Here is a 53,027-nt window from a genome sequence, read left to right as displayed (position 1 = left end):
CCACCGCCTCCAACTTCAGCCTGCATACTCTGACGTGCTTACAGCAGCGCCGAGAGCCCAACCCCCAGGGTCAAGGCGACGTAGCTCAGAACCGCGACACCGCGCCGCTGCTGCCAGAACGTCAGGGTCTGCAGGCTGAAGGTGGAGACGGTGGTATACCCCCCCAGCAGTCCGATGGCTAACAGCGACCAGGCGGGATCTGCCTCGTTATCAGGCAGACCCAGCCCTCCGGCCACCAGGCCCATCAGCAGCGCACCGCTCAGATTGACCGACAGGGTTCCCCAAGGAAAGCTAGCTCCCAGGTAACGGGCTACGAGGTTGCCCACTGCCAGACGCGCCATGCCGCCAAGCCCCCCACCACCGGCCACGGCCAGCAGCATCAGCGGGTCGATGTTCATCCACTCTCCAGGCGTCACAAGAAAGCTCCCGGGAGGGTGGCGACAAGCGCCAAAAAAAGCCACCCGGTTAGAGTGGCCAAGAGTATCGCATGCTTGCCTTGCAGGGGCAGTGACCCTGGGGTCGCTGCCAAAGAGTATCCTGGGACAGGATCGGTATAATGTACAATTACTGTACATTAAATCCGCTCATGATCGGCGGGTCGTGGCCGCGGCACAATATCCGTATCATGCTGATAAACGATTGCAACCCTGTCACCACACATCGCCAACACACCTACAGACGGAGGTCACAGCGTGAACCCAATGCGAGCCCTTCCTGCCATCCTCGGCTGGCTGCTGATCGCCTTGGCGGCATTTGCCGCCCCGGTACAGGCCCAGCAAGCCGACACCGGCCGCCAACCGCCGGCCTATGACACCCTGGCCGACCTGCTCGAGAACGAACAGACACGCCAGCAGCTGATCGACCAGCTGCGCGGCCTGGCGGGAGATGTCGCCGCCTCGCCAGCGGCGACAGCCGAGACCGGCGTCGCCACCGAGCCTTCGCTGCCTCGCCAGTTGGCAGAGCTCACCAGCCGCATCGTCGGTGATGTCGGCAGCCAGCTGACCCGTGTGGCAGAAGCCATCCGAGGGCTATTCACCGGCAGTGCCGAGGCGACCAGCCGTTTCGACATGGCCGCCTTCACCAGTGCCGCCATCAATCTCGGGCTGGTGATACTGGCGACCTTCGTGCTGTTCGTGGCCATCCGCCGTCTGGCCCGGCCGCTGTTCACGCGCATCAGCCAGTGGTCACTCAATGGCCAGGGGCTGACCCCGGTGCTGAGGCTGGTACTCTGCGTCGCCCTGGCAGCGGTGATCGATGTGGCGGTGGTAGCGCTAGCCTACGTGGGGGGCAACCTCGTCGCCACCTTCGCCGTCGGCGAAACCGGTGAGTTATCGACCCGCGCCTCGCTGTTCCTCAACGCCTTCCTGGTGATCGAGCTGCTCAAGGCGGCCGTGCGCATGCTCTTCTCGTCGCGCTACGAGGGACTGCGCCTGCTGCCGGTGAATGCTGCGGATGCCGGCTACTGGAACCGCTGGATCGCCCGCCTGATCGGGCTGGTGGGCTATGGCCTGATGGTGGTAGTGCCGCTGGTCAACGTCTACCTGTCGCCGACCCTGGGCCAGAGCATCGGCACCCTGATCATGGTCGGCGCCTTTATCTACGCGGTCGTCGTGGTGCTACGCAACCGGGTTCGCCTGCGCGATGCCCTCAACCGCAAGGCGAATAACGCTACCATGGCGGCCAGTCGGGTCTCGCTGCAGCTGTTCGCCCGTACCTGGCATCTGTTCGCCCTGGCCTACTTCTTGATGGTGCTGGTGCTGGTGCTGACCCGCCCGGCGGATGCCCTGCCCTTCGTGCTCTTCGCCACCATCAAGACCATCGCCACGGTAGTCGTAGGCCTGCTGGTCTCGAGTCTGCTGACCCAGACCATCGGCCGACGCATCCGCCTCTCGGACGATCTGCGCCGCAAGCTGCCGCTGCTTGAGCCACGCCTCAACAGCTACGTGCCCAATGCCCTGCGGGTCATCCGTACCCTGATCCTGATTGCGGTACTGCTGATGGTGCTGAATGTCTGGGGCGCCTTCGACCTGGCAGCCTGGTACGCCTCCGAGGCGGGTCGCGGTCTGATCGGCAAGGTAATCAGCGTGTCGCTGATCCTGGTGGTCGCCGTGAGCGTCTGGCTGGGACTGGCCAGCCTGATCGAGCACAAGCTCAACCCCGAAACCGGTAGAGGCGTGCCCTCAGCCCGGGCCCAGACCCTGCTGGCACTGTTCCGCAACGCCCTGGCCATCGCCCTGATCACCCTGACCGCAATGATCGTGCTCGCCGAGATCGGCATCAACATCGGCCCGCTGATCGCCGGTGCCGGCGTGCTGGGCCTGGCTATCGGCTTCGGCGCCCAGAAGTTGGTGCAGGACATCATCACCGGCATCTTCATCCAGGTGGAAAATGCCATGAACACCGGCGATGTCGTCACGGTCGGCGGCATCACCGGCACCGCCGAGAAGCTCAGCATCCGCTCGGTGGGCATCCGCGACCTCTCCGGCACCTACCACATCGTGCCCTTCTCAAGCGTCGACACCGTCTCCAACTACATGCGCGAGTTCGGCAATCATGTCGGCGAATACGGTATCGCCTATCGCGAGAGCATCGACGAGGCCATCGAGCAGCTCAAGCTGGCCTTCGAGGATCTCAAGGCCAGCGAGGAGCATGGCCACAAGCTGCTGGAGCCGCTCACCGTGGCCGGTGTCGTGGCCTTGGCCGATAGCTCGGTGAACATCCGCGTGGTCATCAAGACCACGCCTGGCGACCAATGGGCCGTGGGCCGTGCCTATAACCGCCTGGTCAAGCTACGCTTCGACGAGGCCGGCATCGAGATTCCCTTCCCGCACACCACGCTCTACTTCGGCGAGGACAAGCAGGGCCGCTCACCGGCCGCTAATGTGCGGGTGCTCGAGCTTGAGTCCGGCGGCCGGCAACGCCAGGAAGTCTCGCCCCACCCGGATGATCCCGAGCGGAGTGTTCAAGAGATCGCCGACCCCAACCATCGCAACCCCGACGCCGACGACGTCGAGGAATCCTGACAGCTGGGCCAGGCGGCCAGGCAGCACAAGGGGCGCCTTAAGGCGCCCCTTGGCGAGTAAGTCACTGACTGGCCCCGCGGCCGAGCGTTTAGGCCGTCTTGCTCTTCTCCTCCTCGTGCGACTCCTTGCTCGGCTGAGGCAGGGAGGGCAGCGACTTATCGAGCAGTTCGACGCTCTGCCGGTAGAAGAGCTGGCTCTTCTGGTGCTCGCCCAGGTTGGCATAGAGCCGCGCCAGCTCAGCACAGGCCACACCGCTGGGCCGCTGGCGCTGACTCGCCTCGAAGTACTCCTGGGCCTTGCCCCAGTAGGCGTTACGCAGCGACAGTCTGCCCAGGGTCAATAATAGGTCCGGGTCGTTGGGCCGCTCCTGCAGCCATTTCTCGGCCACTACCAGCTGTCGCGGAGCATCCACGTCGAGCAGCCCATAGCGCAGCACTAAGCGGCTGTCCCAGTGCTCCTTGAGCGAGTGGCGCAGCAGCCGCTCGGCGATAGCCTCCTCGTGGCCTCGCACCAGCGCCTCGGCATAGAGCACGATCAGATCGGTGTTGGTGCGCAGATGGTCGGGCATGTCGGCCCAGAGGTTGCGGACCCGCTCGATATCGCCGGGATGGCGCGCCTCCTGGCCGATCAGTTCGCGGTAGGCACGCAGCTCGAGCTGCTCACGCTCCTCGGGGGAAATCAGTTGCTGTGCCCCGAGCCGGGGCATCAGGCGGCGCAAGCCATCCCAGTCGCTGACGCTGAGGTAGGCCTGTTTGAGCTGCTTGAGTACCTGGGGATGATTCGGCAAGTGGCGGTCCAGGCGCGTGAGAATCGCCAGCGCCTCCTCATATTGCTGGCGATCAAGCATCAGCTGGGCCTGCACCATGCCCACCGCGGTATCGGCACCCTCGGTACTCAGGTGGGCCCGCTTGAGCAGGGTGTCGGCCTGCTCGTAGCGCCCTTGGTAGTGGGCCGCCAGGGCCGCCGAGAGATAGTTGACCAGCGGCGTGCTGGAATCGTCGGCGGCCTTGACCAGCGACTTCTCGGCCTTCTTCCAGCGGCCCTCGGCCAGCGCCACCAGGCCGCGCACGGTACGCTTCATGGCGTTGCGGTTGCGGGCACGGCTGTTCCACACTTTGAAGCGACTCACCGGATGTGTGAGTCGCAGCAGCAGCTGCAGGCCGAAGTGCAGCACGATGAAAGCGCCCAGCAACAGCACCAGGCCGAACCAGAAGGAAGTCTGGACGGAGGTATCGCCTACCCTCACCAACCAGTAGCCCGGCACCGACATCATCAGCTGGCCGAACAGCGCCCCGAGCGCCAGGCCCAGGACCACGATCAGGATCAGCTTTCTCATGCGTCATCTCCCTGGCCAGCATTGCCTTGGCCGTCACCCTGGCGCTCGAAGCGCCGCTCGATGAAGTTCGCAAGCGCCTGCTGGGAACCGCTGATATCTGGCAGCTCGGGACGGATGCGGCGCTGCTTGAGCTCCTCGAGACGCGAGATTACCGACTGGACACCCTCGGCGTCGGTATCGTAGTAGCCGCGAATCAGCCTCAGGGCCTTATCGATGCTGGCTTCATAGAGTTCCTGCTCCTCCTTGAGCAGTGCCAGTTGGGTCTGCTCGAGCACCAGCCGCACACTCTGGCGCAGGTAGGACTCCTGCTCCGGGGTGATCAGCGCCTCGAGGGCCTGATCGTGCTGACGGATGGTGACCAGCTCCTTGAGTTCGCCGCCGAAGCGGGCCAGCTGTTCTCGCCAGCCGCCCGACGGGGTCTCCTCGAGGGAGGTATCGGCCATCATCTGCTTGACCTCCTGGTCAAGCGGCTGGCGGGCGAGCTGTTCCTGCAGGGCGTTGAGCGACAGATAGAGGCCGGTGCGGTCGACCTGCGGCACCGATTCCAGCGCGGCCAGCTCGGAGGCGATTTCGCGGCGCACCGGCATCAGCGCCGGATTGTCGGCCTCGCGCAACCGCGCATCGGCGCTGCGCAACAGGGCCGCAGCACCGTCGACATCGTGCTCCAGCTGCAAGCGCTGGTTGGCCAGGCGCAGCAGATAGGCGGCCTCGGCATGCAACCAGTCGCGCTCGTCGGTGCTCTGTTCACGGGAGAGCTCGTCGAGCACCTTGTCCAGGGTCTGGTCGATGCTGCTGCGATAGTCGGTGAACTCGCTACGCAGATTGGCGAGGGCCGAGTTCAGCGAGTCCAGCGCCGCCTGACGCTCGCTCTTCACGCTCTTCAGCTGCCCCTGCAGGTTGCCGAGCTGCGACTGGCTGGCCACGTCGCCGGGCAGTGAAGACAGCCGCTGCTGCTGGGCATCGAGCTTCTGCCAGGCCTGCCAGCCGAACAGCACTACGCCGACAGCCAGCAGAATCACCAGCAAGAGAGCCAGGATGCCTGTCTTGCCGCCGCCCTTGCCACCATCGCCCGCAGAGTGTCTGGGCGCGCCGGCGCCACCGCTACCGGCGGTCTTGCCGGTACTACTGTTGTCAGTCTTGTCGGTACTGGCGGGCTTGTCGGTGCCACTCTTCGGGGACGTTGGGGACGCCGGCTTGGCGCTGGAGGCCTGGCTCTCGCCAGGCCTTTCCGCGTCCGGCTTCTTCGTGCTGGGCTGTTCGGTGTCGGGCTTTTGCGCCGCGCTCTTGTCGTCCTTTGCCGGGCTGGCGGGCGGCTCGGCCGCGGTGGAAGGCGCCTTCCCGGTGCCGGACTCACCGGCTGCCTGAGGCGCCTGGGTGGCCGCCTTGCCAGCGGCCTTGTCATGGCGACGCGAGCGGCGCCTGCCGGATGCAGCGGGCCTGCCGGCCTGAGCCCCTGAGCTCGCCGCGTCCGCGCTGGAGGGCGCTTGCTGTTCGTCCTGATCGTGTGGTTGCTTGCTCATCTGTCGCTAGCCCTTTTCGAGATCATCATGATCGACATCGGCCTCCTCCGGGGCGCTGCTCCTGGCGACAGCGACCGCCAAGGCGGCAGGCGTGGCACCCGACGCCACGACGGGGAAACGAAACCCCAGCCTGCCGGCCAGTGTAGCCAAACGGTTACTGGAAACGATTAGCGGTTGGTTCAAGGCGGCGTCTGTACACCATCTTGCCAGATGTTCGAGGATTTCTCCGCTGCTGACCACCAGTGCCCGATAATCCCCCGCGGCGAGCCGTACCTGCATGGCGGGAGGGGGGGGGAGGAGGCAGCGGCGATAGACCGCCAATCGCGTCACCCGGGCGCCGCGTGCCGCCAGGGTCTCGGCGATCAGTGCCCGCCCCCCCTCACCGGCCACCAGCAGCACGCGCCGCTCCGCAAGAGCCTGCAGCGAGGCGAGGCGCAGCAGCGCCTCACTGGTGTCCTCGCCGCCCGATGGCGAAGGCACATGGACGCGAACTCCCAGGCGCCGGTGCAGCAGAGCGGCGGTGGAAGCCCCCACGGCGTAGAAGCCGATACCCACCGGCAACTGCGGCCAGTAGCGATCCAGCGCCTCGATCAGGCATTCGGCGGCGAAGGGGCTCACCACCACCACCTTGTGGAAGTGGTCGATGTCCAGCCAGGCGCTGCGCGTCGCCGGCTCCTCCGGCAACGCCTCGAGGTGCATGACGTCCAAGCGCATGACACTCAGGCCGCGCGCCTCGATGGCTGCGGCCAGCGGGCCGGCCCGCTCGCCCGGTCGGGAAATCAGTACCGGACAGTCCGCCATCAGCCGGCGCCATAGACCTCGGCGAGGATATCGCCGGCTCCCTGATCGAGCAGCTCCTCGGCGACACGAATCCCCAGGGCCTCCGGCTCATGCATGGAGCCACGCCCTTCGGCACGCAGCACCCGCGTGCCGTCCGGGTTGCCCACCAGGGCACGCAACCACAGTGTCTGGCCGTCATCCTCGAACACCGCATGACCGCCGATGGGTACCTGGCAGCCTCCCTCCAGCCGGGTGTTCATGGCCCGCTCGGCGCGTACCCGGGTGGCAGTGGACGCATCGTCCAGCGGGGTCAACAGCGAGATCAACTCCGGGTCGTGCAGGCGACATTCGATGCCCAGCGCGCCCTGGCCACAGGCCGGCAGGCAGACCTCGGGCGGCAGTTCCATGGTGATACGGTCATCCAGGCCCAGGCGCCGCAGGCCGGAGGTAGCCAGCAGGATGGCATCGAACTCGCCGTCGTCGAGCTTGCCCAGGCGGGTCTGGACGTTGCCACGCAGGCTCAGCACCTCGAGGTCGGGGCGTGCCTCGCGCATCTGCAGGCCACGACGCAGGCTCGAGGTGCCGATGCGCGCACCCTCGGGCAGCTCGTCCAGCGAGGCGTAATGATTGGAGATGAAGGCGTCGGTAGACTCAGCCCCCTCAAGGATCACCGACAGCCCCAGGCTCTCTGGAAAGTGCATGGGCACGTCCTTCATAGAGTGCACGGCGATATCGGCGCGACCATCGAGCATTGCCTCCTCCAGCTCCTTGACGAAGAGTCCTTTGCCGCCGACCTTGGCCAGCGGCGTGTCGAGGATCTTGTCGCCGCGGGTGGCCATAGCCACCAGCTCCACCTTCAGGCCGGGATGGGCGGCCATGAGTCGGTCACGAACGTGCTCGGCCTGCCACATGGCCAGTTGACTCTTGCGGGTGGCGATACGCAGGGTATTGATGGCTTGCACGTGGTTCTCCCGTACCGGGTGGCCAGGCGTTGGCACGCTTCATGGCGGTGTCCGGTGATGGTATGGATGAACGACATCATAAAGCACCTCGCCAAGCAGGAAAAATCACATCTTCCCACGTCGACTCGACACGGCCACTCCTCGCCAGCCGCACGGACTCTGGTACACTCCCGCCATGTGACGACAGTATCGACACGGCAGCGCTGCGCCCGTCCCCGTCACCCACCGCAACCCTGTAGCAGGATGTCTAGCCTGATGAGCCCTTCCAATCCCGGCACCAACTCGTCCTGGGGCGGTCGCTTCAGCGAGCCCACCGATGCCTTTGTCGAACGCTTCACTGCCTCGGTCGACTTTGACCAGCGCCTCGCGCTGCATGACATTCAGGGCTCTATCGCCCATGCCACCATGCTGGCCCGGGTCGACGTACTCAGTGACGTAGAGCGCGACGCCATCATCGAGGGCCTGGGCGAGATCCGCGGCGAGATCGAGCGTGGCGAGTTCGCCTGGTCGATCGCCCTGGAAGACGTACACATGAACATCGAGGCGCGACTTACCGACAAGATCGGCACTACCGGCAAGAAGCTGCATACCGGCCGCTCGCGCAACGACCAGGTAGCCACCGACATCCGCCTCTTCCTGCGCGACGAGATCGATGACATCGCCATCGAGCTGGTACGCCTTCGCGAGGGGCTGATCACCCTGGCCGAGCGCGAGGCCGACACCATCATGCCCGGCTTCACTCACCTGCAGACCGCCCAGCCGGTGACCTTCGGCCACCACCTGCTGGCCTGGCAGGAGATGCTCGCCCGCGACCACGAGCGCCTTTTCGACTGTCGCAAGCGGGTCAACGTGCTGCCGCTCGGCGCCGCCGCACTGGCCGGCACCACCTATCCCATCGACCGTCACGTCACCGCCGAGCTGCTGGGCTTCGAGCGGCCCGCCGAGAACAGCCTCGATGCGGTCAGCGACCGCGACTTCGCCATTGAGTTTACGGCCTTCGCCAGTATCCTGCTGATGCACCTGTCGCGGATGAGCGAGGAGCTGGTGCTGTGGACCAGCGCCCAGTTCGACTTCATCGACCTCCCCGACCGCTTCTGCACCGGCTCCTCGATCATGCCGCAGAAGAAGAACCCCGACGTGCCGGAGCTGGTGCGCGGCAAGACCGGCCGCGTCTATGGTCATCTGATGAGCCTGCTGACCCTGATGAAGTCCCAGCCGCTGGCCTACAACAAGGACAACCAGGAGGACAAGGAGCCGCTGTTCGATACCCTGGAGACCGTCAAGGGCTGCCTGCGCGCCTTCGCCGACATGGCGCCGGCCATCGAATCCAAGAAGGCCCGCATGGCCGAGGCTGCCCGCCGCGGGTTTTCCACCGCCACCGATCTCGCCGACTATCTGGTGCGCCGCGGCGTGGCCTTCCGTGATGCCCACGAGATCGTCGGCCAGTCCGTGGCCTTCGGCCTCAGGGAGAACAAGGACCTCTCGGAGATGCGCCTGGAGGAGCTCCAGCAGTTCTCCGAAACCATCGGGGCGGACGTCTTCGAAGTGTTGACGCTGGAAGGTTCGGTGGCCGCACGCAACCATATTGGCGGCACCGCCCCGGACCAAGTGCGGGCCGCAGCCCAGCGCGCCCGCGACGCCCTGGCAAGCCTGGCGGGTCAGGCCTGATGCGACGCCTCGCTCCCCTGACCCTGGCGGCAGCCCTGACCCTGGCCGGCTGCGGCCAGAAGGGGCCGCTCTACCTGCCCGGCGACGAGGCGGCCACCGAACCTTCCAGTGAGCAGCCGCAGGCGCCGGGCGAGGAGGCACCCCGGCAGGACGCTGACACTGCCCGCGACGACGAGAGCTAGCATGGACCATTTCGAATACCGCGACGGCGTGCTCTACGGCGAGGAGGTGCCGCTGACCCGCATCGCCGACGAGTTCGGCACGCCCTGCTACGTCTATTCCCGGGCGACGCTGGCACGCCATTTCCGTGCCTACAGCGAGGCGCTGGGCAGCCACCCGCACCTGATCTGCTATGCGGTTAAGGCCAATTCCAACCTGGCGGTGCTGGGCCTGCTGGCGCGGATGGGCGCCGGCTTCGATATCGTGTCGATGGGTGAGCTGGAGCGGGTCTTGGCCGCTGGCGGTGACCCGGCCAGGGTGGTCTTCTCCGGCGTGGCCAAGCAGGAAGCCGAGATGGCCCGCGCGCTGGAGGTAGGCATCAAGTGTTTCAATGTTGAATCGCGCCCCGAACTCGAGCGCCTCGACGCCGTGGCCGGCCGGCTCGGCAAGATCGCCCCGGTGTCGCTGCGGGTCAACCCGGACGTGAACGCCGGCACCCACCCCTATATCTCCACCGGACTCAAGGACAACAAGTTCGGCATCCCGGTAGATGAGGCGCTGGCCGTCTACCAGTTCGCCGCCACGCTGCCCAACGTGCGCATCACCGGACTGGACTGCCATATCGGCTCCCAGCTCACCGAGCTCTCGCCCTTCCTCGATGCCCTGGAGCGTCTGCTGGCGCTGCTCGAGCGCCTGCGCGAGCGCGGCATTGAGGTGCAACACCTGGACCTGGGCGGCGGTCTCGGCGTGCCCTACCGGGACGAACGACCGCCGGCGCCCTTCGACTACGCCACCGCCCTGCTCGAGCGACTCGCGCGCTGGCCAGGCAGCGAACACCTGACCCTGCTCTTCGAGCCGGGCCGCTCCATCGCCGCCAATGCCGGCATACTGCTGACCCGCGTCGAGTACCTCAAGCCCGGCGAGACCAAGAACTTCGCCATCGTCGATGCCGGCATGAACGACCTGATTCGCCCCGCCCTCTACCAAGCGTGGCAGGCGATCCTGGCGGTCGACACCCGCCAGCCACGCGACACCGCGACCTATGACGTAGTCGGCCCGGTCTGCGAGACCGGCGACTTCCTGGGCAAGGAGCGCATGCTCGCCATCGCCGCCGGCGACCTGCTGGCGGTGCGCTCCGCTGGGGCCTACGGGTTCGTGATGGCCTCCAACTACAACAGCCGCCCGCGCCCCGCCGAGGTGATGGTCGCCGGCGACACCGCTCACCTGGTGCGCCGCCGCGAGCGGCTGGAAGCGCTCTGGGCCGGCGAGGCCCTGCTGCCCGACGACGAGGAGGCGCACTGATGCTGCTGCACTTCACCAAGATGCAGGGACTGGGCAACGACTTCATGGTGGTCGACCTGATCACCCAGCGGGCGCGCCTTGACGAGCGCGAGATCCGCCGGCTGGCCGACCGCCGCTTCGGCATCGGCTTCGATCAGCTGCTGGTCGTGGAGCCGCCGCAGAACCCGGAGATGGACTTCCGCTACCGCATCTACAACGCCGACGGCAGCGAGGTGGAGAACTGCGGCAACGGCGCCCGCTGCTTCGCCCGCTTCGTGCGCGACCAGCGCCTGACCCACAAGCGCGAGATCCATGTCGAGACCGCCGGCGGGCCACTAACTCTACTGGTCGAGGACGATGGCCGGGTCTGCGTCGACATGGGCGCGCCGCGCTTCGCCCCCGAAGCGCTGCCCTTCGACGCCGCCGAGGACCGCCTGCGCCACCCGCTGGAAGTCAACGGCGAGCGCCTCGAGGTGGCCGTGGTGTCGATGGGCAACCCCCATGCGGTGCTGGTGGTCGAGGACGTCGATACGGCCCCCGTCGAGCGCCTGGGGCCGGCACTGGAGGCCCATCCGCGCTTCCCGCGGCGGGTCAACGTGGGCTTCATGCAGGTCATCTGCGCCCATGAGATACGCTTGAGGGTATACGAACGCGGCAGCGGCGAGACCCTGGCCTGTGGCACCGGCGCCTGCGCCGCGGTGGCCAGCGGTATCCGCCAGGGGCTGCTGGAAAGCCCGGTCAGCGTACACTTGCGCGGCGGCGACCTTGACATCGAGTGGGCCGGCTGCGAGAGCCGTCTGTTCATGACCGGTCCCGCTGAGCGCGTCTTCGACGGCCGCATCGTCCTGAACTGAGCCGCCCCGCCACCAGAGGAGAAGTTGCATGACCCGAGCCGTCCCCGACCCGCGCCAGACCCTCGACCCCGACCGGGTGGCCCAGTGGCTGGCCTGCCATCCAGACTTCTTCGTCGGTCGCGAGGGGCTGCTGCAGCAGCTCAAGGTTCCCCACCCCGAGGCTCGCGGCGCCACCTCGCTGCTCGAGCGGTTGGTACACGACCTGCGCGCCCGCGCCGAGCAGGCCGAATGGCGCCTGGAGCAGCTGCTGGAGTCGGCCCGCCACAACGAGGGCCAGTATCGCCGCACCCGCGAGCTAGTGCTGGCGCTGCTCGAGGCTGAGGACAACGACGCCCTGGGCCAGGCGCTGGCCACCCAGCTCGCCGAGCGCTTCGAAACCCCGGCGGTGGCACTGTGGTGCCCGGCCAGCCTCACCGATGCCGAGCCGCGGCCACCCCAGGCCCCGCGTCAGGTGCTCGATGAGCATGCCGGCCAGCGCCTGGCCGCCCTGCTCGATGGCCGCACCAGCCGCTGCACGCGACTGACGCCCACCGACTGGAAGCGCCTGCTGCCCCATGTGCCGGCATCCGACAAGACCGGCTCCTGCGCGCTGTCGCGGCTGACCCTGGGCGAGCCGCTGGGCTACCTGGTGCTGGCGAGTCCCGACCCGGAGCACTTCCGCGCCAGCATGGACACCCTGTTTACCGAGTACGTGGGCGAGGTGGTGGCACGACTGCTGGTGCGCCTGGCTCCGGCCTCATCGTGACCGCCCGCACGCTGGACGCCGAGGTCGAGGCCTTCCTGACCGGGCTGGCGCGCACTGCCAGTCCGGCCACGGTGAGCGCCTACCGGCGTGACCTGGCGGCCCTGGTAGCCTTCCTCGAGGCCGAGACCATCGACGACTGGTCGCGGCTAGATGCCGCCTTGCTGCGCCGCTTCCTGGGCAGCGAACGCATGCGGGGGCAGGCCCCGCGCAGCCTAGCCCGACGACGCGCAGCCATCTCGTGCCTCGCCCGACACCTGGTGGAGAGCGGCAAGCTTCGCCACAACCCCGTGCCGCTGGTACGGGCCCCGCGTCAGCCCCACCACCTGCCGCATCCCCTGGACGTCGACCAGCTGGCGCATTTCCTTGACACGCCCCACGACGACTCGCCCCTGGCCCGACGCGACCAGGCGATGCTGGAGCTCTTCTACTCGAGCGGCCTGCGCCTGGCCGAGCTGGCGGCACTGGACCTCGGCGACCTGCAGCCGCAGCGGGTGCAGGTAGTGGGCAAGGGCGGCAAGCCCCGCCAGGTGCCGGTGGGGCGCCGGGCGCGCCAGGCCCTGGATGCCTGGCGGGCAGTGCGCGGCCAGCTGGCCGAGCGCGACACGCCGGCGCTGTTCGTCGGCGTGCGCGGCGCCCGGCTGGGCCATCGCGCCATCCAGAAGCGGCTGGCCGAACTGGCCAGGACGCGGGGGCTGGCCGAGCACCTCCATCCGCACCGGCTGCGTCACTCCTTCGCCAGCCACCTGCTGGAGTCGAGCCAGGACCTGCGGGCCGTGCAGGAGCTGCTGGGCCATGCTGACCTCGCCACCACCCAGGTCTACACCCGGCTCGACTGGCAGCACCTGGCGGCGAGCTACGATGCGGCCCACCCCCGGGCACGCCGCTGCTCCGACGATGGCGGAGAGCCGTCATGACCCTGAAGGCGATCACCTTTGACCTCGACGACACCCTGTGGGACAACCGTGGCGTAATGGCGCGCGCCGAAACCGGCCACTACGCCTGGCTCGACGAGGCCCTGAGCGACTGGCTGGCCCACCGCGGCGAGACGCATTTCGGCCGCTTCGCCGAGCGCTTCCCCCTGGCGGCCTACCAGGCCAGTCGCCGCGAGCTCGCCGAGCGGTACCCGCTGCGTCGCGGCGACTTCAGCTGGCTGCGTGAACGCGCCCTGATTGCGCTGCTGGAGGCGTTCGGGCTGCCACGCAGCGCCGCCTGGCTGTGGGCCGCCGCGACCCTGGCGCGCTTCCTTGAGCTACGCCTCGCGGTCTCGCCCCATCCCGAGGTGGAGCCGCTGCTCGAGGGGCTCAGCGGCCGCTACCAGCTGGGGGCCATCACCAACGGCAACCTGGCGCTGCACCGCCTGGCGCTGCACCGCCACTTCCGGGTGGCCATCGCCGCCGGCGAGATCCAGGCGCCCAAGCCGGACGCCCGCCCCTTCCTCGCCGCCCTGGCGCGGCTCGCCACGCAGCCCTCTCGGGCACTGCATGTGGGGGATTCCTGGCAAGAGGACGTGCTTCCGGCCCTGCACCTGGGGATGCGCGCGGTGTGGATCGCCCCCGACACACCCCATGCCGGCGAGCTCCCCGCGGGGGTCTACCGCCTGAGGCACGTGCGAGAGCTACCGGCGTTGATCGACCGCCTGGAGCGCAAGGGCTAGAGCGCTCCGGGGTCAGCCCTGCTCGGGCTCGAGTAGCCACTGGTCGAGGCGCTCATGCACCTCCTCGATGCCCTGCTTCTTGAGGGCGGAGAAGAGCTGGATGCTCACCAGATCCTCCCACTCGCGCAGTTGCGAGCGCACTTGCTGCAGAGTGTTCTTGGCCGCACCACTCTTGAGCTTGTCGGCCTTGGTCAGCAGGATATGCACCGGCATGTTCGCCTCGTCGGCCCAGCCGAGCAGGGTCTGGTCGAACTCCGTCAGCGGGTGGCGCACGTCCATCACCAGCACCAGCCCGCGCAAGGAGCCGCGGTGGCGCAGGTAGTCGGCAAGATGGCGCTGCCACTCGAGCTTGACCTGCTCGGGCACCTTGGCGTAGCCGTAGCCGGGCAGGTCGACCAGCCGGTGGCCGTTGTCCTCGCCCAGCGTGAAGAAGTTAATCAGCTGGGTGCGCCCCGGGGTCTTGGAGGTGCGGGCCAGCGCCTTCTGCCGCGTCAGGGCATTGATGGCACTCGACTTGCCGGCGTTGGAGCGGCCGGCAAACGCTGCTTCAGCTCCGAAATCCGGCGGACACTTAGCCAGTGTCGGGGCACTGGTAAGGAAGCCGGCAGCGGGGTAGTTTAGGCGCGACATGACGAAGAGTCCTGACGTTGAACAAGGGCACCCCCAGCTTGCATTCCCGCAGCTCGGGTGTTCGGTTATAATGCAGAGACCTTGTCTGCGACCCGGGGCGCGCCAGTATAGCATCGTGCTCCGACGCTCAGCGACTAATCACCGAGCGTCGGCGATGACCGGCCACAGGGCATCCGGCCTGCAGGTCGGGCGACATCCGGGGTACGTGCCGGCCAACAATGTAACGAGATAGTGGAACAGCGATGAGAAAGCTACTGGCAAGCCTGGCAATCACCGTGGGCGCCATCGGCGTAGCCCATGCAGACCTTCAAGCGGATGCCGATGCGGCGGCGGGCAAGAACAAGGCGCAGGCCTGCGCCGCCTGCCACGGACAGCAGGGCATCAGCCCCTCCGGTATCTTCCCCAACCTGGCCGGTCAGCAGGCCTCCTACCTGGCCAAGCAGATCATGGACATCCGTGACGGCAACCGCATGGTGCCCCAGATGGCCGGCCAGGTGAACAACTTCTCCGACCAGGATGCCTGGGACGTGGCGGTATACTTCGCCGGCATGGAGCCTGCCCTGGGACAGGCCAATCCTGACAAGGCACTGATCGAGCGTGGTCGTGAACTCTACCGCGCCGGTGACATGGCCAAGGGCATCCCTGCCTGTTCTGCCTGCCACACGCCCACCGGCCAAGGCATCGGCACTGCGGTATACCCGGCGCTCTCCGGCCAGAAGCACGATTATGTGGTAGCCAATCTGCAGGCCTTCGCCGCCGGCAAGCGGGCCAACGATCCGGCCGCCATCATGCGCAACATCGCCAGCAAGATGAGCGACAGCGACATGCAGGCCGTGGCCAACTATGTGCTCGGCCTGCACTGAAGCCGAGGCGGCGCTGTCACTGCGAGGGCGGCCGGAGGTCGCTCTCGGGGTTTGTACGCCGTCCCGCCCTGGCGCAAGACGCAACGCTTGCGCTGTGCTGGCTCACGTCGTTCCCTGGATCATGCCCCTTGTAAGGAGAACCCCATCATGTTGAAGACTCTGATGGCTGCTCTGGCCGGCCTCGGCCTGTCATCCCTGGTATGGGCCGCCCCGCTGGTCGAGGGCGAACACTACGAGGTGCTCGACAATCCGCTTGAGACCCAGGTCGAGGATGGGCGCATCGAGGTGACCGAGGTCTTCTGGTACGGCTGTCCCCACTGCTACAACCTGGAAGAGCCGCTCAACGCCTGGGTCGCCGAGCAACCCCAGGACGTTGCCTTCCAGCGCATGCCAGCCACCATGGGCGGCGCCTGGAACACCCATGCCTTCGCCTTCTATGCAGCTCAGGAACTGGGCATCCTTGATGCATTGCATGACGACTTCTTCCACGCGATCCATGAGCAGGGTCGCAGGCTGACCGAGGTCGACGATATCGCCGCGTTCTTCAGCGACTATGGGGTCAGCGAGGAGCAGGCCCGTGAGGCGCTGAGCTCCTTCGCGGTCAAGGCCAAGGTAAACCAAGCCCATGCCCGCATGCGCCAGATGCAGCTGATGGGCGTGCCGGCGCTGGTCGTCGACGGCCGCTATCTGATCACGCCGAGCTCTGCCGGTAGCCTCGATAACATGCCGCAGGTGGCTGGCGCGCTGGTCGAGAAAGTCCGCGAGGAGCAGACAGACTGAGATGTCAGCGTTGGCCGAGGCAAGGACGCCGCTCCTCGAAGGCGGCCATCTGAAGCTGCTCACCTTCAACCTGCAGGTAGGTATCCAGACCTCGGCCTACCACCACTACCTGACGCGCAGCTGGCAGCACGTCCTGCCGCACCCCCGCCGGCTGCGGCGTCTGGACATGATCGCCGAGGTGCTCGAGCGCTTCGATATCGTTGGCCTTCAGGAGGCCGACGGAGGGAGCTTCCGCTCGAGCCAGGTCAACCAGGTGGAGTACCTGGCCAGGCACGCCGGCTTTCCTCACCACTTCCAGCAGCTCAACCGCAACCTGGGCCGCATCGCCCAGCACAGCAACGGGCTGCTGTCGCGCGTGCCGCCGACCTGTATCGAGGAATACCGCCTGCCCGGCACCCTGCCCGGCCGCGGGGCCATCCACGCCCGCTATGGCGAGGGGCCCGACGCCCTGCACCTGTTCGTCGCCCATCTGGCACTGAGCCATCGCGGCCGGGTGCGCCAGCTCAACTATCTCAGCGAGATCATCCAGCCGCTGCGCCATGTGGTGGTGATGGGCGATCTCAACTGCACCCCCGAACAGCTCCACGGCCACCGGCGCTTCAGCGCCTCGCTGCCACTGCATCCGGCACGCCCGCCGCTCAGCTACCCGTCCTGGCAGCCCCGCCGGGCCCTGGACCACATCCTGCTGTCGGAGTCCCTGCACGCCGACGAGGTACGGGTCCTCGACCACCTCTTCTCGGATCACTTGCCCATCGCCGTGGATGTGCGCCTGCCTGAGGCCTGCTTGGAAGCTTGCCTGGCCGTGACCTAAGAGGATGCCCAGGCGATAACACTGACTGACAGCGCCTAGCGTCAAGTCAGCGTTGGCCAAGCTCGCTGCTACCGGATGCATGGTATGCCATCATGCCACAGACAAACGCAACGACCGGACAGCGAGAACTCGACCCATGGCCCAATCCCGCGAGCTACCAGGTTTCATCGCCTGCCTCGACCGTGCCTCGGAGTGGCTGGGCAGAAGCCTCTCCTGGCTCGTGCTGGTGATGATGCTCATCCAGTTCCTGATCGTGGTACTGCGCTACGCCTTCAATTTCAACAGCATCGCCATGCAGGAATCGGTGATGTACATGCATGCCGTGGTGTTCATGCTGGCCGCCGCCTGGACCCTCAAGCATGATGGCCATGTGCGCGTGGACATCTTCTATCGAGCCATGACACCCAAGCACAAGGCGCTGGTCGACCTCTGCGGGACCCTTTTCCTGCTGTTGCCGGTCATGGTCTTCGTGATTCTCTCGAGCACGGGCTACGTGAGCAAGTCGTGGCGTATCTTCGAGGGCTCCCCCGACGCCGGTGGCATCCATGGTGTGTTTCTGCTCAAGACGTTAATTCCGCTCTTCGCCGTGCTGATGATCCTCCAGGCCCTGGTCGAGGCGAGCCGTCACTTCCTGATCCTTACCGGGCGCATGCCGCCTCCCGCCCATCAACACGACCATACCGAGGAGCGGCTGTGATGCTGGAATTCATGCCCCTGGTGCTGTTCCTGGTCATCTGCCTGGTGTTGATGGCGGGTTATCCCGTTGCCCTCTCCCTGGCCGGCACGGCGCTGGCCTTTGCCGGCCTGGGGCTAGGGCTCCAGGCCCTGGGTATCGATGCCAATTTCGACAGCGGCTACCTGGGCGCCTTCCCCAACCGCCTCTACGGCATCATGACCAACCAGACCCTGCTCGCGGTACCGCTGTTCGTGCTGATGGGGGTACTGCTGGAGAAGTCCAAGGTCGCCGAGACCCTGCTCGACGCCATGGCCTTGCTGTTCGGCTCACTGCGCGGCGGGCTGGGTATCTCGGTGACCCTGGTGGGGATGCTGCTGGCGGCCTCCACCGGTATCGTCGGCGCCACCGTGGTGACCATGGGGCTGATGTCGTTGCCGACCATGCTCAAGCGCGGTTACAGCATGCCGCTGGCTACCGGCACCATCTGCGCCACCGGCACCCTGGGCCAGATCATTCCACCCTCCATTGCGCTGGTGCTGCTCGGCGACGTGCTCTCCTCGGCCTACCAGCAGGCCCAGCTCTCGATGGGCATCTTCAGCCCCAAGACGGTCTCGGTGGGCGATCTGTTCATGGGCGCCCTGGTCCCGGGGCTGGCACTGGTGGTGCTCTACATCGCCTATGTGTCCCTGGTCGCCTGGCTCAGGCCAGCTTCCGCCCCGCCTGCCGACCGCCGGGAACTGATGGCCGAGCTCGGCCACGAGGGCGGGCTGGGCTTGTTGCTGCTCAAGGGGCTGGTGCCGCCCATGGTGCTGATCGTTGCCGTGCTGGGCTCGATCCTCGGCGGCTTCGCCACGCCCACCGAAGCCTCGGCGGTGGGGGCCTTCGGCGCCCTTATCCTGTCGCTGGCCTATCGCCGCCTGAACCTCGCCACCCTCAGGGAGGTGCTGCGCTCGACGACCCACGTCACCACCATGGTGTTCATGATCCTGATCGGCGCCGCGCTCTTCTCGCTGGTGTTCCGCGCCTATGGTGGCGAGGAACTGATCCACGAGATCTTCAACAACATGCCCGGTGGCGTGGTAGGTGCCACTCTCGTGGTGATGCTGGTGATCTTCCTGCTCGGCTTTATCCTTGACTTCATCGAGATCACCTTCGTGGTGGTGCCCATCGTGGGACCGATCCTGCTGGCCATGGGCCTCGATCCCATCTGGCTGGGCATCATGATCGCCATCAACCTGCAGACCTCCTTCCTGACGCCGCCCTTCGGTTTCGCGCTCTTCTACCTGCGCGGCGTGGCGCCGGAGTCGGTGCCCACCTCGGCGATCTACAAGGGTGTGATGCCGTTTATCGTGTTGCAACTTGGCATGCTGTTGGCCCTGGCCTTCTTCCCGGGACTTGCCACTTGGCTACCGGACCAATTCTAAGCGATGGCATGAGGCCCGGACTGCCGGTCTAGGTGGGCCCGCTGATGCCAGGGAAGACTCTATCCGGCACCGTCCGCGGTGCCCTCCGGCCAGCCTGCTAGCTGCCGGACCCACGCAGCCCTCGCGAGGGCTTTCCACGACAACCTGCATCACACGCATAACCCACAACTACAGAGGGAAAGCAGATGAAACTCAGATCACTCGCCATCGCCGTAGCCATGAGCGGTGCCGTCTCGGGCCTGATGCTAGTCACCAGCGCCGGTAACACGGCACAGGCCCAGGAAACCTTCGAGTGGAAGATGGTCACCTCCTGGCCGAAGAACTTCCCCGGTGTCGGTCAGGGGCCGGAGCGGCTCGCCAAGCTGGTCGATGAGATGTCCGGGGGCCGCCTGACCATCGAGGTCTTCGGGGCCGGCCAGCTGGTGCCGGGCTTCGAGGTCTTCGATGCCGTTGCCGAGGGTACCGCAGAGATGGGCCATTCCGCCTCCTACTACTGGAAAGGCAAGGCGCCGGCCGCCCAGTTCTTCGCCGCCGTTCCCTTCGGCATGAATGCCCAGGAGATGAACGCCTGGCTGCACTACGGGGGTGGCCTGGAACTGTGGAATGAGCTCTATGATCCCTTCGGCGTCGACGTGCTGGTTGCCGGCGCCTCGGGGGTGCAGATGGCCGGCTGGTTCAACAAGGAGATCAACTCCGTCGACGACCTCAACGGCTTGAAGATGCGCATGCCGGGCCTCGGTGGCGAGGTGATGAGCCGCATGGGGGTGGCCATCGTCAATATGCCGGGTGGCGAGATCTTCACCTCGCTGCAGTCCGGCGCCATCGATGCCACCGAGTGGATCGGCCCTTACAACGACCTGGCCTTCGGCTTGCACCAGGCCGCCGAGTACTACTACTATCCGGGTTGGCACGAGCCGACCGTGATGTTCGAGGCGCTCATCAACGAAGAGGCCTGGGCCTCGCTACCCGCCGACCTTCAAGCGATCCTGCGCACCGCCGCGCGTGACGTGAACCAGAACGTGCTCGATGAGTACACAGCCCGCAACAACGATGCCCTGGAGACCCTGGTCAACGAGCATGACGTGGAACTGCGCCGCCTGCCGGACGACGTCCTGGCCCAGGCCAAGAAGCACTCCGCCGACGTGGTTGCCGAGCTTGCCGAGTCAAGCGACATGGCCAAGAAGATCTACGACTCCTACCAGGCCTTCCAGAACAAGGTGGTGGACTATCACGCCATCTCCGAGCAGGCCTACTACAACGCCCGCAACCCGGAAGGCGATACCACCAGCGAGTGATCGTCTGAGCGCTACCGGGCCAGGGCCCGGTAGCGCATCCTCTGCCAGCATCCCCTGCAGGCCCCGGCGGTTTCCTCAACCACCGACCAACACCTCGATGTGGTGCATCCAGTCGATCATCGGGGCCGGATAAATACCCAGCACCACCACCAGTACAGCTGCCCCCAGCACTACCACACCACCGGCCTGGATCGCCCAGTTCTCGGGGGCATCACGCCGCTGCATGCCCGCCTCGGCAAGGAACAGCGTGACCATCACCCGCAGGTAATAGAAAAGCCCGATGGCGCTGCCCACGATCACGGCGCCAACCAGCCCCCAACGCTGGGACTCGACACCCAGGGCGATGATGTAGAACTTGCCGATGAAGCCGGCGGTGAAGGGAATCCCCGCCAGTGACAGCAGGGTGATCGTCAGCACCGCAGTCAGGTAGGGGCGTCGCCAGAACAGCCCGCGATAGTGGTGCAGCGCTGCCGTGTCCTCGCCGCCCTGAGTGCCGCTGACATAGGGGCTGGAGAGCAGCGTGACGACCCCGAAGGCGCCCAAAGTGGCGAGAAGGTAGGTCACCAGGTAGACAGCCGAGGCCTCGACCGACAGGCCATCGCCGATCACCAGCGCGGTGAGCAGGTAGCCGAAATGGGCGATCGACGAATAGCCCAGCAGGCGCTTGAGGTTCGACTGGGTCAGCGCCAGCAGATTGCCGACCAGCATGGTGAGAATCGCCAGCACCGCCAGCACATTGTGCAACCAGCCATCCTGGAAGGCCGGAGCCGTTATCACCAGGCGCAGCAATACCACGAATACGGCCACCTTGCTGGCCGTAGCCAGGAAGGTGGCCGCCGGGCCAGGCCCCCCCTGGTAGACGTCTGGCGTCCACATATGAAACGGCACGACCGAGAGCTTGAAGGCCAGACCCATCATCATCAGGGCAGCGCCGGCCAGTCCCCAAGCACCGAGCTCGTCGCCGAGTCGCGCTGCCAGCCCGGCGACGTCCAGATGACCGGTCTCGGCGTACAGCACAGCCATGCCGAACAGCAGAAAAGTGGTCGCCGTGGCCGACAGCACCAGATACTTGACCCCTGCCTCGAGGGAGCGGCGCTCGCCGTAGACATAGGCCAGCATGCCATAAAGAGGAATCGACAATAGCTCCAGGCCGAAGAACAGCGTCGCCAGGTGGGTACTGGCCGACAGCACCAAACCACCGGCCGTGGCGCACAGCAGCAGCAGATAGAACTCTTCCCGAGGCCCGCTGTACTGTGCCAGGTAGGCATGCGTCAGGGTCGCGCAGGCCAACGCCGCAACCAGGATCAGCACCGCGGCGAAGATCGCCAGACCGTCGATGGCGAGCATCGGCGCGGCCAGCGGCGCCATGCGCCACACACCGATCAGCGACAGCAGCGCTAGATTGAGGCCCACCACGGTGACGATGGCGATACTCGTGTGATGGCGTCGCCAGGCGATCGCCAGCATCACCACGATGGCCGTGATGCAGACCAGGATCGGTGGCGCAAGGGCCAGCAGGTGCGTCGCGGTCAACGTCATGGCATTCCCGTCAGCAGAGTGGTCGACTGAGGAACGGCGCCGAACAGGCGCTGTACCTCGCCCATGGCTGCCGCGGTGGCATCCAGCAGAGGCTGGGGATAGAGCCCGAACAGCAGCACCAACCCCAGCAGCGTCAGCAGCATTACATATTCACGATGGTCCAGGTCGGCCAGCATCCCCTCTCCCTGTGGGGGGCCGAAGTATACCCGTTGCATCAGCAACAGGGAGTAGATCGCCGCCAGAACCAGGCCGACGCTGGCGATCACCACCACCCAGGGGGCCACTGGGAAGCTGCCGAACAGGATCAGGAACTCGCCCAGGAAGTTGGCAGTCCCCGGCATGCCCAGCGAGGCGGCCACGAAACACAGCGAAAAGCCCGGCAGGCTGCCCAGGCGCCCCCAGAGGCCGCCCATCTCGCGCATGTCGCGGGTGTGCAGGCGTTCGTAGAGCTGCCCGCTGAGAATGAACAATCCTGCCGCCGAGAAGGCATGGGCGACCATCATCAGCACGACGCCCTGTAGGGCCAGCGGGGTGCCGGCGTAGATACCGATCAGCACGAAACCCATGTGGGCGATGCTGGTATAGGCGATCAGCCGCTTGATGTCCTGCTGGCCGCAGGCCAGCAGCGCGCCATAGAAGATCCCGATCACGCCCAGGGTCATGGCCACCGGGGCGAACGCCTGGGAGGCCTCGGGAAACAGCGGCAGGGCGAAGCGCAACATGCCATAGGCCGCGGTCTTGAGCAGGATACCCGCCAGATCGACGCTGCCGGCGGTAGGGGCCTGGGCATGGGCATCGGGCAGCCAGCCATGCACCGGCACCACCGGCAGCTTGACGGCGAAGGCCACGAAGAAGCCCAGCATCAGCCACATCGCCGTGGATTCGGAGAGTGGCGTCTGCATCAGCGTGGCATAGGCAAAGGAGTATTCGCCGGTGTTGGCATGGTGCGCGAATACCAGGCCGAGGATCGATACCAACATCACAAGCCCGCTGGCCTGGGTGTAGATGAAGAACTTGGTCGCCGCGCGGATGCGGGTACGTCCTTCCGAGCCGCTGTGCCCCCACAGCGCGATCAGGAAATACATCGGCACCAGCATCATTTCCCAAAAGAAGAAGAACAGGAAAAGGTCAATGGCCAGGAACACCCCGACCACCCCACCGAGGATCCACAGCAGGTTGAGATGGAAGAAGCCCACACGGCGCACGATCTCGTGCCAAGAGCAGAGCACCGCCAGCACGCCCAGGAAGCCGGTCAGCGCGATCAGCACCAGCGACAGGCCGTCGAGCGCCAGGTGTACGTCGATGCCGAAGCGCGGAATCCAGGCCACCCGCCACTCCATCGACCAGCGCACTGAATCGCTGGCCATCCCGGCATTGGCCAGGTGATAGTCGCCGTGGAACCATAGCCCCAAGGTGATCGCCAGTTCGATCAGCATCGTCGCCAACGCGATCCAGCGCGGCGGCAGGTCACCGAAGCGTTCTGCCTGCCAGCACAGCAGGCCCCCCATGAAGGGGATCAGGATCAGCCAGATCAGCGTCATAGATGGTGCCTTCCCTGTCGTTGAACCCTCGGCGACACTTGCCCGTCGGCGCACGCGTGCGGTGTCACTCTCATAAGCCCCTCAGCACCAATACCATCAGCACCAGCGTCATGCCGGCCACCATGGTCCCGGCATAAAGGCGTAGCTTGCCAGTCTGAGTCCTGCTAAGACCACGATGCAGCACCCACGACAGCCAGCCCGCCAGCAGCAACAGGCGATCGAGGAAGTCGCTGCGCAGCACCCGGACCAGGCCACGGTAGGGCCGCACGAACAGCCTGTCGTAGGCGATATCGAAGCCCCAGGCCTGGTGCCACAATCGCCACAGGCGGGCCTCCCAGCCGCTCGCCATGCGTTCGGCCAGCCAGCGCCGGCGCCGCAGGAACAGCCAGGCGGCGATGGCCAGCCCGCCCAGCGACACCAGCGCCGCGACGCTGGCCAGCACGCCGTGCCCGGCACCATGCGCCTGCGCCCCAGGGCTGGCCGGCAGCACGTCCGCCAGCGGCGGATGGATCCAGGCACCGAGGAAAGTGGAGAGCACCGCCAGTACCAGCAACGGCAGGCCGTGCGCCGGGCCGTGACCGGGCTCGGCATGGCGGGCGTTGTCGCTTTTCATCTCGCCATGGAAGATGGCGATAATCAACCGCAGGGTATACAGCGAGGTCAACAGTGCGCCGACCAGGCCAGCCAGCATTAGCCCGCCATGGCCGGCGGCCAGCGCCTCCCAGAGGATCTCGTCCTTGCTGTAGTAACCGGCGGTGACCAGCGGCAGCGCGGCCAGCGCGGCCCCGCCGATCACGAAGCCGGCATAGGCCAGCGGCAGGCGACGCCATAATCCGCCGAGGCGGCGCATGTCCTGCTCGTGGTGGCAGCTGACGATCACCGCCCCGGCCGAGAGGAATAGCAATGCCTTGAAGAAGGCGTGGGTCATCAGGTGGAAGATTGCCGCCTGATAGGCGCCGACCCCCAGTGCCAGGAACATGTAGCCGATCTGGCTCATGGTCGAGTAGGCCAGCACGCGCTTGATGTCGGTCTGGGCGAGTGCGGCGAAACCGGCCATCAGCAGCGTCAGCGCACCGATCACGCCGACCAGGGTGAGTACCGCCGGCGCCAGCTCGAAGATCCCGTGCAGGCGGGCGATCAGATAGACGCCGGCGGTGACCATGGTCGCGGCGTGGATCAGTGCCGAGACCGGCGTGGGGCCGGCCATGGCATCGGCCAACCAGGTGTGCAGCGGCAGTTGCGCCGACTTGCCCAGCGCCCCACCGAGGATAAGCAGCGACGCGAGCTGCGCCTGCCAGGCACCCTCGACCCACACCTCAGGTGCCCGGGCGAGAATCTCGGTAATGTCCAGCGTGCCCAGCTCGCGGAACAGCAGGAATAGGCCGATCGCCAGGAAGACATCGCCCAGGCGGGTGACGATGAACGCCTTGAAGGCCGCCCAGCCATTGGCCGCAGTCCAATAGTAGTAGCCTATCAGCAAGTAGCTGCATAGGCCGACGCCTTCCCAGCCCAGGTAGAGCAGCAGCAGGTTGTCGCCAAGCACCAGCAGCAGCATGCTGGCCACGAATAGGTTCATGTAGGCATAAAAGCGCCTCACCCCGGCCTCGCCCTGCATGTACCAGGCGGCGAACAGGTGAATGAGAAAGCCCACGCCGGTGATGATGCCGACCATGGTCAGCGACAGGCCGTCCAGCGCCAGGCCGATGGTCGGGCGAAAATCGCCGACCGTCACCCAGGTCCACAGCGTAATACCGAGGCCCTGCCCGCCAGCGGCTAGAAATCGCCAGCCCACCCACAGCGACACCAGCGCCGCCAGCCCCACGCTGGTCACGCCAACCCTCGTGCAGGCTCGCGCATCGAGCCGGCCCCGCGACAGCGCGAGGATCAGGGTGCCGGCGAGGGGCAACAGGAAGGTCAGTGGCAGTAACGACATCGGCGGTGCCTCATCCATGCATGCGACTGGCCGCGTCCACGTCCAGCGTCTTGAAACGATGATGGAGCTGGATCAATAGCGCCAGGGCAATACTGGCTTCGGCTGCCGCCAGGGTGATCACCAGCAGGAACATCGCCTGCCCCTCCGGCTGCCCCCAGGCGGTGCCGGCGACGATGAATGCCAGCCCTGCGGCATTGAGCATGATCTCCAGGCTCATCAGCACGAACACCAGGTTGCGCCGGCAGATCAGCCCGGCGATCCCCAGCACGAACAGGATGGCGGCCAGTACCAGGCCGTGCTCCATGGGAATTCCGCTCATGCTCCCTCCTTGCGGGGCTGGGTGTGCTGGCGAGGCTGGGTGTCGCCACTTTCCAAAGGCGTTGGCCCCGGCACACGCCCCACATGCGAAGCGGTCACCAATGCCGCCAGCAGCAGCATAGCCGCAAGCTCGACAATCAGCAGCCAGGGACCGAACAGCAGGGAGCCCACGGCCTTGGCGGTCAGCGTCTGTCCAGCGATCATGCGTCCGTCATCGCCGCTCCACAGCGTGGCGATCAGGGTCACCAGCAGCACCGCCGAGAGCACCGCCGGCCCCAGCCAGACCCGCGGTCGCAACCACAAGCGTTCCTGGGCAGCGCCTTCGTGACCGAGGTTGAGCATCATCACCACAAACACGAACAGCACCATGATCGCCCCGGCATAGACGATCACCTCCAGTGCCCCGGCGAAGGGCGCGCCCAGCGCGAAGAACACCAGCGCCACACTGATCAGCGAGACGATCAGGTAGAGCAGGGCATGCACCGGATTGGTGTTGGTGACCACTCCCAGGGTGGCCAGCACCGCGACCAGGCCACTCAGATAGAAGGCGATGTTCATGGCATTTCCTCCTGCGCCTCAGGGCAGCAGTGTCTTGACGTCGATCGGCTCGGCCTCGTCCCGCGCCTTACCCTTGCCCTTGCCGGCGATCGCCAGTCCCGCCACCTTGTAGAAGTGGTAGTCGTGGTCCTTGCCCGGCCCGTTGATCAGCAGGTCTTGCTTCTCGTAGACCAGCTCCTGGCGCTGGTACTCACTCATTTCGAAGTCCGGGGTGAGCTGGATCGCCGAGGTCGGGCAGGCCTCCTCGCACATCCCGCAGAAGATGCAGCGCGAGAAATTGATGCGAAAGAACTCCGGGTACCAGCGCCCATCCTCGCGCTCGCCCTTCTGCAACGAGATGCAGGCCACCGGACAGGCCACCGCGCAGAGGTTGCAGGCCACGCAACGCTCCTCGCCGTCGGGGTCGCGAGTCAGCACGATGCGCCCACGATAGCGCGGCGGCAGATACACCGGCTGTTCGGGATAGCTGACCGTCTCGCGCTTGCGGAAGCTGTGCATGAAGATCATGCCCAGGGTGCGCAGTTGCGAGATCGTGCCTTCGATCACCTTCATGAACATGGGGGGTCGCTCCTCGGTTACAGCGGGTCGGCAAGCAGGATCAGCGCCCCGGTCATCAGCAGATTGATCAGGGTCAGCGGCAGGCAGAATTTCCAGCCGAAACTCATCACTCGGTCATACCGCGGCCTGGGCAGCGAGGCGCGCAGCAGGATGAACAGCACCAGCAAGGCGCCTGTCTTCAGCGCGAACCACACGATCGGCGGCAGCCAGGGGCCATGCCAGCCGCCGAAGAACAGCGTGACGATCAACGCCGAGATCAGCGCCATGCCCACGTACTCGCCGATGAAGAACATGCCGAACTTCATGCTCGAGTACTCGATATGGTAGCCGTCGGCCAGCTCCTGCTCGGCTTCGGGCTGGTCGAAGGGATGGCGGTGGGTCACCGCGATGCCGGCGATCAGGAAGGTCGCGAAGCCGAAGAACTGCGGGACGACAAACCACAAGCCCTGCTGGGCGTTGACGATCTCGCGCATGTTGAAGGTGCCCGCCATCGCCACCACACCCATCAGCGACAGGCCCATGAACACCTCGTAGGAGAGCGTCTGCGCCGAGGCGCGCATGGCGCCCAGCAAGGCATACTTGTTGCCGCTCGACCATCCGCCGAACAGCACCGCGTAGACGTTGATGCCGGCCATGGCGAGAAAGAACAGCAGCCCGATATTGAAGTCCGCCACTCCCCAGCCGGGGGTGATGGGAATGATCATGAACGACAGCAGCAGCGAGGCCATGGCAATCGCCGGCGCCAGCACGAATAGCGCTCGATCGGCGAAGGGCGGAATCCAGTCCTCCTTGAAGAAGATCTTGATCATGTCGGCGATCAGCTGCAGTGAGCCGAACGTGCCCACCCGATTGGGCCCGTAGCGATCCTGCCAGAGCCCCAGCAGGCGACGCTCGACTATCGTCAGCACCGCGCCCAGCAGCACCACACCCAGCAGGATCACCCCCGCCTGCAGCATGGCCAGCAAGCTGGCGATGAGTGACGCTGACAGCCAACTCATGAGTGCCCCCCTGCATCGCCGCCCCCGCCGCGAGATACGGCCAGGCGTACCCACTCGCCGGCGACCAGCACTGGCGCGAGACCCGCCGGCAAGCCAACCACCCCGCTGGGCAGGGTCGCCTCGCGACGCACCGCGAGCGTCAGCGACCCCGCCTGGCCGGTTATCTCGAGCCGGTCGCCGTCATCCACGCCCAGCCGTGTGGCATCATCGTCAGCCACTGCGAGGGTGGCCGGCGCCGCCCGGGCGACGATCGGCGCGGCCCGCGAGGAGGTCTCGTCGCCGCCGAACAGCCGCGACAGGATCACCAGCTGCCACTCGCCGTCGCGGCCACGAAAACTCTCGGGAATCGCAGTCGCGAAGGCATCAGCAGCGGGGCTCGGGGCAATCAGGCGCACGCCCGGATCGCCGGCGCGCAGATGGCCGCCGACCTCATCGGTGAACTTGTTCCAGGCCTGGGGCGAGTTCCATCCCGGCGCCCAGGCGAAGGCCACCTCCTCGCGAGGACGGCCGATGCCGTTGTAGCCTTCCATCGAGAAGGTAAAGGGGGAGTCCGGGTCCTGGGGAACCCTCGGCTCGCTGACATTGAGATGGGCGCGCATGGCGGTTCGCCCGCTGTAGCGGTGCGGCTCGCGCGCCAGCTTGAGGCCATGCACCCGGTAGTTGGCGTCCGGCGCGGCGTCGACGATGGCATCCAGCGCAGGATGGGCACGGGCACAGTCGCGGGTTACGGCATCGAGTGTGATATCGGCCACCGGGTGACGCCGGATGTCGCCACGCAACACATGCAGCCAACGCCAGCTCTCGTGGATACGCGTCGCAGGGCGCAGGTAGGAAGGATCGAAGACCTGGAAGAAACGCTGGGCGCGGCCCTCGAGGCTGACCAGGGTGCCGTCGGCCTCGGCGAAGCTGGCCGCGGGCAGGCCCAAATGGGCCTGTGCCCAGGTAGCGGTGCGCTGGTGGTCAAGCACCACCACCGTCTCGGCGGTGGTGAGGGCTGCGTCGATGGCCGCCGCGGGCAGGCGTTGGTAGAGGTCGTTCTCGAGGATCACCACGGCATCGGCCCGCCGGCTGGCGAGCTCGTCGAGCGCCCACTCCAGCGGTTTGCCGCCGATCATCGTTAGCCCCGTGCTGTTGGCCTCGCGACGCACCAGCAAAAGTCCCCCTCGGCGGGCACGGCGCGCCAGGGCTCGGGCCACGTTGCCGGCAGCCTGGAGAATGGCCTCGCAGCCCAGTGAGCCGCCGCTGATCACCAGCGGGCGCTCGGCGGCCATCAACCGCGTGGCGATGTCGCGGGCCGCCTCGCGAGTGGCGGAGTCGAGGTCGGCGACGGCCGGCGCCTGGTCGTCGATCTCGTGGGCCACCGCAAACCCCAGCCGGGCGATGTCGTCCGGGGCCAGCGTGAAGCGCGCCGCGGTGACGTCATCGAGCTGCGTGGCGGTCGGATAGGCAATGAACACCGGATGGTAGCGATCCTGCCCCAGGGTGCGCACCGCGGCATCATTCCAGGTGGGGATATTGCGCTCAGCGGCCAGCGTCTCGCGTCGTGCCTGGGCGGCCTGGCGCACCGCCAAGCCGACGCGGGCCGCGCTTTCAATCAGATCCTCGCCGAGGATCAGCAGCGCGTCGTGGTGCTCGACCTCGCGAAGCGTCGGCGTGGGCAGTCCACAGCGCTGGTTGAGCGAGTGCATCTCGTCCAGGCAACGCTGTTCGGCGACGCCGATGCCGGTGGAGAAAGCCTCCTCGCCGACCAGCTCGCGCAGTTGATGATTGCTTTCCAGACTGGCGCGAGGGGAGCCGATACCGATCACCCGACGGGCGCTTCTCAGCCGATCGGCGCCGTGATCCAGGGCGGCATCGACCTCCAGGGTCACCCAGCCATCATCGCGATCGCTACGCCATTCGGGCTGGCGCGGGCGGTCGTCGCGGTTGACGTAGCCGTAGCCGAAGCGCCCGCGGTCGCAAAGGAAGAAGCGGTTGACCTCGCCGTGGTAGCGATTCTCGATGCGCCGGATATCGCCATAGCGTTCTCCGGGGCTGATGTTGCAGCCCACCGCACACTGGTGGCAGATGCTCGGCGCGAACTGCAGGTCCCACTTGCGGGTGTATTGCTCGGAGTGGGTCTGATCGGTGAACACCCCGGTGGGGCAGACCTCGCTGAGGTTGCCGGAGAAGGGGCTTTCCAGCACGCCATCCTGATGGCGGCCAAAGTAGATGTTGCTGTTGGCGCCGAAGGCCCCCAGGTCAGTGCCACCGGCGTAATCCCGGTAGAAACGCACGCAGCGGTAACAGGTGATGCAACGGTTCATCTCGTGGGCGATGAACGGCCCCAGATACTGGTTACGGTGGGTACGCTTGCGGAAGCGATAGCGCCGCCGGTCATGACCGGTCATCACCGTCATATCCTGGAGATGGCAGTGACCGCCCTCCTCGCAGACCGGACAGTCGTGAGGGTGGTTGATCATCAGCCATTCGATGACGCTGGCGCGGAACTCGCGCGCCTGCTCGTCATCGATCGAGATCCGGGTACCATCGGCCGCGGGGGTCATGCACGACATCACCAGCTTGCCCTGGGTGTCATCTTCGTCCTTGAACTGCTTGACCGCGCACTGGCGACACGCACCCACGCTGCCCATCGCCGGATGCCAGCAGAAATAGGGCACGTCGAGGCCTTGCGACAGGCAGGCATCTAGCAGGTTATCGGAGCCCTCTACGTCGTAGCGCTGCCCGTCCACGTGAATCGTCGCCATGCCGCTACCTCGCCTCCTGGTTGATGGTCCGCTTCATGCCTCGCCCACCGGCATCGGCTCGTCGTGGGTCACCCCCGCCGGATTCGTCACGCCACGCTCGAACTCGTCACGGAAGTACTTGAGTGCCGACTGCAACGGCATCGCCGCGCCGGGCGCATGGGCACAGAAGGTCTTACCTGGCCCCAAGTCATCGGCCAGCTTGTCGAGCATCTCGATGTCGCGGGGCTCACCCTCGCCGCGCTCCAGCGCCTGAAGCAGCTTGACGGTCCACGGTAGCCCATCGCGACACGGTGTACACCAGCCACAGGACTCGCGGGCGAAGAACTGCTCGAGGTTGCGCACCAAGGCGAGCACGCTCTGGTCCTCGTTGACCACGGTCAAAAGTCCCGTCCCCAGACGGCTGCCCAGCTTGCCGATGGAGTCAAAGTCGAGTGGTGAATCGAGATGTTCGGGGAGCAGGAAGCCAGTACTCCCGCCGCCGGGCAGCCAAGTCTTGAGGGTTCGGCCGTCACGCATGCCGCCGGCTCGCTCGAGCAGCTCGCTGGCCGGGGTACCGATCGGCAGCTCCCACAGGCCGGGCATGTTGACCTTGCCGGAAACGCCGTAGAGCTTGGTGCCGCCGTCGTCGCTCAGCTCGCCGGAGAGCTCCTGGTACCACTGGGCACCGTGGTGCATCACGCCCGGCGCGTTGCATAGGGTCTCGACGTTATTGACCACGGTGGGCTTGCCCCAGGCACCGGACTGACCGGGGAACGGCGGTTTGTCCCGGGGATTGGCGCGCCTGCCCTCCAGCGAGTTGATCAGCGCGGTCTCCTCGCCACAGATGTAGCGCCCGGCGCCGCTATGCAGGGCGATATCGAAGTCGAAACCGCTGCCGGCAATATCGGCACCCAGCCAGCCGGCGGCACGCGCCTCATCGAGCGCCCGCTGCACGGCGCGCGCCGCCTCGAGGTACTCGCCACGCAGGAAAATGTAACCGAAGCACGAATCATTGGCGTAGCCGGCGAGGATCATTCCCTCGATCAGCAGATGCGGCTGTTGCTCGAGCAGCAGGCGATCCTTGAAGGTGCCGGGCTCCATCTCGTCGGCATTGCAGACCAGGTAGCCGCGCGGGATGTCCGGTCCCTTCATGGTCAGGCTCCACTTCACGCCCGCCGAGAAGCCGGCACCGCCACGCCCGCGCACGTTGGCCTCTTTCATGGTCTTGATCACGTCGTCGGCGGTGCGATGATTGAGCACCTCGCGGACCGCCGCGTAACCCTTTTTCTCGACATACTCCTCGAGCCCCACCATGGTGCCATCCTCGCGTAGCCGCCAGGTTAGCGGGTGGGTTTCGGCGCGGCGCTCAGCGGCGCCCTGGCGCAGCTGGCTGTGATATCGCCTCACGCTCATGCGTAGCCCTCCAGCAGGTCGGCCACATCCCCCGGGTCGACGGGGCCGTAGGTATGATCGTCGATCATCAGCGCCGGGCCGCGATCGCAGGCGCCTAGGCAGCACACCGGCAGCAGCGTGAAGCGGCCATCGGCGGTGGTCTGGCCGAAGCCGATGCCGAGCCGCTCGGACAATGCGTCGCGCAGCTCCTCATAGTCATTGAGAAAGCACGAGCTGCTGTCGCAGATCAGAATCACGTGCCGCCCCACCGGCTGGCGGAAGATCAGGCTGTAGAAGGTTGCCACGCCCTCGACATCGGCGGGCCCCACCCCCAGCACCTCGGCGATCGCCGGGATCGCCGCGTCGGGCACCCAGCCGTGGCGACGCTGGACGATCTTCAACGCCTCGATGCAGGCCGCCTGGGGTTGCTCATAGTGATCGCGCTCTTGTGCGATGGCGCGCCGGTCTTCGGCCTCGAGAATGAAGCCCTCAGCGTCGCTGGCGATCCGTCGTGCGCTCTCGGTCATGGGTCAGCGGTCCACGTCAGCCATCACGAAATCGATACTGCCCAGGTGGGCGATCAGGTCAGGCACGAAGCCGCCGCGCATTACCGCCGGAATCTGCTGTAGGTGCGGGAAGCTCGGCGTGCGGATACGCGTGCGGTAGCTCATGGTATTGCCGTCGCTGGTTAGGTAGTAGCTATTGATGCCCTTGGTCGCCTCGATCATCGCCAGCGACTCACCCGGCTCGAGCACCGGCCCCCACGACACCTGCAAAAAGTGGGTGATCAGCGTCTCGATATGCTGAAGCATCCGCTCGCGTGGCGGCGGAGTGGTCAACGGATGATCGGCCTTATAGTCGCCTGCCGGCATGTGATCGACACACTGCTGGATGATCTTGAGGCTCTGGCGCATCTCCTCGATGCGCAGCTGGCCGCGGTCGAAGACATCGCCGTGACGGCCCAACGGCACCTCGAAGTCGAAATTCTCGTAGCCGCCATAAGGGCGCTGCTTGCGCAGATCGAAGTTGCACCCGGTGGCGCGCAGGTTGGGGCCGGTAACGCCCCACCTTAGCGCCTCGTCAGTATTGAATGCGGCAATGTGCCGGGTGCGCTCGAGGACGATGGCGTTATCCATCATCGCCCGTTCGTATTCCCGAAGCCGGCGCGGCATCCAATCGAGAAATCCCTGCACCACCCGCTCCCAGCCCTTCGGAAGGTCCATCGCCGTGCCACCGATGCGATACCAGGCGGGATGCATGCGAAAGCCGGTAATACCCTCGATGACTTCATAGGCCTTTTGGCGATCGGTGAAGGTAAAGAACACCGGCGTCATGGCACCCAGATCCTGCAGATAGGTGCCCAGGAACAGCAGGTGGCTGGTGATGCGGAACAACTCGGCCAGCATCACACGAATCGTTTTGGCACGCTCGGTTACCTCGATGCCGGCCAGCTTCTCTACCGCCAGGATGTAAGGAAAGTTGTTCATCACCCCGCCGGTGTAGTCGACCCGATCGGTGTAGGGGATGTAGCTATGCCAGGACTGGCGCTCGCCCATCTTCTCGGCGCCGCGGTGGTGATAGCCGATATCCGGGACGCAGTCGATGATCTCCTCGCCGTCGAGCTGCAGCACGAGGCGGAAGGCGCCGTGTGCCGAGGGGTGATTAGGGCCAAGATTGAGGAACATGAACTCAGCGCCCGCCCGCTCGCGCCGCATGCCCCACTCCTCGGGCTTGAACTGCAGCGCCCGCTGCTCGACATCCTGGCCCTCCACGGTGAGCGTGAAAGGGTCGAACTCGGTGGCCCTGGCGCCGTGATCCTTGCGCAGCGGATGCCCTTGCCAGGTCGGTGGCATGAGGATCCGCGTTAGGTGCGGATGGCCGACGAAGTCGATGCCAAACATGTCCCACACCTCACGCTCATACCAGTTGGCGTTGGGATAGAGCGAAACCACGCTGGGCAGTGCCAGGTCGTCCTCCTGAAGCGCCACCTTGAGCATCAGGTCGCGGTTTCGTGACACCGACAGCACGTGGTAGAAGACCGTGAAATCGGCCGCGGGCAGGTCGCGACGATGGGTGCGCAGCCGCTCGTCGATCGCCGAAAGATCATAGAGCATCTCGAACGGTTCAGGCATATCGCGCAGGAAGCGCAGCATGTCGACAAGCGACTCACGGGCGACCCATAGCACCGGCAGCCCGGTGAGAGTCGGCTGCTCGACAAGGGCATGATCACCGAAGCGCTGCCTGAGCGCACCAACGAGGGGATCGTCGCTGGCTGAAGGGGCGGTGGTCGGGATGGCATCGCTCATGGACGTCGGCAAGCTCCTGCAGAAAACGGATTCAGAGGCGGTCAGGACTGCGCAGTTCGGTGGCCTGGATGCGCCGGTCGCGATGTCTCTCGCGTTGCGAGGGCATCTCGGCACGGTACACGCCCTGGTCGCCGACCACCCACGACAGCGGCCGACGCTCTTCCTGAATCGAATCCTGCAGAAGCTGCAGTCCCTGCAGGAAGGCCTCCGGACGCGGCGGACAGCCCGGTACATAGACATCCACCGGCAGGAACTTGTCGACCCCTTGAACCACCGAGTAGATGTCGTACATGCCGCCGGAGTTGGCGCAGGACCCCATCGAGATGACCCACTTGGGTTCGAGCATCTGGTCGTAGAGCTGCTGGATCACGGGAGCCATCTTGATGAAGCAGGTCCCGGCGATGACCATGAAATCGGCCTGGCGCGGCGAGGCGCGGATCACCTCGGCGCCGAAGCGGGCGATGTCGTGCGGCGCGGTGAAGGCGGTAGTCATCTCCACATAACAGCAGGACAGGCCGAAGTTATAGGGCCACAGGGAGTTCTTGCGTCCCCAGTTGACCGCCGAGTTGAGTACCTCTTCCAGCTTGCCGGTGAACACGCTGCGATGCACCTGCTGCCTCAGCGGGTCGTCCTCGACCCGCTGGGAGCGGCCGAGCGGATAGCGGGCATCGGCGGACACCGCCTCCTCGGCACGCGTCAAGGTATAGGGCATGCGACTCCTCCAGCGATATTCGGCAGATGATGATGTGACGGCGACTACCCAGGGCGACACCAAGCTCTGGCATGGCGTCAGCCTTGCCCGTCACGTGGCCTGCTGCCGGGAGGTGCCCAGTCGAGGGCACCGACGCGGCTATCATAGACCAGTCCGGCCAGCAGGATAACGATGAACACGGCCGCCCCGGCAAAGCCCGCCCAGCTCACTTCACGGACGGATACGGCCCAGGCAAACAGGAAAACGGCTTCGAGATCGAAGATCACGAACAGCATGGCGACCAGATAGAATTTGACGGAAAAGCGTTGACGCGCGTTGCCAGCACCGATCACCCCGGACTCAAAGGGGAGAGACTTGCTGCGTCCGGTACTGCGCCCGCCTAGCAGGGCGGAAAGGCCGATCATCAGCACACACAGCACGAGTACCGCCAGGATGAAGAATCCCGTCGCCCAGTAGTCGGCAACCACTGCCATGCTAGCGTGTTCCACGAATGACCTCTCGAATCACGTACTTTGGCCCGGCGCTCTTACCTAACGCCGACCTCGTTCCCTTGTCGTTGCAGCCCGAACACAGATCACAGGACTGCTGCCTGACAACTAGCCTAGAAGATTTCCAGCCTTTTGCCGAGACCCAGTTGCCGAGATCCAGCCAGCGATGCGTCGAGACGCATTGCCACTCAACACCAGGGAGCCAGCCAGGCCTCGGCGAGCCACAGCACCAGGGCATAGCGCGTGCCCTTGGCGACGCTGATCCACAAGATGGCCCGCCACCACGGCAGGCGCAGAACGCCGGCCAGCACGGTGAGCGGATCACCGACCAGCGGCGCCCAGCAGGCCAGCAGGCTCCACTCCCCGGCGCGTCGATACCAGCGCTCGGCCTGCACCAGCCCCTGCTGCGATACCGGGAACCAACGACGCTCCTGGAAGTGCCGCGCATAGCGCCCCAGCCCCACATTGACCAGGCTGCCCAGGGTATTGCCGGCACTCGCCACCGCCCACAATAGCAAGGCCGGCTCGCCGCTGCACCACAGCCGGGCCAGCCAGATCTCGGAGCCGCCGGGCAGCAGGGTGGCGCTGGCCAGTGCCACCAGGAACAGGCTCAGCATAGCGCCGGCCCCACTCCCTGCAGTAGGCTGGTGATCCTCTTCGACCGCAATGATGTGACGCCGATGGCTGCCTCCCGCTGCATACCCAACACCCTGACCATCGCCGGCTCCGATCCCAGTGGCGGCGCCGGCATCCAGGCCGACCTCAAGACCCTCTCCGCGCTGGGCACCTATGCCACCAGCGTGATCACCGCGCTGACCGCACAGAATACCCGTGGCGTCAGCAGCGTTCATCCGCTGCCGGCGGATTTCATCGACACCCAGCTCGAGACGCTGCTTGAAGACATCGCGATCGACGCCGTGAAGATCGGCATGGTGGCCAGTCGCGATGTCGCCGAGGTGATCCGCGAAGCCCTGGCCCGCCAGCGGCCGCGCTGGATCGTGCTGGACCCGGTGATGATAGCCAAGAGCGGCGACATCCTGGTCGACGACGCGGGCATCAAGGCGATACGCGAGTGCCTGGTGCCCCAGGCCGACCTGATCACCCCCAACCTGCCGGAGGCCGCCGTGCTGCTGGGCTGCCCGGCACCGGCGGACCGCGCCGCCATGGAGGCGTTGGCCCCAGGGCTGCGGGCACTGGGCGCCGGCGCCGTGCTGCTCAAGGGCGGCCACCTGGGTGGCGAAAGCTGCCCAGACCTGCTGATCGACGGCGACTCCCTGCACTGGCTGGAAGGGCCGCGCATCGCTACCCGCAACCTGCATGGCACCGGCTGCAGCCTATCCTCGGCGATCACTGCCTACCTGGCCCTCGGCGAGGCCCCACGCGACGCCGTGGCTGCCGCCAAGGCCTGGCTGTCGCGAGCCCTCGAGGCAAGCCACCGGCTCGACGTGGGTCAGGGTCACGGGCCGGTGCACCACTTCCACGCTTGGTGGTAACCCGCCAGGCTTGCGCGCTCCCCCCCTGCCGCCCATGCTGAAGGCTGTGCCGTGGGGATCAACCTTCCCGGGAGTGAGCCATCATGAGCCAGACCCTGCTGTTCGCCAGCGACCTTTCCGCCGAGAACCGCGCCGCCTTCGCCCGCGCCATACGCCTGGCGGTGGAGAGCGGTGCCCGACTCGATGTCATCCATGTGCTCGACCCCTACCTGCCGCGACGGGTCCTGCATGACCTGGAAGCGGCCGTGGTGGAGGACATTGGTGCCACCCTTCTCGACATTCGTGAGGACTATGCCCTGCCCGAGCCAAAATGCCTGATCCAGACCATGGCCGGCGCCCCCTATGCCGAGATCATTCGCGAGGCCCATGAGCGCGAGGCGGACATGATCATTCTCGGCGCCCATCGCAAGCGCGGCCAGCCCGATCTGGTCAGCGGGACCACCCTCGCCCGGGTGCTGCGCAGTGCCCCCTGCCCGGTGCTCTCGGTCAGCCACCTGGCGACCCAGGAGTGGCAGGACATCCTGGTGCCGGTGGACTTCTCGCTGACCTCTCGGCATACCCTGCGCGAAACGCTCAGGCGCTTCCCCGACGCCCGCCTGACCCTGCTCCACGCCTGGAACATCCCCGGCGAGCGAGAACTGGGTTCCAACGGTGACTATGCCCGCTGGCGTGACCGCGAAGTCACGCGCCTGCGCAGCCAGCTCGAGCGCGAGACCGAGCAGTTGATGAGCGAGCTCGACGACGTGCCGGAACTCGAGCTCGTGCTGGAGCAGGGTGACCCCCTCGAGGTACTGATGACCCGCCTGCGTCGCCAGCCACCGGACCTGCTTGCGCTGGGCAGTCGCGGCCAGCTGGGACGCCAGAGCCAGATCACCGAGCAGCTACTCTCCGAGCCCCATTGCGACATCATGCTGTGCCGTGCCTGGTAGACAGCGCCGATAATTTTACAGAACCTTTACGGATGGGTATTGTCTGTACAACAACATACCCTGACGTGAGAGGCTCACCATGTCCCTGCTCTGCCCACGAGGCGCCCTGCTGCTGACCGCCTTGACCATCGCCGCGCCGGCGATGGCCGAGGCGGTGGAGGTCAAGGGCGCGCGCTTCGCCGCCAACCTCGAGATCGATGGCCGCCGCTACGAGCGGATCGGTTACGGCCTCTTCCGCTACCTAATGTGGGACGCCTATGCCGGTGCCTACTACCAGGCTCGGGGCTTCCCTCGTCCGGCCCCGCAATCGGATGTACCCCGCCGCCTGGTACTCGAATACTTTCATGCCATCGAGGCCGAGGAGTTCGCCAAGGCGACCCGCAAGAGCCTACGCAAGGCCTTCGACGACAACGCCGCCTACACTAAGCTCTCGGAGCCGCTTGCGACCTTCAACGAGCGCTATCGCGACGTGATACCCGGCGACCGCTACGCCCTGGGCTGGGACGACGACCGACTGACCCTGGCCCTCAACGGCGAGACCCTTTTCGAGGGCGACGACCTGGCGCTGGCCAATGCCCTGTTCGGCATCTGGCTGGGCGAGGATCCGCTGGACGAGGATTTCCGAGACGACCTGCTGGGGCGCTGAAGGGGCGACGTGCTAGGCTTGGCGGCTCGTTACGACAGCCAAGGAGCCCAGCCGATGAAGGCCCTGATCCAGCGCGTCACAGGCGCCAGCGTGGAAGTGGACGGACGCCAGGTGGGCGCCATCGGGGCGGGACTGCTGGCCCTGGTGGGGGTCGAGAAGGGCGACGACGAGGCGGCGGCCGACCGGCTGCTGCACAGGCTGCTGCATTATCGGGTGTTCCCCGACGAGGCAGGCCGCATGAACCGCAACCTGCAGCAGGCGAAGGGCGGGTTGCTGCTGGTCTCCCAGTTCACCCTGGCCGCCGACACCCGCAAGGGGCTGAGACCCAGCTTCTCGCGTGCCGCGCCGCCCGCCGAGGGTGACCGCCTCTTCCACTACCTGCTCGCCTGCGCCCATGACGCCTGGCCGCAGGTCGCCAGCGGCGAGTTTGCCGCCGACATGCAGGTCTCGCTGGTCAACGATGGGCCGGTGACCTTCCTGCTGGAGAGCTAAGCGCTGTTTAGCTCGCCCTCCACCTTCTTCATGGCCTTGTCGGCACTATAGCCTAGCCGCGACCGGTCCAGCACCAGCAGCGGGTGGGAAGTCTTTTCCGACGACGGGATGGTGAAGTGGAAGGGCGAGCCGACATGCGTCACGGCGATGTTGCCCATGCGCTCGAGCATCTTCAGCCGGCTCTGCGCCTAACTGGCCTCTTGACTTTTGACGTCCCGACGTCATAATCTGGGTATATGAAAACTCAATCTGATCGATACTCGCCAGGTCGCGTCCGCGACGCCATTCTTCAAGTGCTGTCTTTATCGCCTGCGCCCTTGTCCGTAAGTGAGATCGAGGACCGCGTAGTGAAGCTTGTCGGGCCGACCCCCTCATCCTCCATCAGATCTTATCTTCGCCTCAACACACCGGACATCTTTGTGCGGGAAAAGCGCGGAGTATACCGCCTGATGGGCAAGAGCGCAGATGCATCTTGCAGGCAGCGTGAGCTACCGGAAACCCGGAATTGGGAGGTGCCGTTCACGTATGGGAACGCCACCCTGTTGCATGAAGACTGCTTTAACTGGATTGCGGGGAGAGAAGACAACAGCCTCCATGCTGTGATAACCGACCCCCCATACGGCTTGCACGAATACTCACCAGACCAGCAAACGAAGCTTCGAAACGGCAAGGGAGGAGTGTGGCGCATTCCACCGTCGTACGACGGCCATAAACGCTCGCCCCTACCGAGGTTCACAACCCTGACGCGCGAACAACTGGATGAGCTGTTCGCCTTTTTTTATGTATGGGGCAAAGCGCTTCTTCCTAAGCTTGTCCCAGGAGCTCATGCAGTCGTCGCCTCCAATCCCCTTGTGTCGTACATCGTCTCTAGCGCTTTGTCAGATGCGGGCTTTGAGAGAAGAGGAGAAATTGTACGGCTCACCATGACTATGCGAGGCGGTGACCGCCCTAAAGGAGCGCACGATGAGTTTCGTGGGGTGAGCGTAATGCCGCGCTCTATGTGGGAGCCATGGGTAGTCGCTAGGAAGCCTGTTGAAGGAAGGGTTCAGGATAATCTTCGAAAGTGGAAAACTGGCGGTTTCCGCCGGCCTTCCGACGACAAACCGTTTGGCGATGTTATCGAATCCTCTCCGACGGGAAAGGCAGAACGCACAATGGCAACCCACCCAAGCCTAAAACCGCAAGCGTTTATGAGGCGCCTGGTGCACGCTGCCCTGCCACTCGGTGAAGGGGTCATTCTTGACCCTTTTAGCGGTGCCGGATCAACGCTTGCGGCCGCGGAGGCCGTAGGTTACAAAAGCATTGGGATAGAGAAAGACTCTTACTACTTCGGAGTCGCCAAGGAGGCAATTCCTAAACTAGCCAAGTACAGGCCGCGTGAAAAAAGCTAAGCTCTGTAGATCCAGCTCTCCCTTAGCTTTTTCACGCCTTCTTTATGGAGAGTGGCCGTCCGAGTACCTAGCTCGCCCCGTGCGTTGCGGCGAAAATCGTCAGTTGTGACGTGGGCGAGATATACTTCTCGGAACTCCATTGGTATACGGTGAACAGCTGGCTCGGTCGCGTTGTCAACGGCATATACAAATACGCACATCCACTGTTCCCGGGCGCCATGGGTATCTACTGCTCCCCCAGCTTTGCGAGTCGTTTTTATCTCTATACCTTCCGTTCCAGATTTAACAGAGTTATTTGCATATACGCCTTTTACCAGAAGGTCGGGGTGGCCGTTGTGATACCGATTTTCGGTAAGGGAGCGCGAATGCGTAGCAAGGCTGGCCGTTAGCATGTCGGACAGCAAGCCAGACATGATGGCGGGGCGAAGCATATCGTCCAACCGTTCCAGCCCCTTATCGGTCATATGGGAGTTGACGTCATAGAAAAAATCGTAGATGTCCTGCATAGCCATCTGAAAGTCTTGAAGTCGCAGTTGGTAAGGCACGACTGCAGACTGGTTGAACTTAGATGCATCAACTGTTTTTTTGGTTATCGGCACTGGTTCCTTCCTCCTCGACAACGAACTGCACTGAGCGTATCACAGGTCACAACTGTGCTTTCAGCCAACATGCCTCCAGGTCGATCAGGCAGCTTGGCTGCTATATTCGCCACCCTTGGTGAATGACCGCCTCTTCGGCCTCCAGCGCCTCCTCCGCGGCGAGCCACTCCGTCTCCAGCTGCTCGAGGCGCGACTTGAGCTCGCCCTGGCGAGCGAGACGTTCGGTGAGCTCCGCCTTGCGCGCGGGCTCGGTATACAGTTCGGCGTCGCCCAACGCCTCTTCCACGCTGGCGAGCTCCGCCTGGACCTTCTCCATGGCCTGCTCGGCGCGGTCGCGCGTCTTCTTCAGGGGCCGCAGCTTCTCGCGCAGTTCGGCGGCGGCGCGACGGGCCGTCTTGCGATCCTCCCTGGGAGCCTCCCCCTCGGCCTGGCGGTCGGCCTTGTCGGCCCGGGCCTCGCGGCGCTCGCCCTCCAGGCGCGCCTTGAGCCAGGCCCGATAGTCCTCCAGGTCGCCATCAAAGGGCTCGACGCGATGGTCGGCCACCCGCCAGAACTCGTCCACGGTGGCGCGCAACAGGTGCCTGTCGTGGGAGACGATGATCACCGTCCCCGCGAAGCTCGCCAGCGCCTCGGTGAGCGCCTCGCGCATCTCCAGGTCCAGATGGTTGGTGGGCTCGTCGAGCAGCAGCAGATTGGGCTTCTGCCAGACGACCAGCGCCAGCGCCAGGCGCGCCTTCTCGCCGCCGGAGAAGCGCGCCACCTCGGCGAAGACATCGTCGCCATGGAAACCGAAGCCACCCAGGAAGTTGCGGATATCCAGGTCAGCGGCCGTGGGCGAGAGGCGCTGCACGTGCATGAAGGGGGTAGCGGCCAGGTCCAGGCTCTCCAGCTGGTGCTGGGCGAAGTAGCCGATCGCCAGGTGCTCGCCGGCCACCCGGCGGCCCGAGAGCAGCGGCAGGTCACCGGTCAGCGATTTGATCAGTGTCGACTTGCCGGCGCCGTTGGGGCCCAGCAGGCCGATGCGCTGGCCGGGCAGCAGGGTCAGCTTGACGCCCTCGAGCTGCACCGTCTCTCGGCCGGCATCGTCTCGGTAGCCCAGGCGCGCCTCGTCGAGCACCAGCAGCGGGTGGGAGACCTTGTCGGCGCAGGGAATGGTGAAGTTGAAGGGCGAGTCGGCATGGGCCACGGCGATGTCGCCCATGCGCTCGAGGGTCTTGAGACGACTCTGGGCGGCACGGGCCTTGTTGGCCTGGTAGCGGAAACGGGCCACGAAGCGCTCGATCTCCTCGCGGCGCGCCTGCTGCTTGGCGGCCTCGGCCTGCTGCAGGGCCAGCTTCTCGGCGCGAGTGCGCTCGAAGGTCGAGTAGTTGCCACGATAGAGCATCAGACGCTGGCGATCGAAATGCACGATGTGATCGCACACCGCGTCGAGGAAGTCGCGATCGTGGGAGATCAGCAGCAGAGTGCCGGGATAGCGAGTGAGCCACTGCTCGAGCCACAGCAGGGCATCCAGGTCCAGGTGGTTGGTAGGCTCGTCCAGCAGCAGCAGGTCGGAGGGCTTGAACAGCGTGCGCGCCAGGTTGGCGCGCATCCGCCAGCCGCCGGAAAACGCCGCCAGTGGCCGGTCGAGATCGGCCTGGACGAAACCCAGCCCTATCAGCAGCTGGGCCGCCCGGGCCGGTGCGCTGTAGCCGTCCAGCGCCTCGATGGTGCCATGCAGCTCCGCTTCGCGATGGGCATCGCCTCGCTCCCGGGCGGCCTCGAGGGCCGCCTCGGTCTGGCGCAGTTCGCGGTCGCCGTCGAGCACGTAGTCGATGATGGCGCGTTCCAGCGCCGCCACCTCCTGGTCCATGTGGGCGATGCGCTGGCCACCGCTCATCTCCACTTCCCCCTTGTCCAGGGAGAGCTCGCCGAGCAGCAGCTTGAACAGACTCGACTTGCCCACCCCGTTGGGCCCGACGATGCCCGCCTTATGGCCGGCGTGAAGGGTCAGGTCGGCCCCCTCGAGCAGGGTCTGAGGGCCGCGTTGCAGGGAAACTTGGCGCAGTGCGATCATGCAGGCTCCACTCGGCAGTGCGTAAAGCTGCCGCCCACTGTGACGGCCGCCATTGTGATGAGCCACGATTCTACCCAATTACCGCCCGCTCTGCGGGCCCGACTGCGCGACGCTTCGCTGTGGGAGTTCGCCCTCGCCCTCTATTCTCGTGACGGCGTAGAGGCCGCCTGCCTGAGGCTCCAGGACGAGGCGGGTGTCGACGTCTGCGAGCTGCTCTGGCACTGCTGGCTGTATCATCACGGGCTGTCATGCGACGAGCGCCTCGAAGCGATTCGCGGCTGGCAGCGGGAGGTAACAGGACCTCTGCGCCGCCTGCGCCGGGCCCTGAAACCCGACGCTCGAGAACACGAGGGAGTAGCCGCACTGCGCCGCACGCTTCAGCAGGCCGAACTCCAGGCAGAGCGTGAGGCACTCTCACGCCTGGCGCGGCTGGCCGTAGGCAGCGACCGACTTTATCCCTTGCCGAGCCCGCCACCCAGTCTGGCGGAATATCTCGCCAGGCAGCTGCAAGTACAGCAAAAACCTCACCTTAGTGTCCTGAATACCCTGGAACGCCAGCTTGACCCCTCATAAAGGCCACGCTAGCCTGAAATTAGCCAAGTGAATGTGATATTCACCTGATACCTGCTGATGGATGCATCTTCCATCGCGGGACCCACCGGCAGAGGAACCACAAGAATGAACTCGAACAAGCTATTGACTGGCGCCGGTATCGGCGCGCTGATGCTGGGCATGTCCACCGCGGCGTTTGCCGCCAACTGGCGCTATGCGATCGAGGAATACGAAGGCGACGTCCAGGATGTCTTCGCCCAGGAATTCAAGCGCTACGTGGAGGAAAATTCCGACCACAACGTCCAGGTCTACCGCTTCGGTGAGCTCGGCGAATCCGACGACATGATGGAGCAGCTGCAGAACGGCATCCTGCAATTCTTCAACCAGTCGCCCGGCTTTACCGGATCGTTGATTCCCTCGGCGCAGATCTTCTTCGTCCCCTACCTGCTGCCCACCGACATGCAGACGGTGCTCGAGTTCTTCGACGAGAGCAAGGCCATCAACGAGATGTTCCCGAAGCTCTATGCGGAACATGGCATCGAGCTGCTCAAGATGTATCCGGAAGGCGAGATGGTGATCACCACCGACGAGCCGATCAAGACCGTGGAAGACTTCCAGAACAAGAAGATCCGCATCATGACCAACCCGCTGCTGGCGGAGACCTACAACGCCTTCGGCGCGACCCCCACGCCGCTACCCTGGGGCGAGGTCTACGGTGGCCTGCAGACTGGCATCCTCGACGGCCAGGAAAACCCGATCTTCTGGATCGAGTCCGGTAAACTCTACGAGGTCTCCCCGCACCTGACCTTCACCGGCCACGGCTGGTTCACCACCGCACTGCTGGCTAACCAGGACTTCTATGAAGGCCTCTCCAAGGAAAACAAGCAGCTCGTGGACGCTGCCACCGAAGCCGCTTATGACCTTACCACCGAACACATCCAGGGCCTCGCCGAGGAATCCCTGAACAAGATCAAGAAAAATTGCGACAAATGCACTTTCACTCACCTGGATGACCAGCAGGTCGCCAAGCTCAAGAAGAAGGCACCCCAGGTCGAAAAAGCCTTCGTCGAGATGGCCGGCGAGACCGGCAAGAAGCTGCTCAAGCAATTCAACGCCGACCTCGAGGCAGTGAAGTCCGACAAGGAGTAACCCTCCTTCCGTCCTTGCCACATGGGGGGGGGTGGCCCATCGGGGCCACCCCCCCATTTCGTTGCAACAGCCGTTGCGCGTGCATGCAGCGTTGATTCTCGCGGCAGACCCAGGCGCTCTTGGGGTCGTATGCTGATGAGAAGCGATAACGTCATTTCCGGCTGACCTGCATGCTGAAGGGAGTACCGCCATGACCGACGACGAGTCCGAAAAGAACTACCGCTCCGGGTTGCCCGGCCCGCTGGGGATCATCGACACCCTGATCAGCAAGCTGGAGGCGGTGCTGCTGGGCATGGGCGTACTGCTGATGGCGATCAATACCATCGCCAATGTCATTGCCCGCTTCGTGTTCGGCGACAGCTTCTTCTTTACCGGCGAGATCAATCGCATCCTGATCATCATGATCACCTTCGCCGGCATCGGCTATGCGGCACGCCACGGCCGACACATCCGCATGTCGGCGATCTACGATGCCCTGCCGGTAGGCGGGCGCCGCGCGCTGATGATCTTCATCGCGCTATTCACCGCAGTAGTGATGTTCTTCCTGTTCTATTACTCGATGATCTATATCCTCGACGTGAAGTCCAAGGGCAGGGTGCTGCCGGCATTGGGCTTCCCGATCTGGTGGATCTATGTGTGGGCACCGCTGGGCTTCTTGATCACCGGCATCCAGTATCTGCTCACCGCGATCAAGAACCTGACGTCACGGGACGTCTATCTGTCGACCGCTGTGCTCGACGGCTACAAGGATACGGAAACGGAAGTCTGAAGCTGGGCACACGCCCGAGGGGAGCGCACGATGACCACCATAATGGTTACCACCATGATCGCCCTGCTGCTGCTGGGCTTTCCCATGATGATTCCGCTGCTTACTGCGGCCATCATCGGTTTCTACATGATGTTCAATGGCCTGGGCCAGATGGACACACTTATCCAGCAGATGATGGCCGGCATCCGCCCGGCCTCGCTGATTGCGGTGCCGATGTTCATCCTCGCCGCGGATATCATGACGCGTGGGCAGTCGGCCGACCGCCTGATCAACATGGTGATGTCGTTCATTGGCCACATCAAGGGCGGTCTGGCGGTTTCCACCGCCGCCTCCTGCACCCTGTTCGGTGCCGTCTCAGGCTCTACCCAGGCCACGGTGGTGGCGATCGGCTCGCCGCTGCGCCCCAAGATGCTCAAGGCCGGCTATTCCGACTCCTTTACCCTGGCATTAATCATCAACGCCAGCGACATCGCCTTCCTGATCCCGCCGAGCATCGGCATGATCATCTACGGCGTCATCTCCGAGACCTCGATCGCCGAGCTGTTCATCGCCGGCATCGGACCGGGTCTGATGATCTTGGTGATGTTCTCGATCTACTGCGTTGCCTACGCGGTGATCCGTGATGTGCCCACCGAGGCCAGGGCCAACTGGCGTGAACGCATAAGCGCAGTGCGTCAGGCACTATGGCCGTTGGGCTTCCCGGTGATCATCGTCGGCGGCATCTACGGCGGCATCTTCAGCCCTACCGAAGCCGCCGCGGCCTGCGTGCTCTACGCCATCTTCCTGGAATTCATCATCTTCCGCTCGCTGAAGATGGAGCACATCTATGCCATTTCCAAGTCCACCGGCCTGATCACCGCGGTGGTCTTCATCCTGGTGGCGGCGGGCAACGGCTTCTCATGGATCATCTCCTTCGCCCAGATCCCCCAGGCGATCCTCGAGGCAGTAGGCATCAACGAGGCCGGCCCTACCGGCGTACTGATCGCCATCTGCGTGGCCTTCTTCGTGGCCTGCATGTTCGTTGATCCCATCGTGGTGATCCTAGTACTGACACCGATCTTCGCCCCGGCCGTGGCGGCCACCGGGCTCGATCCGGTGCTGGTGGGTATCCTGATCACCCTGCAGGTAGCCATCGGCTCGGCGACCCCCCCCTTCGGCTGTGACATCTTCACCGCCATCGCCATCTTCAAGCGGCCCTACTGGGACGTGATCAAGGGCACACCGCCCTTCGTCTTCATGCTGATCCTGGCCGCGGCGCTGCTGATCATGTTCCCGCAGATCGCCCTGTTCCTGCGTGACCTGGCGTTTAGCTGATCCAAGGAGAAGTGATCATGTTCAACCGGATACTGGTCCCGGTGGATGGCTCCAAGGGCGCCCTCAAGGCCCTGGAGAAGGGCGTTGGGCTGCAGTTGCTGACCGGCGCCGAGCTCTACATCCTGTGCGTCTTCAAGCACCACAGCCTGCTCGAGGCCTCGCTCTCCATGGTGCGGCCCGAACGACTGGAGCTGCCCGATGACGCCCTCAAGGAGTACGCCACTGAGATCGCGGTGCATGCCAAGTCGCATGCCATGGAGCTCGGTGTGCCGCCCGAAAAGGTGCGCGCCTTTGTCAAGGGTGGGCGACCGTCACGAATCATCGTGCGCTTCGCCCGCAAGCGCGAGTGCGACCTGATCGTGATTGGCTCCCAGGGCACCAACGGTGACAAGAGCCTGCTACTGGGTAGCGTGTCTCAGCGGGTGGCCGGTTCGGCCCACTGCCCGACGCTGATCGTCTGATCCTCACGCACCCCTCGTCGGGCCGGTTTCCCCCCGCATGCCATGCGGGTGCGGAACTGGTCTGGCCCTGTTAGAGTCCCATGGATTCCATGCATTCCTATACATCCACCCGAAGCGCTTGCGCGCCAACGTTCAAGGTTTATTCATGAAGACTCTGCTGACCTCCGCATCCCTGGTGGCCCTGTTGGCCACTGCCCCCCTGGCCCTTGCCTATACGCCGGAGACCGAAGACGAGAAGCTGGGCTACAGCCTGGGAGTGACCCTGGGCCAGAGCATCCAGCAGGATGTCGAGAATCTGGATATCGATGCCTTCACCCAGGCTATCCGTGACGTCTTCGCCGGCGACGAGCTGAAAATGAGCGACCAGGCGATGGCCAAAGCACTGGCCAACTTCCAGCAGAAAGCCATGGCAGCCCGCCAGGCCGAGGCCGAACAGAAGGCCGCTGCCAACCGCGCCGAGGGTGAAGCCTACCTGGCAGAGAACGCCAAGCAGGAAGGGGTCACGGTCACCGACTCTGGCCTGCAGTATCGCGAGTTGACATCCGGCGATGGCGTCACCCCAGAAGCCGACGACACTGTGCAGGTGCATTACGAAGGCACGCTGATCGACGGCACCGTCTTCGACAGCTCCTATGAGCGCGGGGAGCCGGTAAGCTTTCAGGTTGACCAGGTCATCGAGGGCTGGCAGGAAGCCCTTCAGTTGATGAACGTGGGCGACACCTGGGAGGTAGTGATTCCCTCCGACCTCGCCTATGGCAGCCAGGGTCAGGGGCCCATTGGCCCCAACGAGACGCTGATCTTCAAGGTCGAACTACTCGACGTGGTCGATGAGTGATGCAGTCTTCATGAGCATCAACCGCTATCTGGCCGCCCTAGGGCTCTGTCTAGGGCTCAGCCTGGCTCTGGCCGCCCCGCTGGCCGCCCAGGAGCCGCCAACATCCCTGCCAAAGCTCGGCCTCGATCAGCATGAGGTCAGCGTGCTCGGTGTCTCCTCGGGAGGCTACATGGCCACCCAGCTGGCGGTGGCATGGCCCGAGCGCTTCGCGGGGCTGGGGGTTCTGGCTGCCGGCCCTTGGGGGTGTGCGCGAGGCTCTCTGGGATTGGCGCTGGGCCAGTGCATGATGACGTCGCGAGGCATGCCGGGCTCAGCAGAGCTGGAAAGCCGCTACCAGGGATACCTGGACCGAGAACTGGTCGGCGACCCGCAGGCGCTCTCCGCGTTGCGGGTCTTTATCTGGCATGGCGGCCAGGACGACACCGTGTCTCCTGCTCTGAGCCAGGCCCTGGCCGAGCAGTTCCGCGGCTGGCTGGCCTCACCCGATGACCAGCTGCAGTTCATGGAGAGCAAGGAGGCCGGCCATGGCTGGCCGGTGGCAGCGCGCCAGGGCACCCCCGTGGATGCCCTGGCGGACTGCCACGGCGGTGGCGGCACCCACCTGCTGGCCTGCGATCTGGACATCGCCGGCAAGGTGCTGAGCTGGCTCCACGGTGAACTGATGCCCCCCGCGCCGGGCGAGCCCCAGGGCGAGTTCGTGCGTTTCGATCAGTCGGACTTCGACGCTCGCGGCCTGGGCGACATCGGCTACCTGTTCGTGCCAACGGCATGCGAGGAGGGCGGCTGCAAGCTGACCATGGCGCTGCATGGCTGTGCCATGGACGTCGAGCAGATCGGCGAAGCCTTCGTTCGCCACAGTGGCCTCAATGCGTGGGCCGCCACCAATCGGCGCGTGGTGCTCTATCCCCAGGCGGAAACCAGCCTGCCCAATCCCCAGGGCTGCTGGGACTGGTGGGGCTTTGCCGAGAGCACCTGGCAGCTCGACCCGCTGCATGACAGCCGGCAGGGCTCTCAGGTGCGCGCGCTGATGGCGATGATCGACCGCCTGCAACAGCCACCTGACGGAAACTGAGACGGACGGATGCCGCGATCACCACCAGCATCGCGCCCCATCCCCACCAGGCGCGTCTTTCTCTCATGCTCAGCGCCTCGCCACCTCAAAGTCGAACCAGCTTCCCAGACGCCCCTGGGGAGTGTCCACCACCACCTTCGCGCGCCAGGGCATGACCGCCTTGGTACAGATTGCCACCTGCCCCTCTCCACGAAAGACGCCGCTGCCCGCGGCCTCCAGGGGGAAACGGTGCAGCCCCATGTCCATGTCACGACCCACAAAGTCGACGCGCGCGGCTGAGGCCGGGATGCCGGCTACACTCACCTCCAGCGGCAGGCGCTCCAAGGCCCGGATAGGACCGTCAGACTCGATCGCCAGGCGTAGCGTAATACCCTGCCCCAAGCGCGCCGTGCAGGGGGCCGAATGGAGATCGCAGGGCGTCTCCAACGGCGGATACCACTGCACGCCGGCCTCGTCGCGCAGGCTATAGCGGGTTAGGTACCAGAGCGCTACGGCGAGAGTCAGCAGGGTGAGGATGATCAGCAGGCGCAGCAGCCGAGGATGGCGCGCGCCGGTGGACAACGGGGTGCGCTGGAGCATGGCCGAGAACGGACCTCCATGGGTGGCAGGATACAGGTAAGTTTAACAGCAATTACCTGCGGCGAAGTGCGCAAGGATGTCGCAGGAGAGACCTTCGGAAGGGAGGTATCATGGAAAGCGTGGGCAATGCACTGGGGCCACTGTTCCTGCTGATCCTGCTGGGGGCCGGGCTCGGCTGGTGGCGCCAGCCGGGGGGTGACTTCTGGCCACGCCTGGAACGGTTGATCTACTTCCTGCTATTTCCCGCCATGCTCGTCTCGACCCTGGCCACCGCGGACGTCAGCCAGGTGCCGGTGGCCCGGCTGGCCCTCGCCCTGCTGGGTGCCATCGGGCTGTTCAGCCTACTGCTGTGGGCGCTGCGCACGCGGCTGCGACTCGACCCCCCTGCCTTCACGTCGGCCTTCCAGGGGGCGCTGCGCTTCAACACCTATGTCGGCGTCGCCGGTGCCGCCGCCCTGCACGGCAGTGCCGGAGCCACGGTGGCGGCAGTGGCAGTGGCGCTGATGGTGCCGGTGGTCAATGTGCTCTGCGTGGCCAGTTTCATCGCTGCCGGCACCCTGGGCACGGCGAGCCTGAGCAGAAGCCTCGCGGCGCTGTCCCGCAATCCGCTGATCCTGGCCTGCCTGGCCGGCATCGCCCTCAACCTCAGCGGCATCGGCCTACCCGGCTGGAGCCAGCCCTGCCTAGAACTGCTGGGGCGTGCCGCCCTGCCGCTGGGTTTGGTGGCGGTGGGCGTGGCGCTGCGCCCCGCTGCTCTGCTGAGGCTGGACCGCGGGGTCTGGGCTGCCAACCTGGTCAAGCTGGGCCTGATGCCGGCGCTGGTGCTCGCCCTCGCCCTACTGCTGGGCCTGGATCCGGTGACCCGCGACGTAGCCCTGCTGTTCGCCGCCCTGCCCACCGCCACCTCCGCCTATATCCTGGCTCGCCAGCTGGGCGGAGACGCCGAGCTGATGGCGGCCCTGATCACCGGCCAGACGCTGCTGGCCATGCTGACCCTGCCGCTCTGGCTGCGTCTCGCCGGTTAAGGGCACGCCGCTAACGAAAATCTTCCGCATTTGCATTTAAAGATCAAACGCGAATGGTTAAGCTTTAATCGTGGCGTTGATGAGGCGCCACGTCGGGCAGGAACCCGCCAGTTTCCTGCCCGGGTTTCTCCCTCTCATTGCTAGTCACGGTCTTTTTTGCCGCCTCTTCCGGGGCGGCTCTCTTTTGTCCGGACGACGTTATTCCCCCGTATGACATCGCCCCCGGCACCTGTGAGATGCGGGGAACGCGGAAAAGGGCATCCCGGCGGGTGTCAGTCGACCCGCTGGAAGATCAAGTCCCAGACGCCGTGCCCCAGCTTCTCGCCGCGCGCCTCGAACTTGGTCAACGGGCGAAACTCGGGGCGCGGCACATAGGGGGCCGTCTCGGCGTCGGCAGTGTTGGCGAAACCGGGGGCGGCGTCCATCACCTCGGCCATCCACTCGGCATAGGCCTGCCAGTCGGTGGCCAGGTGCAGGGTGCCACCGGGCTTGAGCCGGCTATGCACCAGCGCGACAAAAGCGGGCTGGACGATGCGCCGCTTGTGATGCTTCTTCTTCGGCCAGGGGTCGGGGAAGAACAGCTGCAGGGTATCAAGGCTCGCCTCGGGCAGGCACTGCTCGAGCACCGCCAGGGCATCCTCGCGGTAGACGCGCAGGTTCGTCAGGCCCCGCTTGTCGGCTTCGTCGAGCAGCTTGCCAACGCCCGGCGCATGCACCTCAATGCCGATGAAGTCGGTATCGGGGTGCCGCTCGGCCTGCTCGATCAGCGAGGCCCCCATGCCGAAACCCACCTCCAGCACACGAGGCGCGCGGCGTCCGAACAACGCATCGAGGTCCTGGCGGCCATCGGCGAGGCTCAGTCCCAGGCGCGGCCAGACCTCCTCGAGCCCGCGGGTCTGGGCCTGGGTCATGCGGCCGGCGCGCAGTACATAGCTCTTGATGCCGCGGCGGTGCAGCGGGGCGTCCGGGCCCTCGGGGGCAGTCGTCGTGTCGTCGTGTCGCGGGTCGGTCATGGCTCGAGAGCTCTTGTCGGGAGAAACGCTTGCCTGAAAGAGGCCGGGGGCGCGTATTGTAGCGGCTCAGGCGATTGCCGGGTACGCTAGCGACCGATTCTCGAGAATCGCCAGGAGGTTGATATGCAGGACAGGGGATGGTGGCTGGGCGTGGCCCTCTCCGGCGCCTTGATGGTGATGGCCGGCGCCTTCGGCGCCCATGCGCTGGCGGACCAGTTGACACCGCGTCTTGCCGCCGCCTTCACGACCGGGGTGCGCTATCAGGCGTGGCACACCCTGGCCATGCTGACCGTGCTGGCCTGGCGCGCCGCCTCACCGCTCGTCGGCCAGCGGCTGATGCTGGGGCTGTGGGCGGCCGGCATGGCGCTCTTTTCGGGCTCGCTTTACGCCATGGCGCTGACGGGCCTGGAAAGGCTGGGCATGGTCACCCCGCTAGGCGGCATGCTGCTAATCGCTGGCTGGTTAGCCCTGGCGGGAGCGATACTGCGCCAGCCTCGCGTGCCCTGAGTCGCTCAGTCACGATCGGGCAGGGCGTAGGTGGCGGTGACCAGGGCTACCGGCTCCTCCTGACCGGCGGAGAAGAGCTGCACCTCGCCCACCGCCAGGCGGCGTCCCAGCTTGTGGATGTGCGCGGTGGCGGTAATGTCGCGGTCGCCCCGGGGGCGGCGCAGGAAGCGGCAATGCAGGTCGCTGGTCACCGCCATGGGCTCCGGCCCGATCTGCGCCAGGATCGCCACGTAGAGGCAGACATCGGCCAGCCCCATCAGGGTGGGGCCCGAGACGCTGGCTCCAGGGCGCAGGTGCTCGTCGTCGATGGCCAGGCTCATGGTGGCCTTCATCTCACCGACGGCTTCGATGGTGCCGATACGCTGGGGAAATATCTCGTCGAGGAAATCCTCGATAGCGGCAGCAGTCATCACGGTCATCGGCAGGCTCCTTGCGGTTCATTGGGAAGATAGCGTTTGCGTCAACATAACCGAAAGCGCCCCGGGCAGGTACCCGGGGCGCTTGATGCGTACGAGCGGTGAGCTGCGGATATCAATGTATCCGCTAAGCTGGACCCGCAGCCGCTTATTTCGCCTTGTGTACGGCGCGCCAGTAGTGCAGCAGCGGCTCGGTATA

54 protein-coding genes and 1 pseudogene (1 of these 55 cut by a window edge) are annotated in these 53,027 nt (G+C 65.4%); 28 read left to right on the top strand and 27 right to left on the bottom strand.

What is annotated here, in order from left to right; all coding sequences use genetic code 11:
• Positions 1-38: 38 nt before the first annotated feature.
• Positions 39-398 carry a fluoride efflux transporter FluC gene (locus DFO68_RS09520; protein ID WP_133483430.1) on the bottom strand — a complete coding sequence of 120 codons (360 nt, stop codon included), beginning with the start codon at positions 396-398 and terminating at the stop codon, positions 39-41.
• Between the two features lie 303 nt (positions 399-701).
• Here DFO68_RS09520 and ybiO point away from each other — a divergent pair, with 303 nt between their 5' ends.
• Entirely contained in the window at positions 702-3,023 is a 2,322-nt protein-coding gene (gene ybiO / locus DFO68_RS09515) for a mechanosensitive channel protein (protein ID WP_373190359.1), read from the top strand.
• Between the two features lie 88 nt (positions 3,024-3,111).
• On the opposite strand, the gene DFO68_RS09510 is transcribed toward ybiO, so the two are convergent.
• Genes DFO68_RS09510 through hemC form a run of 4 tightly spaced genes read right to left on the bottom strand, consistent with a single transcriptional unit; the run spans position 3,112 to position 7,621 of the window.
• Positions 3,112-4,359: a heme biosynthesis HemY N-terminal domain-containing protein gene (locus tag DFO68_RS09510; protein ID WP_133483428.1), complete on the bottom strand. Its 1,248-nt coding sequence runs from the start codon at positions 4,357-4,359 to the stop codon at positions 3,112-3,114.
• The gene (locus DFO68_RS09505) at positions 4,356-5,879 is read right to left on the bottom strand and encodes a uroporphyrinogen-III C-methyltransferase (protein WP_133483427.1); all 1,524 of its coding nucleotides are present in this window, start codon (positions 5,877-5,879) and stop codon (positions 4,356-4,358) included. Before DFO68_RS09505 ends, DFO68_RS09510 begins: the two co-directional genes overlap by 4 nt.
• A 6-nt stretch (positions 5,880-5,885) precedes the next feature.
• Positions 5,886-6,680, bottom strand: a complete 795-nt coding sequence (locus DFO68_RS09500; protein ID WP_133483426.1) for a uroporphyrinogen-III synthase — start codon at positions 6,678-6,680, stop codon at positions 5,886-5,888.
• Positions 6,680-7,621, bottom strand: coding sequence for a hydroxymethylbilane synthase (hemC, locus tag DFO68_RS09495; protein WP_133483425.1), 942 nt, complete (start codon positions 7,619-7,621; stop codon positions 6,680-6,682). The genes DFO68_RS09500 and hemC overlap by 1 nt, the downstream gene beginning before the upstream one ends.
• A gap of 255 nt (positions 7,622-7,876) precedes the next feature.
• Here hemC and argH point away from each other — a divergent pair, with 255 nt between their 5' ends.
• The 7 genes and pseudogenes from argH (at position 7,877) to DFO68_RS09460 (ending at position 13,982) form a co-directional block, all read left to right on the top strand.
• Complete coding sequence (gene argH, locus DFO68_RS09490) at positions 7,877-9,289, top strand: argininosuccinate lyase (protein ID WP_373190352.1); 1,413 nt, start codon at positions 7,877-7,879, stop codon at positions 9,287-9,289.
• Positions 9,289-9,402 (top strand): annotated as a pseudogene (gene lptM / locus DFO68_RS15820) (LPS translocon maturation chaperone LptM); the annotation flags it as partial. The gene argH and the pseudogene lptM, both read left to right, overlap by 1 nt.
• Before the next feature lie 70 nt (positions 9,403-9,472).
• Positions 9,473-10,750, top strand: coding sequence for a diaminopimelate decarboxylase (gene lysA, locus DFO68_RS09480; RefSeq protein WP_133483422.1), 1,278 nt, complete (start codon positions 9,473-9,475; stop codon positions 10,748-10,750).
• Positions 10,750-11,583 (top strand): diaminopimelate epimerase, encoded by an 834-nt coding sequence (gene dapF, locus DFO68_RS09475; RefSeq protein ID WP_133483421.1) that lies wholly within the window; start codon positions 10,750-10,752, stop codon positions 11,581-11,583. The genes lysA and dapF overlap by 1 nt, the downstream gene beginning before the upstream one ends.
• Positions 11,584-11,611: 28 nt before the next feature.
• On the top strand, positions 11,612-12,328 hold the full coding sequence (locus tag DFO68_RS09470) for a DUF484 family protein (protein WP_133483420.1): 717 nt from the start codon (positions 11,612-11,614) through the stop codon (positions 12,326-12,328).
• A complete protein-coding gene (locus DFO68_RS09465) occupies positions 12,325-13,242 on the top strand; it encodes a tyrosine recombinase XerC (protein WP_243726474.1) in 918 nt (305 codons plus the stop codon). The genes DFO68_RS09470 and DFO68_RS09465 overlap by 4 nt, the downstream gene beginning before the upstream one ends.
• Positions 13,239-13,982: an HAD family hydrolase gene (locus DFO68_RS09460; protein ID WP_133483419.1), complete on the top strand. Its 744-nt coding sequence runs from the start codon at positions 13,239-13,241 to the stop codon at positions 13,980-13,982. The genes DFO68_RS09465 and DFO68_RS09460 overlap by 4 nt, the downstream gene beginning before the upstream one ends.
• A 12-nt stretch (positions 13,983-13,994) precedes the next feature.
• Here the strand turns inward: DFO68_RS09460 and yihA are convergent, their stop codons facing one another.
• Positions 13,995-14,612, bottom strand: coding sequence for a ribosome biogenesis GTP-binding protein YihA/YsxC (gene yihA, locus DFO68_RS09455; RefSeq protein ID WP_133483418.1), 618 nt, complete (start codon positions 14,610-14,612; stop codon positions 13,995-13,997).
• Positions 14,613-14,854: 242 nt separating this feature from the next.
• On the opposite strand from yihA, the gene DFO68_RS09450 reads away from it, so the two are divergent.
• The 6 genes from DFO68_RS09450 to DFO68_RS09425 all read left to right on the top strand — a co-directional run bounded on the left by DFO68_RS09450 (position 14,855) and on the right by DFO68_RS09425 (position 20,461).
• Positions 14,855-15,475, top strand: a complete 621-nt coding sequence (locus DFO68_RS09450; protein ID WP_133483417.1) for a c-type cytochrome — start codon at positions 14,855-14,857, stop codon at positions 15,473-15,475.
• A gap of 147 nt (positions 15,476-15,622) precedes the next feature.
• Positions 15,623-16,255: a thiol:disulfide interchange protein DsbA/DsbL gene (locus DFO68_RS09445; RefSeq protein ID WP_133483416.1), complete on the top strand. Its 633-nt coding sequence runs from the start codon at positions 15,623-15,625 to the stop codon at positions 16,253-16,255.
• A gap of 1 nt (position 16,256) precedes the next feature.
• Entirely contained in the window at positions 16,257-17,066 is an 810-nt protein-coding gene (locus DFO68_RS09440) for an endonuclease/exonuclease/phosphatase family protein (protein ID WP_133483415.1), read from the top strand.
• Positions 17,067-17,202: 136 nt separating this feature from the next.
• The gene (locus DFO68_RS09435) at positions 17,203-17,763 is read left to right on the top strand and encodes a TRAP transporter small permease subunit (protein WP_133483414.1); all 561 of its coding nucleotides are present in this window, start codon (positions 17,203-17,205) and stop codon (positions 17,761-17,763) included.
• Positions 17,763-19,166, top strand: a complete 1,404-nt coding sequence (locus DFO68_RS09430; RefSeq protein WP_133483413.1) for a TRAP transporter large permease — start codon at positions 17,763-17,765, stop codon at positions 19,164-19,166. The genes DFO68_RS09435 and DFO68_RS09430 overlap by 1 nt, the downstream gene beginning before the upstream one ends.
• 185 nt (positions 19,167-19,351) lie before the next feature.
• Positions 19,352-20,461, top strand: coding sequence for a TRAP transporter substrate-binding protein (locus tag DFO68_RS09425; protein WP_133483412.1), 1,110 nt, complete (start codon positions 19,352-19,354; stop codon positions 20,459-20,461).
• 75 nt (positions 20,462-20,536) lie between these two features.
• Here DFO68_RS09425 and nuoN read toward each other — a convergent pair whose 3' ends face one another.
• The 14 genes from nuoN to DFO68_RS09355 all read right to left on the bottom strand — a co-directional run bounded on the left by nuoN (position 20,537) and on the right by DFO68_RS09355 (position 36,147).
• On the bottom strand, positions 20,537-22,000 hold the full coding sequence (nuoN, locus tag DFO68_RS09420) for an NADH-quinone oxidoreductase subunit NuoN (protein WP_133483411.1): 1,464 nt from the start codon (positions 21,998-22,000) through the stop codon (positions 20,537-20,539).
• Positions 21,997-23,541: an NADH-quinone oxidoreductase subunit M gene (gene nuoM, locus DFO68_RS09415; protein WP_133483410.1), complete on the bottom strand. Its 1,545-nt coding sequence runs from the start codon at positions 23,539-23,541 to the stop codon at positions 21,997-21,999. The genes nuoN and nuoM overlap by 4 nt, the downstream gene beginning before the upstream one ends.
• A gap of 70 nt (positions 23,542-23,611) precedes the next feature.
• Entirely contained in the window at positions 23,612-25,474 is a 1,863-nt protein-coding gene (nuoL, locus tag DFO68_RS09410; protein WP_133483409.1) for an NADH-quinone oxidoreductase subunit L, read from the bottom strand.
• Between the two features lie 10 nt (positions 25,475-25,484).
• On the bottom strand, positions 25,485-25,793 hold the full coding sequence (nuoK, locus tag DFO68_RS09405; protein ID WP_133483408.1) for an NADH-quinone oxidoreductase subunit NuoK: 309 nt from the start codon (positions 25,791-25,793) through the stop codon (positions 25,485-25,487).
• On the bottom strand, positions 25,790-26,350 hold the full coding sequence (gene nuoJ / locus DFO68_RS09400) for an NADH-quinone oxidoreductase subunit J (RefSeq protein WP_133483407.1): 561 nt from the start codon (positions 26,348-26,350) through the stop codon (positions 25,790-25,792). Before nuoJ ends, nuoK begins: the two co-directional genes overlap by 4 nt.
• An 18-nt stretch (positions 26,351-26,368) precedes the next feature.
• Complete coding sequence (nuoI, locus tag DFO68_RS09395) at positions 26,369-26,908, bottom strand: NADH-quinone oxidoreductase subunit NuoI (RefSeq protein ID WP_133483406.1); 540 nt, start codon at positions 26,906-26,908, stop codon at positions 26,369-26,371.
• 17 nt (positions 26,909-26,925) lie between these two features.
• Positions 26,926-27,906 (bottom strand): NADH-quinone oxidoreductase subunit NuoH, encoded by a 981-nt coding sequence (gene nuoH, locus DFO68_RS09390; protein WP_133483405.1) that lies wholly within the window; start codon positions 27,904-27,906, stop codon positions 26,926-26,928.
• Complete coding sequence (nuoG, locus tag DFO68_RS09385) at positions 27,903-30,653, bottom strand: NADH-quinone oxidoreductase subunit NuoG (protein ID WP_133483404.1); 2,751 nt, start codon at positions 30,651-30,653, stop codon at positions 27,903-27,905. Before nuoG ends, nuoH begins: the two co-directional genes overlap by 4 nt.
• A 33-nt stretch (positions 30,654-30,686) precedes the next feature.
• On the bottom strand, positions 30,687-32,045 hold the full coding sequence (gene nuoF, locus DFO68_RS09380) for an NADH-quinone oxidoreductase subunit NuoF (protein WP_133483403.1): 1,359 nt from the start codon (positions 32,043-32,045) through the stop codon (positions 30,687-30,689).
• Positions 32,042-32,551, bottom strand: coding sequence for an NADH-quinone oxidoreductase subunit NuoE (nuoE, locus tag DFO68_RS09375; RefSeq protein WP_133483402.1), 510 nt, complete (start codon positions 32,549-32,551; stop codon positions 32,042-32,044). The genes nuoF and nuoE overlap by 4 nt, the downstream gene beginning before the upstream one ends.
• 3 nt (positions 32,552-32,554) lie before the next feature.
• Positions 32,555-34,330 (bottom strand): NADH-quinone oxidoreductase subunit C/D, encoded by a 1,776-nt coding sequence (gene nuoC / locus DFO68_RS09370; RefSeq protein ID WP_133483401.1) that lies wholly within the window; start codon positions 34,328-34,330, stop codon positions 32,555-32,557.
• A gap of 31 nt (positions 34,331-34,361) precedes the next feature.
• On the bottom strand, positions 34,362-35,042 hold the full coding sequence (locus DFO68_RS09365) for an NADH-quinone oxidoreductase subunit B (protein ID WP_133483400.1): 681 nt from the start codon (positions 35,040-35,042) through the stop codon (positions 34,362-34,364).
• Positions 35,043-35,119: 77 nt separating this feature from the next.
• On the bottom strand, positions 35,120-35,515 hold the full coding sequence (ndhC, locus tag DFO68_RS09360) for an NADH-quinone oxidoreductase subunit A (RefSeq protein WP_133483399.1): 396 nt from the start codon (positions 35,513-35,515) through the stop codon (positions 35,120-35,122).
• Positions 35,516-35,718: 203 nt separating this feature from the next.
• Positions 35,719-36,147, bottom strand: a complete 429-nt coding sequence (locus DFO68_RS09355; protein WP_133483398.1) for a YqaA family protein — start codon at positions 36,145-36,147, stop codon at positions 35,719-35,721.
• Positions 36,148-36,210: 63 nt separating this feature from the next.
• Between DFO68_RS09355 and thiD the strand changes: the two genes are divergently transcribed.
• From thiD to dtd, 4 genes are all read left to right on the top strand, one after another.
• A complete protein-coding gene (gene thiD / locus DFO68_RS09350) occupies positions 36,211-37,023 on the top strand; it encodes a bifunctional hydroxymethylpyrimidine kinase/phosphomethylpyrimidine kinase (RefSeq protein ID WP_133483397.1) in 813 nt (270 codons plus the stop codon).
• Between the two features lie 83 nt (positions 37,024-37,106).
• Entirely contained in the window at positions 37,107-37,952 is an 846-nt protein-coding gene (locus DFO68_RS09345) for a universal stress protein (protein ID WP_133483396.1), read from the top strand.
• Between the two features lie 79 nt (positions 37,953-38,031).
• Entirely contained in the window at positions 38,032-38,598 is a 567-nt protein-coding gene (locus DFO68_RS09340) for a chalcone isomerase family protein (protein WP_133483395.1), read from the top strand.
• 54 nt (positions 38,599-38,652) lie between these two features.
• Positions 38,653-39,090 (top strand): D-aminoacyl-tRNA deacylase, encoded by a 438-nt coding sequence (gene dtd, locus DFO68_RS09335; protein ID WP_133483394.1) that lies wholly within the window; start codon positions 38,653-38,655, stop codon positions 39,088-39,090.
• Here dtd and DFO68_RS15500 read toward each other — a convergent pair.
• The gene (locus DFO68_RS15500; RefSeq protein WP_166637547.1) at positions 39,087-39,260 is read right to left on the bottom strand and encodes a hypothetical protein; all 174 of its coding nucleotides are present in this window, start codon (positions 39,258-39,260) and stop codon (positions 39,087-39,089) included. The genes dtd and DFO68_RS15500 overlap by 4 nt on opposite strands.
• A 66-nt stretch (positions 39,261-39,326) precedes the next feature.
• Between DFO68_RS15500 and DFO68_RS15995 the strand changes: the two genes are divergently transcribed.
• On the top strand, positions 39,327-40,481 hold the full coding sequence (locus DFO68_RS15995) for a DNA methyltransferase (protein WP_133483393.1): 1,155 nt from the start codon (positions 39,327-39,329) through the stop codon (positions 40,479-40,481).
• Here the strand turns inward: DFO68_RS15995 and DFO68_RS09325 are convergent.
• Positions 40,478-41,080, bottom strand: coding sequence for a hypothetical protein (locus tag DFO68_RS09325; RefSeq protein WP_208107396.1), 603 nt, complete (start codon positions 41,078-41,080; stop codon positions 40,478-40,480). The genes DFO68_RS15995 and DFO68_RS09325 overlap by 4 nt on opposite strands.
• 100 nt (positions 41,081-41,180) lie before the next feature.
• Complete coding sequence (locus DFO68_RS09320) at positions 41,181-43,136, bottom strand: ATP-binding cassette domain-containing protein (protein WP_133483392.1); 1,956 nt, start codon at positions 43,134-43,136, stop codon at positions 41,181-41,183.
• A gap of 57 nt (positions 43,137-43,193) precedes the next feature.
• On the opposite strand from DFO68_RS09320, the gene DFO68_RS09315 reads away from it, so the two are divergent.
• The 7 genes from DFO68_RS09315 (at position 43,194) to DFO68_RS09285 (ending at position 49,288) form a co-directional block, all read left to right on the top strand.
• The gene (locus DFO68_RS09315; RefSeq protein WP_133483391.1) at positions 43,194-43,709 is read left to right on the top strand and encodes a TIGR02444 family protein; all 516 of its coding nucleotides are present in this window, start codon (positions 43,194-43,196) and stop codon (positions 43,707-43,709) included.
• A gap of 105 nt (positions 43,710-43,814) precedes the next feature.
• Positions 43,815-44,837 carry a TRAP transporter substrate-binding protein DctP gene (dctP, locus tag DFO68_RS09310; protein ID WP_133483390.1) on the top strand — a complete coding sequence of 341 codons (1,023 nt, stop codon included), beginning with the start codon at positions 43,815-43,817 and terminating at the stop codon, positions 44,835-44,837.
• A 190-nt stretch (positions 44,838-45,027) separates the two neighbouring features.
• Complete coding sequence (locus DFO68_RS09305; RefSeq protein WP_133483389.1) at positions 45,028-45,606, top strand: TRAP transporter small permease; 579 nt, start codon at positions 45,028-45,030, stop codon at positions 45,604-45,606.
• 30 nt (positions 45,607-45,636) lie between these two features.
• Positions 45,637-46,920, top strand: coding sequence for a TRAP transporter large permease (locus DFO68_RS09300; RefSeq protein ID WP_133483388.1), 1,284 nt, complete (start codon positions 45,637-45,639; stop codon positions 46,918-46,920).
• Positions 46,921-46,937: 17 nt separating this feature from the next.
• Positions 46,938-47,381, top strand: a complete 444-nt coding sequence (locus DFO68_RS09295) for a universal stress protein (protein WP_133483387.1) — start codon at positions 46,938-46,940, stop codon at positions 47,379-47,381.
• A 145-nt stretch (positions 47,382-47,526) separates the two neighbouring features.
• Entirely contained in the window at positions 47,527-48,216 is a 690-nt protein-coding gene (locus tag DFO68_RS09290) for an FKBP-type peptidyl-prolyl cis-trans isomerase (RefSeq protein ID WP_133483386.1), read from the top strand.
• Positions 48,209-49,288: a PHB depolymerase family esterase gene (locus DFO68_RS09285; protein ID WP_133483385.1), complete on the top strand. Its 1,080-nt coding sequence runs from the start codon at positions 48,209-48,211 to the stop codon at positions 49,286-49,288. Before DFO68_RS09290 ends, DFO68_RS09285 begins: the two co-directional genes overlap by 8 nt.
• A gap of 69 nt (positions 49,289-49,357) precedes the next feature.
• Here DFO68_RS09285 and DFO68_RS09280 read toward each other — a convergent pair whose 3' ends face one another.
• Positions 49,358-49,867, bottom strand: a complete 510-nt coding sequence (locus DFO68_RS09280) for a hypothetical protein (RefSeq protein ID WP_133483384.1) — start codon at positions 49,865-49,867, stop codon at positions 49,358-49,360.
• Positions 49,868-49,977: 110 nt separating this feature from the next.
• Here DFO68_RS09280 and DFO68_RS09275 point away from each other — a divergent pair, with 110 nt between their 5' ends.
• Positions 49,978-50,892: an AEC family transporter gene (locus DFO68_RS09275; RefSeq protein ID WP_133483383.1), complete on the top strand. Its 915-nt coding sequence runs from the start codon at positions 49,978-49,980 to the stop codon at positions 50,890-50,892.
• A 272-nt stretch (positions 50,893-51,164) separates the two neighbouring features.
• On the opposite strand, the gene trmB is transcribed toward DFO68_RS09275, so the two are convergent.
• Positions 51,165-51,905 carry a tRNA (guanosine(46)-N7)-methyltransferase TrmB gene (gene trmB / locus DFO68_RS09270; protein ID WP_133483382.1) on the bottom strand — a complete coding sequence of 247 codons (741 nt, stop codon included), beginning with the start codon at positions 51,903-51,905 and terminating at the stop codon, positions 51,165-51,167.
• A 123-nt stretch (positions 51,906-52,028) separates the two neighbouring features.
• Here trmB and DFO68_RS09265 point away from each other — a divergent pair, with 123 nt between their 5' ends.
• Positions 52,029-52,412 (top strand): DUF423 domain-containing protein, encoded by a 384-nt coding sequence (locus tag DFO68_RS09265; protein WP_133483381.1) that lies wholly within the window; start codon positions 52,029-52,031, stop codon positions 52,410-52,412.
• Between the two features lie 5 nt (positions 52,413-52,417).
• Here the strand turns inward: DFO68_RS09265 and DFO68_RS09260 are convergent, their stop codons facing one another.
• Positions 52,418-52,831, bottom strand: a complete 414-nt coding sequence (locus DFO68_RS09260) for a PaaI family thioesterase (protein ID WP_133483380.1) — start codon at positions 52,829-52,831, stop codon at positions 52,418-52,420.
• Between the two features lie 145 nt (positions 52,832-52,976).
• Positions 52,977-53,027, bottom strand: the 3' end of a protein-coding gene (locus DFO68_RS09255) for a malate synthase G (RefSeq protein WP_133483379.1). Its footprint extends 2,136 nt past the window's final position; only the last 51 of its 2,187 coding nucleotides appear in the window; the start codon falls outside the window, past its right edge; it ends in the stop codon at positions 52,977-52,979.

Origin of the sequence: Halomonas ventosae, assembly GCF_004361885.1 — a bacterium.
GTDB lineage: Bacteria > Pseudomonadota > Gammaproteobacteria > Pseudomonadales > Halomonadaceae > Halomonas > Halomonas ventosae_C.
This window is presented reverse-complemented; position numbering and strand designations above follow the sequence as displayed.

Excerpts from the sequence above, each read along its gene's own strand:
- DFO68_RS09445 (WP_133483416.1), top strand. The coding sequence starts at position 15,623 with ATGTTGAAGACTCTGATGGCTGCTCTGGCCGGCCTCGGCCTGTCATCC.
- nuoH (WP_133483405.1), bottom strand. The coding sequence starts at position 27,906 with ATGAGTTGGCTGTCAGCGTCACTCATCGCCAGCTTGCTGGCCATGCTG.
- nuoC (WP_133483401.1), bottom strand. The coding sequence starts at position 34,330 with ATGAGCGATGCCATCCCGACCACCGCCCCTTCAGCCAGCGACGATCCC.
- DFO68_RS09505 (WP_133483427.1), bottom strand. The coding sequence starts at position 5,879 with ATGAGCAAGCAACCACACGATCAGGACGAACAGCAAGCGCCCTCCAGC.
- DFO68_RS09440 (WP_133483415.1), top strand. The coding sequence starts at position 16,257 with ATGTCAGCGTTGGCCGAGGCAAGGACGCCGCTCCTCGAAGGCGGCCAT.
- argH (WP_373190352.1), top strand. The coding sequence starts at position 7,877 with ATGAGCCCTTCCAATCCCGGCACCAACTCGTCCTGGGGCGGTCGCTTC.
- nuoF (WP_133483403.1), bottom strand. The coding sequence starts at position 32,045 with ATGAGCGTGAGGCGATATCACAGCCAGCTGCGCCAGGGCGCCGCTGAG.
- nuoK (WP_133483408.1), bottom strand. The coding sequence starts at position 25,793 with ATGAGCGGAATTCCCATGGAGCACGGCCTGGTACTGGCCGCCATCCTG.
- DFO68_RS09340 (WP_133483395.1), top strand. The coding sequence starts at position 38,032 with ATGTCCCTGCTCTGCCCACGAGGCGCCCTGCTGCTGACCGCCTTGACC.
- DFO68_RS09425 (WP_133483412.1), top strand. The coding sequence starts at position 19,352 with ATGAAACTCAGATCACTCGCCATCGCCGTAGCCATGAGCGGTGCCGTC.
- DFO68_RS09435 (WP_133483414.1), top strand. The coding sequence starts at position 17,203 with ATGGCCCAATCCCGCGAGCTACCAGGTTTCATCGCCTGCCTCGACCGT.
- nuoL (WP_133483409.1), bottom strand. The coding sequence starts at position 25,474 with ATGTCGTTACTGCCACTGACCTTCCTGTTGCCCCTCGCCGGCACCCTG.
- dtd (WP_133483394.1), top strand. The coding sequence starts at position 38,653 with ATGAAGGCCCTGATCCAGCGCGTCACAGGCGCCAGCGTGGAAGTGGAC.
- DFO68_RS09520 (WP_133483430.1), bottom strand. The coding sequence starts at position 398 with ATGAACATCGACCCGCTGATGCTGCTGGCCGTGGCCGGTGGTGGGGGG.
- thiD (WP_133483397.1), top strand. The coding sequence starts at position 36,211 with ATGGCTGCCTCCCGCTGCATACCCAACACCCTGACCATCGCCGGCTCC.
- DFO68_RS09345 (WP_133483396.1), top strand. The coding sequence starts at position 37,107 with ATGAGCCAGACCCTGCTGTTCGCCAGCGACCTTTCCGCCGAGAACCGC.
- nuoM (WP_133483410.1), bottom strand. The coding sequence starts at position 23,541 with ATGACGCTGATCTGGCTGATCCTGATCCCCTTCATGGGGGGCCTGCTG.
- DFO68_RS09295 (WP_133483387.1), top strand. The coding sequence starts at position 46,938 with ATGTTCAACCGGATACTGGTCCCGGTGGATGGCTCCAAGGGCGCCCTC.
- DFO68_RS09500 (WP_133483426.1), bottom strand. The coding sequence starts at position 6,680 with ATGGCGGACTGTCCGGTACTGATTTCCCGACCGGGCGAGCGGGCCGGC.
- yihA (WP_133483418.1), bottom strand. The coding sequence starts at position 14,612 with ATGTCGCGCCTAAACTACCCCGCTGCCGGCTTCCTTACCAGTGCCCCG.
- DFO68_RS09260 (WP_133483380.1), bottom strand. The coding sequence starts at position 52,831 with ATGACCGTGATGACTGCTGCCGCTATCGAGGATTTCCTCGACGAGATA.
- DFO68_RS09300 (WP_133483388.1), top strand. The coding sequence starts at position 45,637 with ATGACCACCATAATGGTTACCACCATGATCGCCCTGCTGCTGCTGGGC.
- dapF (WP_133483421.1), top strand. The coding sequence starts at position 10,750 with ATGCTGCTGCACTTCACCAAGATGCAGGGACTGGGCAACGACTTCATG.
- lysA (WP_133483422.1), top strand. The coding sequence starts at position 9,473 with ATGGACCATTTCGAATACCGCGACGGCGTGCTCTACGGCGAGGAGGTG.
- DFO68_RS09305 (WP_133483389.1), top strand. The coding sequence starts at position 45,028 with ATGACCGACGACGAGTCCGAAAAGAACTACCGCTCCGGGTTGCCCGGC.
- nuoN (WP_133483411.1), bottom strand. The coding sequence starts at position 22,000 with ATGACGTTGACCGCGACGCACCTGCTGGCCCTTGCGCCACCGATCCTG.
- ndhC (WP_133483399.1), bottom strand. The coding sequence starts at position 35,515 with ATGGCAGTGGTTGCCGACTACTGGGCGACGGGATTCTTCATCCTGGCG.
- dctP (WP_133483390.1), top strand. The coding sequence starts at position 43,815 with ATGAACTCGAACAAGCTATTGACTGGCGCCGGTATCGGCGCGCTGATG.
- DFO68_RS09265 (WP_133483381.1), top strand. The coding sequence starts at position 52,029 with ATGCAGGACAGGGGATGGTGGCTGGGCGTGGCCCTCTCCGGCGCCTTG.
- trmB (WP_133483382.1), bottom strand. The coding sequence starts at position 51,905 with ATGACCGACCCGCGACACGACGACACGACGACTGCCCCCGAGGGCCCG.
- DFO68_RS09510 (WP_133483428.1), bottom strand. The coding sequence starts at position 4,359 with ATGAGAAAGCTGATCCTGATCGTGGTCCTGGGCCTGGCGCTCGGGGCG.
- ybiO (WP_373190359.1), top strand. The coding sequence starts at position 702 with ATGCGAGCCCTTCCTGCCATCCTCGGCTGGCTGCTGATCGCCTTGGCG.
- DFO68_RS09430 (WP_133483413.1), top strand. The coding sequence starts at position 17,763 with ATGCTGGAATTCATGCCCCTGGTGCTGTTCCTGGTCATCTGCCTGGTG.
- DFO68_RS09285 (WP_133483385.1), top strand. The coding sequence starts at position 48,209 with ATGAGTGATGCAGTCTTCATGAGCATCAACCGCTATCTGGCCGCCCTA.
- DFO68_RS15995 (WP_133483393.1), top strand. The coding sequence starts at position 39,327 with ATGAAAACTCAATCTGATCGATACTCGCCAGGTCGCGTCCGCGACGCC.
- DFO68_RS09460 (WP_133483419.1), top strand. The coding sequence starts at position 13,239 with ATGACCCTGAAGGCGATCACCTTTGACCTCGACGACACCCTGTGGGAC.
- DFO68_RS09315 (WP_133483391.1), top strand. The coding sequence starts at position 43,194 with ATGAGCCACGATTCTACCCAATTACCGCCCGCTCTGCGGGCCCGACTG.
- DFO68_RS15500 (WP_166637547.1), bottom strand. The coding sequence starts at position 39,260 with ATGCTCGAGCGCATGGGCAACATCGCCGTGACGCATGTCGGCTCGCCC.
- DFO68_RS09450 (WP_133483417.1), top strand. The coding sequence starts at position 14,855 with ATGAGAAAGCTACTGGCAAGCCTGGCAATCACCGTGGGCGCCATCGGC.
- DFO68_RS09470 (WP_133483420.1), top strand. The coding sequence starts at position 11,612 with ATGACCCGAGCCGTCCCCGACCCGCGCCAGACCCTCGACCCCGACCGG.
- DFO68_RS09290 (WP_133483386.1), top strand. The coding sequence starts at position 47,527 with ATGAAGACTCTGCTGACCTCCGCATCCCTGGTGGCCCTGTTGGCCACT.
- nuoI (WP_133483406.1), bottom strand. The coding sequence starts at position 26,908 with ATGTTCATGAAGGTGATCGAAGGCACGATCTCGCAACTGCGCACCCTG.
- nuoE (WP_133483402.1), bottom strand. The coding sequence starts at position 32,551 with ATGACCGAGAGCGCACGACGGATCGCCAGCGACGCTGAGGGCTTCATT.
- DFO68_RS09365 (WP_133483400.1), bottom strand. The coding sequence starts at position 35,042 with ATGCCCTATACCTTGACGCGTGCCGAGGAGGCGGTGTCCGCCGATGCC.
- DFO68_RS09275 (WP_133483383.1), top strand. The coding sequence starts at position 49,978 with ATGGAAAGCGTGGGCAATGCACTGGGGCCACTGTTCCTGCTGATCCTG.
- nuoG (WP_133483404.1), bottom strand. The coding sequence starts at position 30,653 with ATGGCGACGATTCACGTGGACGGGCAGCGCTACGACGTAGAGGGCTCC.
- DFO68_RS09355 (WP_133483398.1), bottom strand. The coding sequence starts at position 36,147 with ATGCTGAGCCTGTTCCTGGTGGCACTGGCCAGCGCCACCCTGCTGCCC.
- DFO68_RS09320 (WP_133483392.1), bottom strand. The coding sequence starts at position 43,136 with ATGATCGCACTGCGCCAAGTTTCCCTGCAACGCGGCCCTCAGACCCTG.
- nuoJ (WP_133483407.1), bottom strand. The coding sequence starts at position 26,350 with ATGAACATCGCCTTCTATCTGAGTGGCCTGGTCGCGGTGCTGGCCACC.
- DFO68_RS09280 (WP_133483384.1), bottom strand. The coding sequence starts at position 49,867 with ATGCTCCAGCGCACCCCGTTGTCCACCGGCGCGCGCCATCCTCGGCTG.